Source organism: Actinomycetospora succinea, assembly GCF_004363095.1.
GTDB lineage: Bacteria > Actinomycetota > Actinomycetes > Mycobacteriales > Pseudonocardiaceae > Actinomycetospora > Actinomycetospora succinea.
Genome location: NZ_SNYO01000001.1, coordinates 1251587 through 1309257, shown reverse-complemented (window position 1 = coordinate 1309257; position 57671 = coordinate 1251587). Strand labels below are relative to the sequence as shown.

At 75.0% G+C, this 57671-nt stretch carries 47 protein-coding genes (1 of these 47 cut by a window edge); 29 read left to right on the top strand and 18 right to left on the bottom strand.

Annotated features, from left to right (window positions below; all coding sequences use genetic code 11):
• Positions 1 to 97 precede the first annotated feature (97 nt).
• Complete coding sequence (locus tag EV188_RS06255) at positions 98 to 919, top strand: alpha/beta fold hydrolase (RefSeq protein ID WP_133825285.1); 822 nt, start codon at positions 98 to 100, stop codon at positions 917 to 919.
• Here the strand turns inward: EV188_RS06255 and EV188_RS06250 are convergent.
• On the bottom strand, positions 916 to 1578 hold the full coding sequence (locus EV188_RS06250; protein ID WP_133825284.1) for a TetR/AcrR family transcriptional regulator: 663 nt from the start codon (positions 1576 to 1578) through the stop codon (positions 916 to 918). The genes EV188_RS06255 and EV188_RS06250 overlap by 4 nt on opposite strands.
• Before the next feature lie 111 nt (positions 1579 to 1689).
• On the opposite strand from EV188_RS06250, the gene EV188_RS06245 reads away from it, so the two are divergent.
• Both EV188_RS06245 and EV188_RS06240 read left to right on the top strand, forming a co-directional pair.
• Positions 1690 to 4224 carry a DEAD/DEAH box helicase gene (locus EV188_RS06245; RefSeq protein WP_133825283.1) on the top strand — a complete coding sequence of 845 codons (2535 nt, stop codon included), beginning with the start codon at positions 1690 to 1692 and terminating at the stop codon, positions 4222 to 4224.
• A gap of 80 nt (positions 4225 to 4304) precedes the next feature.
• Positions 4305 to 4514 (top strand): hypothetical protein, encoded by a 210-nt coding sequence (locus EV188_RS06240; RefSeq protein WP_133825282.1) that lies wholly within the window; start codon positions 4305 to 4307, stop codon positions 4512 to 4514.
• Positions 4515 to 4633: 119 nt separating this feature from the next.
• On the opposite strand, the gene EV188_RS32900 is transcribed toward EV188_RS06240, so the two are convergent.
• A complete protein-coding gene (locus EV188_RS32900) occupies positions 4634 to 5617 on the bottom strand; it encodes an AraC family transcriptional regulator (protein WP_279536702.1) in 984 nt (327 codons plus the stop codon).
• A 147-nt stretch (positions 5618 to 5764) separates the two neighbouring features.
• On the opposite strand from EV188_RS32900, the gene EV188_RS06230 reads away from it, so the two are divergent.
• Both EV188_RS06230 and EV188_RS06225 read left to right on the top strand, forming a co-directional pair.
• Positions 5765 to 6634 (top strand): NmrA family NAD(P)-binding protein, encoded by an 870-nt coding sequence (locus tag EV188_RS06230; RefSeq protein ID WP_166659731.1) that lies wholly within the window; start codon positions 5765 to 5767, stop codon positions 6632 to 6634.
• 15 nt (positions 6635 to 6649) lie between these two features.
• Positions 6650 to 7987, top strand: a complete 1338-nt coding sequence (locus EV188_RS06225; protein ID WP_133825279.1) for a cryptochrome/photolyase family protein — start codon at positions 6650 to 6652, stop codon at positions 7985 to 7987.
• Positions 7988 to 7990: 3 nt separating this feature from the next.
• Here EV188_RS06225 and EV188_RS06220 read toward each other — a convergent pair whose 3' ends face one another.
• Positions 7991 to 8845 (bottom strand): exodeoxyribonuclease III, encoded by an 855-nt coding sequence (locus tag EV188_RS06220; RefSeq protein ID WP_133825278.1) that lies wholly within the window; start codon positions 8843 to 8845, stop codon positions 7991 to 7993.
• Between the two features lie 122 nt (positions 8846 to 8967).
• On the opposite strand from EV188_RS06220, the gene EV188_RS06215 reads away from it, so the two are divergent.
• Both EV188_RS06215 and EV188_RS06210 read left to right on the top strand, forming a co-directional pair.
• Entirely contained in the window at positions 8968 to 10572 is a 1605-nt protein-coding gene (locus EV188_RS06215; protein WP_133825277.1) for an ATP-binding SpoIIE family protein phosphatase, read from the top strand.
• Positions 10569 to 10886 carry an STAS domain-containing protein gene (locus EV188_RS06210; protein WP_133825276.1) on the top strand — a complete coding sequence of 106 codons (318 nt, stop codon included), beginning with the start codon at positions 10569 to 10571 and terminating at the stop codon, positions 10884 to 10886. Before EV188_RS06215 ends, EV188_RS06210 begins: the two co-directional genes overlap by 4 nt.
• A gap of 6 nt (positions 10887 to 10892) precedes the next feature.
• On the opposite strand, the gene EV188_RS06205 is transcribed toward EV188_RS06210, so the two are convergent.
• The 4 genes from EV188_RS06205 to EV188_RS06190 form a co-directional block, all read right to left on the bottom strand.
• Positions 10893 to 11348 (bottom strand): SRPBCC family protein, encoded by a 456-nt coding sequence (locus EV188_RS06205; RefSeq protein WP_133825275.1) that lies wholly within the window; start codon positions 11346 to 11348, stop codon positions 10893 to 10895.
• Between the two features lie 61 nt (positions 11349 to 11409).
• On the bottom strand, positions 11410 to 13443 hold the full coding sequence (locus EV188_RS06200; protein ID WP_133825274.1) for a glyoxal oxidase: 2034 nt from the start codon (positions 13441 to 13443) through the stop codon (positions 11410 to 11412).
• 62 nt (positions 13444 to 13505) lie between these two features.
• Positions 13506 to 15422: a trypsin-like serine peptidase gene (locus tag EV188_RS06195; protein ID WP_133825273.1), complete on the bottom strand. Its 1917-nt coding sequence runs from the start codon at positions 15420 to 15422 to the stop codon at positions 13506 to 13508.
• Positions 15419 to 17155, bottom strand: coding sequence for a peroxidase family protein (locus tag EV188_RS06190; protein ID WP_133825272.1), 1737 nt, complete (start codon positions 17153 to 17155; stop codon positions 15419 to 15421). The genes EV188_RS06195 and EV188_RS06190 overlap by 4 nt, the downstream gene beginning before the upstream one ends.
• A 445-nt stretch (positions 17156 to 17600) precedes the next feature.
• Between EV188_RS06190 and EV188_RS06185 the strand changes: the two genes are divergently transcribed.
• From EV188_RS06185 to EV188_RS06160, 6 genes are all read left to right on the top strand, one after another.
• Positions 17601 to 20297, top strand: a complete 2697-nt coding sequence (locus tag EV188_RS06185) for a helix-turn-helix transcriptional regulator (protein WP_133825271.1) — start codon at positions 17601 to 17603, stop codon at positions 20295 to 20297.
• Positions 20298 to 20367: 70 nt separating this feature from the next.
• Positions 20368 to 21696, top strand: a complete 1329-nt coding sequence (locus tag EV188_RS06180; protein ID WP_133825270.1) for an ATP-dependent 6-phosphofructokinase — start codon at positions 20368 to 20370, stop codon at positions 21694 to 21696.
• Between the two features lie 88 nt (positions 21697 to 21784).
• Positions 21785 to 24877 (top strand): ATP-binding protein, encoded by a 3093-nt coding sequence (locus EV188_RS06175; protein WP_166659730.1) that lies wholly within the window; start codon positions 21785 to 21787, stop codon positions 24875 to 24877.
• Positions 24878 to 24974: 97 nt separating this feature from the next.
• Positions 24975 to 26024 carry a class I SAM-dependent methyltransferase gene (locus EV188_RS06170; protein ID WP_133825268.1) on the top strand — a complete coding sequence of 350 codons (1050 nt, stop codon included), beginning with the start codon at positions 24975 to 24977 and terminating at the stop codon, positions 26022 to 26024.
• 25 nt (positions 26025 to 26049) lie between these two features.
• On the top strand, positions 26050 to 28134 hold the full coding sequence (locus EV188_RS06165; RefSeq protein WP_133825267.1) for an alpha/beta hydrolase: 2085 nt from the start codon (positions 26050 to 26052) through the stop codon (positions 28132 to 28134).
• 16 nt (positions 28135 to 28150) lie between these two features.
• On the top strand, positions 28151 to 28402 hold the full coding sequence (locus EV188_RS06160) for a hypothetical protein (RefSeq protein WP_133825266.1): 252 nt from the start codon (positions 28151 to 28153) through the stop codon (positions 28400 to 28402).
• Positions 28403 to 28406: 4 nt separating this feature from the next.
• Here EV188_RS06160 and EV188_RS06155 read toward each other — a convergent pair whose 3' ends face one another.
• Genes EV188_RS06155 through EV188_RS06130 form a run of 6 tightly spaced genes read right to left on the bottom strand, consistent with a single transcriptional unit; the run spans position 28407 to position 35265 of the window.
• Positions 28407 to 28805 carry an FKBP-type peptidyl-prolyl cis-trans isomerase gene (locus tag EV188_RS06155; protein WP_133825265.1) on the bottom strand — a complete coding sequence of 133 codons (399 nt, stop codon included), beginning with the start codon at positions 28803 to 28805 and terminating at the stop codon, positions 28407 to 28409.
• Positions 28806 to 28815: 10 nt separating this feature from the next.
• Positions 28816 to 30117, bottom strand: coding sequence for an MFS transporter (locus EV188_RS06150; RefSeq protein ID WP_133825264.1), 1302 nt, complete (start codon positions 30115 to 30117; stop codon positions 28816 to 28818).
• A 30-nt stretch (positions 30118 to 30147) separates the two neighbouring features.
• Positions 30148 to 31989, bottom strand: coding sequence for a thiamine pyrophosphate-requiring protein (locus EV188_RS06145; RefSeq protein ID WP_133825263.1), 1842 nt, complete (start codon positions 31987 to 31989; stop codon positions 30148 to 30150).
• A gap of 36 nt (positions 31990 to 32025) precedes the next feature.
• Positions 32026 to 33489 (bottom strand): alpha/beta-hydrolase family protein, encoded by a 1464-nt coding sequence (locus EV188_RS06140; RefSeq protein ID WP_133825262.1) that lies wholly within the window; start codon positions 33487 to 33489, stop codon positions 32026 to 32028.
• 10 nt (positions 33490 to 33499) lie between these two features.
• Entirely contained in the window at positions 33500 to 34525 is a 1026-nt protein-coding gene (locus tag EV188_RS06135) for a glutathione S-transferase family protein (protein WP_243741524.1), read from the bottom strand.
• Between the two features lie 20 nt (positions 34526 to 34545).
• A complete protein-coding gene (locus EV188_RS06130) occupies positions 34546 to 35265 on the bottom strand; it encodes a DUF2306 domain-containing protein (RefSeq protein ID WP_133825260.1) in 720 nt (239 codons plus the stop codon).
• A 64-nt stretch (positions 35266 to 35329) separates the two neighbouring features.
• Here EV188_RS06130 and EV188_RS06125 point away from each other — a divergent pair, with 64 nt between their 5' ends.
• The 6 genes from EV188_RS06125 (at position 35330) to EV188_RS06100 (ending at position 39554) form a co-directional block, all read left to right on the top strand.
• Positions 35330 to 35992: a TetR/AcrR family transcriptional regulator gene (locus tag EV188_RS06125; protein WP_133825259.1), complete on the top strand. Its 663-nt coding sequence runs from the start codon at positions 35330 to 35332 to the stop codon at positions 35990 to 35992.
• A 98-nt stretch (positions 35993 to 36090) separates the two neighbouring features.
• Entirely contained in the window at positions 36091 to 36684 is a 594-nt protein-coding gene (locus tag EV188_RS06120) for a dihydrofolate reductase family protein (RefSeq protein WP_133825258.1), read from the top strand.
• Positions 36681 to 37274 (top strand): dihydrofolate reductase family protein, encoded by a 594-nt coding sequence (locus tag EV188_RS06115; protein ID WP_243741497.1) that lies wholly within the window; start codon positions 36681 to 36683, stop codon positions 37272 to 37274. Before EV188_RS06120 ends, EV188_RS06115 begins: the two co-directional genes overlap by 4 nt.
• The gene (locus EV188_RS06110; RefSeq protein ID WP_133825257.1) at positions 37274 to 37888 is read left to right on the top strand and encodes a dihydrofolate reductase family protein; all 615 of its coding nucleotides are present in this window, start codon (positions 37274 to 37276) and stop codon (positions 37886 to 37888) included. The genes EV188_RS06115 and EV188_RS06110 overlap by 1 nt, the downstream gene beginning before the upstream one ends.
• Positions 37889 to 37927: 39 nt before the next feature.
• Positions 37928 to 38305 carry a YciI family protein gene (locus tag EV188_RS06105; RefSeq protein WP_133825256.1) on the top strand — a complete coding sequence of 126 codons (378 nt, stop codon included), beginning with the start codon at positions 37928 to 37930 and terminating at the stop codon, positions 38303 to 38305.
• Between the two features lie 4 nt (positions 38306 to 38309).
• Entirely contained in the window at positions 38310 to 39554 is a 1245-nt protein-coding gene (locus tag EV188_RS06100; RefSeq protein ID WP_133825255.1) for an RNA polymerase sigma factor, read from the top strand.
• Here the strand turns inward: EV188_RS06100 and EV188_RS06095 are convergent, their stop codons facing one another.
• Positions 39555 to 40121: a dihydrofolate reductase family protein gene (locus EV188_RS06095; RefSeq protein WP_166659729.1), complete on the bottom strand. Its 567-nt coding sequence runs from the start codon at positions 40119 to 40121 to the stop codon at positions 39555 to 39557.
• Complete coding sequence (locus EV188_RS06090) at positions 40118 to 40993, bottom strand: alpha/beta fold hydrolase (RefSeq protein WP_166659728.1); 876 nt, start codon at positions 40991 to 40993, stop codon at positions 40118 to 40120. The genes EV188_RS06095 and EV188_RS06090 overlap by 4 nt, the downstream gene beginning before the upstream one ends.
• Before the next feature lie 35 nt (positions 40994 to 41028).
• On the opposite strand from EV188_RS06090, the gene EV188_RS06085 reads away from it, so the two are divergent.
• The 4 genes from EV188_RS06085 (at position 41029) to EV188_RS06070 (ending at position 46897) form a co-directional block, all read left to right on the top strand.
• Complete coding sequence (locus EV188_RS06085; RefSeq protein ID WP_133825252.1) at positions 41029 to 41487, top strand: ester cyclase; 459 nt, start codon at positions 41029 to 41031, stop codon at positions 41485 to 41487.
• Between the two features lie 121 nt (positions 41488 to 41608).
• Complete coding sequence (gene ppc / locus EV188_RS06080) at positions 41609 to 44395, top strand: phosphoenolpyruvate carboxylase (RefSeq protein ID WP_133825251.1); 2787 nt, start codon at positions 41609 to 41611, stop codon at positions 44393 to 44395.
• A gap of 118 nt (positions 44396 to 44513) precedes the next feature.
• Positions 44514 to 46349: a DICT sensory domain-containing protein gene (locus EV188_RS06075; protein ID WP_133825250.1), complete on the top strand. Its 1836-nt coding sequence runs from the start codon at positions 44514 to 44516 to the stop codon at positions 46347 to 46349.
• 251 nt (positions 46350 to 46600) lie between these two features.
• The gene (locus EV188_RS06070) at positions 46601 to 46897 is read left to right on the top strand and encodes a hypothetical protein (protein ID WP_133825249.1); all 297 of its coding nucleotides are present in this window, start codon (positions 46601 to 46603) and stop codon (positions 46895 to 46897) included.
• 3 nt (positions 46898 to 46900) lie between these two features.
• On the opposite strand, the gene EV188_RS06065 is transcribed toward EV188_RS06070, so the two are convergent.
• Positions 46901 to 47611: a GNAT family N-acetyltransferase gene (locus EV188_RS06065; RefSeq protein WP_133825248.1), complete on the bottom strand. Its 711-nt coding sequence runs from the start codon at positions 47609 to 47611 to the stop codon at positions 46901 to 46903.
• A gap of 144 nt (positions 47612 to 47755) precedes the next feature.
• Here EV188_RS06065 and EV188_RS06060 point away from each other — a divergent pair, with 144 nt between their 5' ends.
• Positions 47756 to 48544, top strand: coding sequence for an esterase/lipase family protein (locus EV188_RS06060; protein ID WP_133825247.1), 789 nt, complete (start codon positions 47756 to 47758; stop codon positions 48542 to 48544).
• A gap of 231 nt (positions 48545 to 48775) precedes the next feature.
• On the opposite strand, the gene EV188_RS06055 is transcribed toward EV188_RS06060, so the two are convergent.
• A complete protein-coding gene (locus tag EV188_RS06055; protein WP_133825246.1) occupies positions 48776 to 50239 on the bottom strand; it encodes a glutamate synthase subunit beta in 1464 nt (487 codons plus the stop codon).
• Positions 50232 to 54845, bottom strand: coding sequence for a glutamate synthase large subunit (gene gltB / locus EV188_RS06050; RefSeq protein ID WP_133825245.1), 4614 nt, complete (start codon positions 54843 to 54845; stop codon positions 50232 to 50234). The genes EV188_RS06055 and gltB overlap by 8 nt, the downstream gene beginning before the upstream one ends.
• A gap of 400 nt (positions 54846 to 55245) precedes the next feature.
• Here gltB and EV188_RS33185 point away from each other — a divergent pair, with 400 nt between their 5' ends.
• The 5 genes from EV188_RS33185 to EV188_RS06020 all read left to right on the top strand — a co-directional run.
• Entirely contained in the window at positions 55246 to 55773 is a 528-nt protein-coding gene (locus tag EV188_RS33185) for a DUF3072 domain-containing protein (protein ID WP_424922910.1), read from the top strand.
• Positions 55770 to 56546: a pyrimidine reductase family protein gene (locus tag EV188_RS06035; RefSeq protein WP_133825244.1), complete on the top strand. Its 777-nt coding sequence runs from the start codon at positions 55770 to 55772 to the stop codon at positions 56544 to 56546. Before EV188_RS33185 ends, EV188_RS06035 begins: the two co-directional genes overlap by 4 nt.
• A 106-nt stretch (positions 56547 to 56652) precedes the next feature.
• Positions 56653 to 57156, top strand: a complete 504-nt coding sequence (locus EV188_RS06030; protein ID WP_133825243.1) for an Asp23/Gls24 family envelope stress response protein — start codon at positions 56653 to 56655, stop codon at positions 57154 to 57156.
• Entirely contained in the window at positions 57153 to 57542 is a 390-nt protein-coding gene (locus EV188_RS06025; protein ID WP_208113987.1) for a hypothetical protein, read from the top strand. Before EV188_RS06030 ends, EV188_RS06025 begins: the two co-directional genes overlap by 4 nt.
• Positions 57532 to 57671 carry the 5' portion of a hypothetical protein gene (locus EV188_RS06020; RefSeq protein WP_208113986.1) on the top strand. The gene runs 115 nt beyond the window's last position, so 140 of the gene's 255 nt are visible here — the first part of the coding sequence; the start codon lies at positions 57532 to 57534; the stop codon falls past the right edge of the window. The genes EV188_RS06025 and EV188_RS06020 overlap by 11 nt, the downstream gene beginning before the upstream one ends.

Below are 57671 nucleotides of genomic sequence, written 5' to 3'. Positions count from 1 at the left end.
CGGCGTACCCGAATCCCGCGGAACCGATGAATCGGAGGCCGGCGCGCCGTCACACCGGACGAGAACCCCGACCCCGTCCGTCCGCCCGGAGGCCCCCGTGACCGCTCCCGCCGCCACCGACACGCTCGCCGTCCCCGGCGCCCGCCTCCACCACGAGGTCCGCGGCGCCGGCCCGCTGGTCGTCCTGCTCGGCACCCCGATGGACGCCCACGCGTTCGCCGGCCTCGCCGACCTGCTCGCCGCCGACCACACCGTGCTCACCACCGACGTCCGCGGGATCGGCCGCAGCCCCGTCGACGACCCGGACGCCAGCCCGACGCTCTCGACGCGCGCCGACGACGTCGCCCGGCTGATCCGCCACGTGGGCGCCGGGGGCCCGGTGACCCTGTTCGGCTCCAGCGGCGGCGCGGTCACCGCGCTCGCGCTCGCCCAGGAGCACCCCGACCTCGTCGACACGGTGATCGCCCACGAGCCGCCGCTGGTCGAGCTGCTGGACGACCGCGAGGCGCGCCACGCGGGCGGGGACGTGGTGATCGAGCGCTGGTTCGCCGGCGACCACGTCGGCTCGTGGCGCGCGTTCCTCGAGAACGCGGACATCGCCATGCCCGAGGAGGTGTTCCAGATGGTGTTCGCGGCCGCGCCCGACGCCGCGGCGAAGGCCGACGGCGACTACCAGAACGCCCACCTCCTGCGCCCGACGACGCACTTCCGCCCGGACGTCGACGCGCTGCGCGCGGGCGGGCCGCGGATCGTCGTCGGGATCGGCGAGGACTCGGCAGGCCAGCTGTGCGACCGCACCTCCCGCGCGCTGGCGGCCGCGCTCGGCGTCGCGCCGACGCTCTTCCCCGGCGACCACGTCGGCTTCGCCGAGGACCCCGCCGCCTTCCTCCCGGCGCTGCGGGCGGTGCTGCCGGCCTAACCCACCGGCCGCTCGACCGGCGCGCCGTCGGGCAGCCGGAGGATCAGCCGCAGGACCCGGCTGTAGAGGTCGGTGGGCACGGCCTCCTCACCGAGGACGCGGCGCAGCCGGATCATGCCGTGGAACAGCGCCGCGGCCGCGATGACGAACTCGTCGTCGCGGACCGCCGCCCGCACGGCGGGGTCCATGGCGTCCCAGTCGTGCGAGAGCCGGTCGTTCGCGAAGCGGGCCATCCGGACCTCGTGCTCGGCGAGGCGGTCGGCGAACTCGGGGTGGCGCACGGCGTAGAGCCACATCTCGGCGTCGAGCAGGGCCTCCTCGCGGGAGTCGGCCACCTCGGCGACCAGCCGGTCGAGGGCCGCGAAGGTCTCGTCGGGGTCGTCGTGCACGACCGCGCTCATCGCCGAGACGTCCGCCGAGGTCTGGGCCTCGAGCAGCGCGGTGAACAGCGCCTCCTTGCTCGCGAAGTGCACGTACACCGACCCGACCGAGACCCCGGCCGTGCGGGCGATCTCCTCCACGGAGGCCGGCCCGTACCCGCGCTCGGCGAAGACGCGGCGTGCGGCGTCGAGCAGGGCGCCGCGCGTCCGCGCCTTGGTCGCCGCGCGGCGACCGAGCGGCGCCGGCGCCGTCCTCGTCGCTTCGTCACCCTGGGTCACACGTCATCCTTCCTGCAGCCGACCTGGCCCAACGACGGCAGGCGCGTGTAGTGACGCATCGTAACCCGCGGGGCTCCTCGGGGACGGGGTGCGATCCCGGACAATGGCGGGGTGACCACCTCGACCGCGCTCCTGCCCGCATCCGGCGCGGACCCGGACGAGATCTACGAGGGATTCGCCGAGTGGGCCGCCGAGCGGGGCCTCGACCTCTACCCCGCGCAGTCCGAGGCGCTCATCGAGCTCGTCTCCGGGTCGAACGTGATCCTCTCGACGCCGACGGGGTCGGGGAAGTCGCTGGTCGCGCTCGGTGCGCACGTCACCGCGATGTCGCGGGGCGAGCGCTCGGTCTACACCGCGCCGATCAAGGCGCTGGTCTCGGAGAAGTTCTTCGCCCTCGGCGCCCAGCTCGGTTACGCCAACGTCGGCATGCTCACCGGCGACGCCGCGGTGAACCCCGAGGCGCCGGTCATCTGCTGCACCGCCGAGGTGCTGGCGAACTGGGCGCTGCGCGAGGGGCGTGACGCCGAGGTCGGCCAGGTCGTCATGGACGAGTTCCACTACTACGCCGACGCCGAGCGCGGGTGGGCGTGGCAGGTGCCGCTGCTCGAGCTGCCGCAGGCCCAGTTCCTGCTGATGTCGGCGACGCTCGGAGACGTGTCCTTCTTCGCCGAGGACCTGACGCGGCGCACCGGCCGCGAGACCGCGGTGGTCGCGCACACCGAGCGCCCGGTCCCACTGTCGTTCCGGTACGCCACGACGCCCCTGCACGAGACGATCACCGAGCTGCTGTCGGGCCAGCAGGCACCGGTCTACATCGTCCACACGACGCAGGCCGCGGCGATCGAGCAGGCCCAGGCGCTGATGAGCCTCAACGTCTCCTCGAAGGCGGAGAAGGAGCAGATCGCCGAGCTCATCGGCTCGTTCCGCTTCACCGCGGGCTTCGGCAAGACGCTCTCGCGGCTGGTGCGCCACGGCATCGGCGTGCACCACGCGGGGATGCTGCCGAAGTACCGGCGCCTCGTGGAGACCCTCGCGCAGGCGGGCCTGCTCAAGCTCATCTGCGGGACCGACACCCTCGGCGTCGGCATCAACGTCCCCATCCGCACGGTGCTGTTCACGGCGCTGACCAAGTTCGACGGCCAGCGCGTGCGCCACCTGCGCGCCCGCGAGTTCCACCAGGTCGCCGGACGCGCCGGGCGCGCCGGGCACGACGTCGCGGGCTACGTCGTCGCGCAGGCCCCCGAGCACGAGGTCGAGAACGCGAAGCGCCTCGCGAAGGCCGGCGACGACGTCAAGAAGCAGCGGCGCGTGGTGCGGGTGAAGCCGCCCGAGGGGTTCGTGTCGTGGTCGGGCAAGACCCTCGAGAAGCTCATCGAGGCGCAGCCCGAGGCGCTGACCAGCCAGTTCCGGGTGTCGACGGCGATGCTCCTGCAGGTCGCCCAGCGGAAGCAGCCGTTCTTCCCCGCGATGCGCCACCTGCTCGAGGACAACCACGCCGAGCGGCCGGTCCAGCGCCGCCTGATCCTGCGCGCGATCGCGCTGTACCGGGGGCTCATCGACGCCCAGGTGCTGGAGCGGATCGACACCCCCGACGGCCCCGACGTCCGCCTCGTCGACGACCTCCAGGTCGACTTCGCGCTCAACCAGCCGCTCTCGCCCTTCGCGCTCGCGGCCTTCGACCTGCTCGACAAGGAGTCGCCGACCTACGCGCTCGACATGGTCTCGGTGGTCGAGTCGACCCTCGACGACCCGAAGCAGATCCTGCGCGCCCAGGAGAACCAGGCGCGCGGCGAGGCCGTGCAGGCGATGAAGGCCGAGGGCATCGAGTACGAGGAGCGCATGGAGCTCCTCGAGGACGTGACCTGGCCGAAGCCGCTCGCCGAGCTGCTCGGGGCCGCCTACGAGTCCTACCGCTCCGGGCACCCGTGGGTCGCCGACCACGAGCTCTCGCCGAAGTCGGTGGTCCGCGACCTCTACGAGCGCGCGATGACGTTCACCGAGTACGTCTCGTACTACAAGATCGCGCGCTCCGAGGGCCTCGTCCTGCGCTACCTCACCGACGCCTTCCGGGCGCTGCGCCAGACGATCCCCGAGGCGTCGCGCACCGAGGACCTCGACGACCTCGTCGCCTGGCTCGGCGAGCTCGTCCGCCAGACCGACTCGTCGCTGCTCGACGAGTGGGAGAACCTGGCCAACCCCAGCGAACTGGATGCCGCCGGCAGCGACGCCCGCCCCGTCGACCAGGGCCCGCCGCCGGTCACCCGCAACGAGCGGGCGTTCCGCGTGCTGGTGCGCAACGAGATGTTCCGCCGGGTGGAGCTGTTCGCCCGCCGCTCCCCCGCCGAGCTGGCGGACCTCTCCGAGCACGGCCCCGACGCCGCGTTCTGGACCGAGGCCATCGAGGGCTACTTCGCCGAGTACGACGAGCTCGGCGCGGGTCCCGACGCCCGCGGGCCGGCGTTCTACCGCGTCACCGTGCCCTCGGATGTGGCTGGCGGCCGGACCTGGCACGTCCGCCAGGTGCTCGACGACCCCGAGGGCGACCACGACTGGTCGATCACCGCCGACGTCGACCTCGACGCCTCCGACGAGCTCGGCGCGGCGGTGGTGCACGTGACGGCGGCGGGACCCATGTCCGTCACCTGAGCGATCAGGAATCGAGAAGCCCGGCCCGAGAGATCCGCCCTAGCGTCAGCGGTCCAGATCGCCCGACGAAGGAGTGGACCATGGCCAAGACGCACCGCGTGGCGCGGCAGACCCACCGCTGGATCAGCATGCTGTTCGTGGTGACGGTGGTCGCGACGACGATCGCCCTGGCCGTCGGGAGTGCCGCGTCGGTGTGGATCGTCTACACGCCGCTGTTCCCCCTGGCGCTGCTGCTCCTCACCGGGCTGTACCTCTTCGCGCTCCCCTACCGCCAGCGGCGCCGGGCCTGACGCCGCGACGTGGGCCAGTCGGCGAAGATCGCGAGTTCGGTGACGAACACCCTCGTATCTGCGGGGATTCGTCACCGAGACCACGATCTCGGCTCAGGACACGGGTCGCGATCCACCGCTCACGCCCCGAGCAGCAGCTCCTCGTCCACCGCGGGGCGTGCGCGGACCGAGCCCGGTGGGGTCCCGACGACACGGCGGAAGGCCCGGCTGAACGCCGCCTCCGAGCGGTAGCCCATCGCCGCGGCGACGGACGCGACCGTCGTGTCGCCGGCGCGCAGGCGGTCGTGGGCGACGAGCATCCGCCAGCGCGTCACGTACGCCATGACCGGCTCGCCGACGAGGGCGGTGAAGCGCGCCGCGAAGGTCGAGCGGGACAGCGCGAGCTCGCGGGCGAGGCCGGCGACCGTCCAGTCGTGGGCCGGGTCGGCGTGGACGAGGGCGAGCGCGCGCCCGATGTCGGGGTCCGTGAGCGCGCCGAGCCAGCCGGAGCGCGCCGCCGGGTCGTGCGAGAGCCACGCCCGCAGCATCTGCACGACGAGGACGTCGGCGAGGCGGGTGATCACGGCCTCGCCACCGGGGCGGGTCTCCTCCACCTCGAGCGCGATGAGCCGCAGGGTGTCGTGCAGGCGCGCGGTCAGCGGCGAGACCGGGACGTGGACGATGTCGGGCATCAGGGCGACGAGCCGCTCGGCCATCGGGTGCTCGAGGCGGACGGCGCCGCAGATCATGGTGGTCGGCGCGCCGTCGCCGCCGTAGGTGATCGTCGCGTAGCGGTCGCCGTACCAGGTGTGCGGCAGCGTCAGGACGTTCGGTGCGGGCGAGTGCGGCGGCGGGTCGGTCGAGCGCAGCTCGTGGCCCTCGCCGCGCGGCAGCAGCACCACGTCGGACGGCGCCAGCGTCACCTCGTCGTCCCCGACCACGATCGTCGCGGTGCCCGAGGTGACGACGTGGAACCAGAGGCAGCTCGGCGTGCGCGGCAGCTTCAGGCCGAAGGGCGCCCGCAGGTCGGACGAGCAGTAGAACGTCCCGTTCATCCGCAGGACGTGCAGGGCCGCGCCGACGGCGTCGGACGGGGTCCAGGGCGGCTGGACGACGGCGGTCACGTCGCCCAGCTTCCGGCATCGCGGCGCTGATCGTCCACGGTTCCCGGACGATCGAGCAGGAGAACCGGCGTCGCGGCGATGGTTCGTCCGACCCGAGCGGCCCAGTGTCGGACGCATCGGATCACCGACCACCGAGGAGACGCCATCATGATCACTGTCCTGGGAGCGAGCGGGAACACCGGCGGCCGGGTCGTGCGCCGGCTGCGCGAGGCCGGGGTGCCGGTGCGCGCCGTCGGCCGCGACACCGCGCGCCTCGCCGACGCCGTCGCCCGCGGCGCCGAGCCGGCCGTCGGCGACATCACCGACCCCGCGTTCCTCACCGAGGCGATGCGCGGCGCCGAGGCCGCCTACGTCCTCATGCCCCTCGACCTCGCACCCGGCTACCGGGCGCAGCAGGAGCAGGTGGGCACCGCGATCGCGACGGCGCTCGCCGCGGCCGGGGTCCCGCGGGTGGTGGCGCTGAGCTCGCTCGGCGCCGACGTCGCGCGCGGCACCGGCTTCCTCGAGACCCTGCACGAGCAGGAGCAGCGGCTCGCCGGCCTCGACGCGCGGGTGACGGTCCTGCGCCCCGGCCTGTTCTTCGAGTCCTTCCTGCCCGCGCTCGCACCGATGCAGGCGACGGGCGTGCACCACGACACGGTCGACCCGGACGTCGTGCTGCCCATGGTCGCCACCGCGGACGTCGGCGACGTCGCCGCGGGCGCGCTGCTCGACCCGGCGTCGTCCGGGGTGCGCGAGGTGCTCGGCGCCGAGGACCTCACGATGCCCGAGGCCATCGCCCGCCTCGGCGGGGTGCTGGGGACGCCGCTGCGCTACGAGCGGGCGCCCGACGACGTCATGCGCACGGTGCTGGTCGAGGCCGGGCTGCCCGCCGACCTCGTCGAGGAGCAGCTCGCGATGCACGCGGCGTTCAACCGCGGCACCGTGCAGAGCCGGGCCGGCCGGTCCCCGGCGACCACGAGCCCGACGACGCTCGAGCAGTGGGCCGCGACGCTGGTGAGTAGCGCGCGCCCGTGACGGGAACGCGCCGACGTGACGACCGTGTGCCTGTTCACCCGTGACCTGCGGGTCCACGACCAGCCCGTCCTCCACGCCGCCGCCGAGCAGGGGGACGGGCAGGTCGTGCCGCTGTTCGTCGTCGACGACGCGATCGAGGGCTTCCGGGTGCCGAACCGGGCGCGCTTCCTCGCCGAGTCGCTGGCCGACCTCGACGCCGGCCTGCGCGACGCCGGGGCCCGGCTGGTCGTGCGGCGGGGCGACGTGGCCGAGGAGGTCCGGAAGATCGCCGAGGAGGTCGACGCGACCGCCGTCCACGTCGCCGGCGACGTCAGCGCCTACGCCGGGCGCCGCCGCGAGGCCCTCGAGAAGGCCCTGGAGCCCCGGGAGCTCGTCGTGCACGACGCCGTCGTCACCTTCGTGTCCCCCGGCACCGTCACCCCGACCGGCGGCGACCACTTCAAGATCTTCACGCCGTACCACCGGAAGTGGGCGGACGTGGAGACCCGCGAGCCGCTCGACCCGCCGACGGGTCTCGCCCTCCCGAAGGGGCTGACGGCGGGCGCGGTCCCGAAGCCGAAGGACCTCGCCGACGGAGAGACCGCGCCGGGCCTCCTGCCCGGCGGCGAGAAGGCGGCCCGCGCGCGGCTCGACGACTGGCTCGACCGCATCGACGAGTACGCGCAGGGCCAGGACCTGCCGGCCCGCGACGGGACGTCGCGCCTGTCGCCGTCCTTCCACTTCGGGTGCCTGTCGCCGACGGAGGTCGCGCGGCGGGCGGGCACCGAGAAGGAGGCGGCCGCCCAGTTCGTCCGCCAGCTCGCGTGGCGGGACTTCCACCACCAGACGCTCGCCGCCGTCCCGCGCGCCGCCACGCACGACTACCGCGACCGCGGCGACCGGTGGCGCCGCGACGACGACGAGTTCGCCGCGTGGGCGGAGGGCCGCACCGGGGTGCCGATCGTCGACGCCGGCATGCGCCAGCTGCACCACGAGGGCTGGATGCACAACCGCCTGCGGCTGATCACCGGGAGCTTCCTGACCAAGTCGCTCTACCTCGACTGGCGCCTCGGCGCCCGCCACTTCCTCGACCACCTCGTCGACGGCGACGTCGCCAACAACCAGATGAACTGGCAGTGGGTGGCGGGCACCGGCACCGACACGCGCCCGAACCGCGTGCTCAACCCGATCACCCAGGCGAAGCGCTACGACCCCGACGGCGAGTACGTGCGCCACTGGGTGCCGGAGCTCGCCGAGCTCGAGGGCAGCCGCATCCACGAGCCGTGGAAGCACGACGGCGAGCTCGACTACCCCGCGCCGGTGGTCGAGCTCGACCAGGCCGGCGCCGCGTTCCGCTCGGCGCGGGGGGCGTGAGCGCTACTTCTTGCGCGAGCCGCCCTTCTTGGCCCCCAACGAGGGCGGCGGCACGACGGGGCCGATGTCGCCGTCGGGCGCCTCGTCGAGATCGAGGATCACCGGCGCGTGGTCGGACGGTCCGGTGCCCTTGCGGGCCTGGCGGTCGACCCAGAGCGCCGCGCGCCGCTTCGCCACGGGCTCGCCGGCGAGCACCAGGTCGATGCGCATGCCGCGGTCCTGGTGGAACGCGCCGCCGCGGTAGTCCCAGTAGGTGAAGACGCGCTCGTCGGGCCAGCGCTCGCGCGTGACGTCGTGCAGCCCGGTCTTGAGCAGGGCCGCGAGGGCCTCGCGCTCGGGCGGGGTGACGTGGGTGGACTCGGCGAACGCCTCGACGGAGTAGACGTCGGGGTCGGCCGGGGCGATGTTGAAGTCGCCGGCGACGACCGTCGTGTCCGCCCCGGAGGCCTCGACGCGGTCGCGCAGGGCGGCGAGCCACTCGAGCTTGTAGGCGTAGTGCGGGTCGTCGGGGTCGCGACCGTTCGGCACGTAGACCGACGTCACCCGCAGGCCGCCGCACGTCGCGGTGACCGCGCGGGCCTCCTGGTGGGGGTAGCCGGGTCCGCCGGGCAGGCCCTCCTCCACGTCGTCGAGCCCCACCCGCGAGAGCAGGGCGACCCCGTTCCAGCGGCCCTCGCCGTGGTGGGCGACCGCGTAGCCGCGCTCGGCCAGCGGCGCCGCGAACGACTCGGCGAACGCCTCGTCGGACAGCTTGGTCTCCTGCAGGCAGACCACGTCGGGCGCGCGCTCGTCGAGCCAGCCGAGCAGCCGCGGCTCGCGCGCCTTGGCCGAGTTCACGTTCCACGTCGCCAGTCGCACGCCCGCCACGCTAGCCGGGAGGACCGACGGGCCCGCCGCCCGGCGTCATCACTCCGACGCCGATTCGTTTCGGGGCCACGAGCGTTTCGTGACAAAGGGCGCGCGTACTAGCGTTCGGCCCCATGGCAGCGTCGAGCCCCGTCACCGATGAAGATCGGCTCAGACGCATCGAGCAGATCACCGACACCACCCTGGCGCACCTCGACACCGAGGACCTCCTGGTCGAGCTCCTCGATCGCGTCCGTGCCCTGCTCCAGGCCGACACGGCAGCCGTCCTCCTGCTGGACGCCGCCGGCGACAACCTCGTGGCCACGGCCGCCCGCGGCATCGAGGAGGAGGTGCGCCAGGGCGTCCGGATCCCGGTCGGGAAGGGCTTCGCCGGGCGCATCGCCGCCGAGCGCCGGCCCGTCGTCATCGACGAGGTCGACCACTCGAACGTCATGAACCCGATCCTTCGCGAGAAGGACATCCGCTCGCTGCTTGGCGTCCCCTTGTTGATCGAGGGCAGCGTCCTCGGCGTCCTGCACGTCGGCACCCTGCGCCCGCGGCTGTTCACCTCCGACGACGCGGACCTGCTCCAGACCGCGGCCGACCGGATCGCCCTCGCCACGCGCACCCACCTCACCGGCCTCGAGCGGGCCGCGGCGTCGGTGCTGCAGCGCAGCCTCATGCCGGGCGCGCTGCCCCGGGTCACCGGCGTCGACTTCGCCGCGCGCTACGTCCCCGGCGAGGCCGGCGGGCTCGGCGGCGACTGGTACGACGTGTTCGGGCTGCCGTCCGGGCGCCTCGGGATCGTCATCGGCGACGTGGTGGGCCGCGGGCTGCAGGCCGCGGTGATCATGGGGCGGCTGCGCAGCGCCCTGCGGGCGTTCGCGCTCGAGGAGGAGGACCCGGCGGAGGTCATCGAACGGCTGGACGCCAACGTCCAGCACTTCGAGGACAACGTCATGGCGACCGTGCTCTACGCGATCGTCGAGCCGTCGCTGGAGTCGCTGACGCTGTCGACGGCGGGCCACCTGCCGCCGGTGATGGCGCGCTCGGGGCACCCGGCGGCCCTCGTCAACGTCCCGGTCGACCTGCCGGTCGGGGTGTCGGTCGGCCCGCCGCGGCGCACGACGACGATCGAGCTCCCGCCGCAGTCCATGCTCTTCCTCTACACCGACGGCCTCGTCGAGCGGCGCGGGCGCTCGCTCGACGTCGGGCTGGACGCGGTGTGCGAGGTGGTCGACGCCGACACCGACCCCGAGGCGGTGTGCGCCGCCGTGCTGCACCGCATGATCGGTGGGGACTCGGTGCACGACGACGTCGCCATGCTCGTCATCCGGCGGGGCGTGACGCCGGCCGTCGTCCCGCTGAACATCGTCGTGCCCGCCGTGCCGAAGGTGCTCGCCGACATCCGCTCCTCGGTGCGGCGCTGGCTCGGGGCCGCGGGCGCCACCGGCGAGGACATGGCCGACGTCCTCGTCGCCGTCGGCGAGGCCGCCTCGAACGTCGTCGAGCACGCCTACGGGCCGGCGGGCGGCACGCTGACGCTGCAGATGGAGCGCGAGGGCGGGTCGGTGGTGGCCACGGTGCGGGACAACGGCCGGTGGCGCTCGGCCCGTGGACACAACCGCGGGCGCGGCACGGCGTTGATCCGGCAGTGCACCGACGAGATGGACGTGATCGCCGGCGCCGGCGGCACGACCGTGACCTTCCGGCGCCACATCACGGGGGAGGTGCCATGACCGACGCGAGCGTCGTCGTCCGGCCCGAGGGTCCCGACGTGCGCATCACGATCGGGGGCGAGGTCGACCTCGAGAACGCGAACGACGTCGAGGAGCGGCTCGCCGCGGCCATCCCGAACGAGACCAACGTGGTCACGCTCGAGCTCGCCGAGCTGCAGTACATCGACAGCGCCGGCCTGCGCGTGCTGTTCGCGCTGGCCGCGCGCCTCGAGGTGCTGCAGATCGAGCTGCGCGTCGACGTGCCGCCGGGCTCGCACACCCGGCGGGTCCTCCAGCTCTCGGGGTTCGAGAGCCTGGCGACGCTGGACGCCTGAGGGCCCTCAGCCCTGTTCGGCGCGGCGCCGGATCGCGTCGAGCGTCTCCTCCATGCCGCGGCGGTTGGCGGCGGGCACGTCCCACGCCCGCGCCCGGCCGACGACGTTGGCGAGCGGGCTGCGCCTGTCCTGCCAGAACTGCTCGACGCGCGTGCGGCCACCCTCGGGGGTGAGGCGGAAGCCCCACCGCGCCACCGACTGGCCCATCAGGTCGACGTCCCAGCTGATCTCGCGCTGCGGGGCGTACTCGACGACCGTGCCGGTGGTCGACCAGCGCAGCAGGCCCTTGCGGTTGTGGCCCTTGAACCGCGCGCCGGGCGCCGGGCCGGAGGCGCCGCCGAGCCAGTCGACGCGGTGGCACTCCGGGGAGACGGCGCCGATCCGGGCCGGGTCGCCGACCAGGTCCCAGACACGCTCGGCGGGGGCGTCCACGGTGCGCGTGACCACGATGTCGTCGGGCATGGTTCCTCCGGATGGCGGTGGCAGGGCCGCCGCACCGTAGCCCGGTCGGTGGACTCCTCGCTCAGTGGTCCTCGGTGACGGTCCGGACCGAGAGCACCGCCCGGCCTCGCACGAGCCGCAGCGGGCCGGTCACCGTCACGGTGGTGCCGGGCCGGTCGGCCCGGACGGCGAGGAGCCGCCGGTGGGCGTCGCGCTCGTCGGCGGTGAGCGAGCGCCGCCGTCGCCGTCGCAGGTCCCACGGCACGTGGTGGCCCGGCGCGATCCGGTGCAGGCGCAGCGGCTCGGCCAGGTCCGGGGAGGTCAGGTGCGGGTCGCCGGGGTCGCCGCCGAGCGACCCGCGCAGCGTGACCTCGACCCCGCGCAGGACGTAGCTGGCGTTGGCGCGCGCGGCGAGCTGCCCGGGCCAGCTTGCGAGGTCGGGCAGGCCACGGTGGGTGAGGACGACGCGGGCGGTCTGGTCGGCGTGGTCCGGGACGGGGTCGACGTCGCCGACGCCCTCCAGGTGCCCGAGGGCGGTGTAGGCGCCGCCCCAGCAGGGCCCGAGGCCGTACGGGCACTGGGCCGTGAGCCCGACCGTCACCGCCGTCCCCGTCGCGCGCCGGCGGCGCCTCGTGGCGCGTTCCGGGGCCGCGGGCGGTGGAGCCGGTGGTGGGGCACCCGTCGCGACCCGCAGGAGGTGCGCGGGCGACGGCGTCCCGTCGGCGGCGAGCACGAAGAGTATGGCGGGTCCGGGCGGCCAGTCGGCGGAGCTCGCGGGGGCGGTGACGGCGAGCGTCCGCGGGTCGGCCGTGTCGGGCGTGGCGGCGAGCCGGACGAAGCGCTGGTCGGTGTTGAGCGTGTGGGTGGCCGAGGACAGCCGGACGAGGGTCACGGCCGCGATGCCCGGGTCGTCGGTGGTCACCGTGAACGTCTCCCCCGGCGTGATGACGTCCGGGGCCGCCGCGACGGCCGGGCGCGGGCCGCGGAAGAGGTAGGGCGGCCGGAAGACCTGCGCGTCGCGGTGGGTGTCCTGCGGGGCGTTGGGCGTGGCGCCGACGACGAACTCCCCGCCGCCGGCGGACAGGACGGTGGCGTCCGGCAGCAGGACGGCGCTCGCGTGGTAGCACCGGTCGACGTCCTCGCTCGCCAGCGTCGTCCAGGTGTCGGTCGCGGGGTCCCAGAGCTCGGCGGCGTGCACGGGCGCGCCGGGCGCGAGGTCGTTGAAGTCGGGGCCGCTCGTGCCGCTGGTGACCAGGACCGTGCCGTCGGGCAGCAGGGTGGCGTTGTGCTGACGGCGGCGGAAGGCCATGGTCGCCGCCGGCGTCCAGGCCGGGGTCGGCGTCGTGAGGTCGATCTTCTCGCAGCGGTCGGTGGGGCGGTGGTCGCCGGCGTCGTTGCCGCCGCCGAGGTAGACGACCCTGCCCGGCGCGTCCATCACGGCCGGTCCGTACTGGCGCTCGCCCTGGGCGCGGGTCCCGAGCGTGGACCACGTCCCGGCGCCGGCGGTGTCGAGGGCCGTGGTCTCCCCGTTCGAGCCCACCATGCCGACCCGGCCGTCGGGCAGCTGGTGGACGCGCGGGTAGAGCGGCAGACCCTGGAAGTCGCGCGTCGGCTGCCAGGTGGCGCCGTCCCAGATCTCGGGGATCGGCTCGACGGGCTGGTCCGGCCCGTCCTGGTGACTGCCGGAGATCACGAGCACGCGGCCGTCGGCGAGCGTGACCGCGCCGGGGTACCAGCGCCCGCTGCGCAGGGGCGGCAGCGGCGTCCAGGTGTCCTGCCCGGCGTCGTAGACGCACGCCTGGTCGAGGCCGTCGCCGTCGGTGACGTGGCCGCCCGCGACCAGCAGCCGGCCGTCGGCGAGGAGCGCGTGGCCGGAGCAGAAGAGGTTGACCGGGGTGCCGTCCGCGCGGGCCGGCTCGTCGGTGGGCGTGCTCGTGCCCGTGGCCGGGTCCCAGACGAACGGGGCGCAGCCCTGCTGGTGCATGCTCCCCTGCGGGTCGCGCCGTCGCCCCCAGGCGAGGACCTTCCCCGTGGGCAGGACGGCGAGGTGGATCGCCACGTCGGGCAGGCCGATCACCGGGTCCCACCGGCCGTGCTGTGCCGGGTCGTCGGGCACGACCCTCCCCCCTCGCTGTGCGTGGGCACGCCGCCACGGCCGGGCCGTGGCGGCGTGCCGTGTCAGACCGTGTCGGCGATCGCCGAGGCCACCCGCAGGTCGGCGAGGTACTCGGTGATCGCGTGGGCGCGGTCGGTCGCGTTGTCCGTCTGGACGTCCTCGACCCCGCCGCCCCACGTCGGCGCGAGCGGGCACCCGATGGCGACGGCGTCCGCCGGGCACCAGGCGTTGACCCACCGCCCGACGGCGGGCCGGTGCGGCCCGTCGCCGAGGAGGCGCTTGGTCACGGTGTCCATGCCGAGCGGGCTGCCCGCGGTCACGAGGAGCCGCAGGTCGACCTGGGGCGGCACCCGGGTGAGCAGGTCCAGCGCGACGATGGTGCCGAGGCTGTGCGACACCAGCGTGACCGGCCCGGAGGTCGGGAAGGTCGCGAGGACGGTGTCGAGGACCTGGCCGCGCACCCGGTCGTCGTCGAGGTACAGCGCGACGTCCCGGAACACCGCCGCGATGACGACGTCGTCCAGGCGGCTGCGGTTCGCGAGCCACGACAGGGCGGGTTGGAGCCCCGCGAGGAGGTCCCCGATCCCCTCGCGCGCCGTCGCCGTCGGCCGGAACCCGGCGCGGGCGGCCGCGTCCTCGATGAGCTCGGCGTAGGTGGCGCGGGCGGACGTGCCGACGGGAGCCACCTGCTCGGCCACGGTCCCCCTCCCGTCGGCGGTGACCAGCCGCTCGGTGGCCGACGCGTCGGCGAGCCCGGCGAGGAGATCGCCGTAGTACGGGAACCAGACGCGCGCGGGGTTGACCGGCGCGCGGCCGACGCCGCCCAGCCCGCGGGCGAGGCCGCCGGCCCAGTCGGCCCGCAGCACGGCCGGGTCCCGGCCCTGCTGGGACCGGCCGTGGAGGAACACGAGGTGCGGTGGCGTCTCCGGCACGCCGCGGAGACCGGGACGCCCGGCGGCCTCGGGCGCCGTCCTCGCCGCCTCGGTCGGCGCCGCGCCGACCAGGGCCTCGGCGCCGAGCTCGTCGAGCAGCGCCACCTGCGCCGGCGTGGTGGCCAGGGCGCGCAGCCGGGCGAGGACCACCGAGATCCGCGCGCCCTCGTTGGCCACCCAGGCCACGGCGGCGTCGCCCATCGACCGGTCCCACACCCTGCCGTCGGCGGTCAGCCACTGCCCGGCGTCGTTCGTCCTCGGGACGCCGGAGTGGTGCAGGGCGACGACCTCCCACTGGTCGTTGAAGACCGGCGACCCGGAGTTGCCCGGCTCGGTGTCGGCCTCGTAGTGCAGGAAGTCCGGGAGCTGGTCGAGCAACCGGTTGTGGCGGACCGCGATCTCCTTGCGGCGCCCCGAGGGGTGGCCGATGACGTTCGCGGCCTCGCCGATGACGATCTTCCCCTGCTGCTTGAGCAGCCGGTTCCACCCGTACCTGTCGCCGGCCACGACGCCGCTCGCGGGCGCGACGGCCACGAGGCTCGCGTCGATCCCGGCGTCGGTGAGGAAGAGCGTGCCCGGGTCGAGGTCGAAGGCGGCCGGCTGCTCCGGCCGCCCGTCGGGCCCGAGCTCGAAGTCGAACTCGACGAACGCGTCCTTGGCGGTGGCGAGGTCCGGCAGGACGTGGTTGTTGGTCAGCAGGAGCCGCCGGCCGACGAGGAAGCCGGTCCCGGCGCCGCCGTCGGAGAGCGAGATGCGGCCGACCGACTCGGCGATCGCCGTCCCGCGCCCGAGGAAGAGGCTCGGCTGGAGGTCGTTCTCGGCGATGATCCGCTCGAGCACGCCCTCGGTCCGGCCGGCCTGCCGGACGGCCCGCGGCCCGACCGCGTCGCCCAGGAGCCGCTCGGCCCGGGCCTCGATCTGCGCGGGGTCGTCGACGACGAGCGTGCCCGTCGCCTCCTGCTTGCGCTCGGTCTCCGCCCGCTCCGCCGCGCGGTCGTTGTACCGCGCGGCGGCGAGGTCCTGCTGCTCGTGCAGCGTGGTGCTCATACCGGGAACCCCGCGAAGCGGATGAAGTCCGCGATCGACGTGACAGCAGAACCGTCCGGGAACGTGACGCCGTCGGCAGGCGTCCACGCCGTCTGGTTGAGGTACGAGCGCGGGTCGTTGCGGATCTGGCCGATGATCGTCTCGGCGACGATCCGGCTGCCCACCGGTCCGAGGGCGTGGCCGTTCGACCGCACCTCGGACTCGCGCAGGACGTAGAACCACAGCGGCGTGCGGTCGACGAAGCCGCCGGCCTCGAGCGCCGTCTGCACGCCCGCGTCGAGCCCGCCGGTCATCTCCTGGGAGGACAGCACCGGGAGCCCGAGCGCCACGGCGACGGCCTGGCCCGTCGGGATGCTCATGGCGTACCCGCGGCGCAGGTTCCGTCGGGCGAGGTGCTTGAGGAGCTCGGCGACGTCCGGGCCGGGTGCGGGGGTGGTGTCCGGGACCTGGTTCACCATGTCGGCGAGGGGGTCCGCGAGGTGGGTGTCGATCGGCCGTGCGGCCCGCTTCGGGAAGGACGGATCGAGCAGGACCAGGCGGCCGTACTCCGCGGGCCAGTTGTCGGGCAGCGTCGGTGGGAACTGCGCCGGCGGCGTTCCCGGCGGGGCGAGGCCACCCCGGCCCGTGAAGGCGAAGAGGAGGTCCAGGCCCGCTTCCGGCACGAAGTCGCCCTGGCCGAAGTTGCGGTTCCAGTCGTAGGCGCCGCGCACCATGCTGTGCCCGAAGCGGAAGGCCGCGACGGAGAACTCGAGCGGCATGAACGGTCGTCCCAGGAGACCGTCCTCGGTCGCGAGGACCTGGTCGACGGTCCCCGTGCTCAGCACGGTGTCCAGATAGTCGTGGACGCACAGCCACTGGTAGGTCCAGCGCACGAGCTGTCGCGCCCTGTCGAAGACCTCGCCCACCCCGGTGCGCTCGGGCTCGTGGGCGCGGACCCAGTCCACCGCGTTGTTGTGGAAGCGGAGGAACGCCACGTGCAACTGGGCGACCGCGAGGTTCTCGTCGTTGCGGCCGTCCCCGATGAGCGGCGTGCGGAGGTCCAGGCCGCCCGTCACGGCCTGTTCGACCCGGGGCAGGTCGCGCTCGATGTCGTCGACCGGTGGGATGCGCACTCCGGCGGCGCCGTGGAGCGGCGTCAGGGTGCCGAGCCTCAATTTCGCTTTGTCGGCCTGCTGATAAGGGACCACGACCTCGGTGGAGGATTCGGGAGCGAACGGCCCGTCGCCGTACACCGAGTCGAGATTCAGAGCGGGGTTCCGACCGTTCTTGAGCTGGGCGATGACGTCGTCCGGGGGCACGACGGTGACCGCGTCGCCCTGGATCGTGATGGGGAGGTCGTTGTCCGTGGCGGCCGTCAGGTCGTGGTCGACGAACTGCCCCCAGTAGGTGTGGATCGGGGCGATCGGCGCGTTCCCCAGCGAAGCGCCCTGCTCGATCATCGCCTCACCCAGGGCGTCGAGCGCCGGGGTGACCGTCGCAGTGTCGGACGGCAGGAGGTTGGCGGGGATCTGAGCGAGGCCCGGCAGGAGGTAGTCGAAGTCGGTGGCGCCGGCGGCGGCGAGCGCGGAGGGGCCGTCGACCTCGTGGGCGAGTTCGTCGTCCTGGACGTCCTTCGTGAGCTCCAGCGCGCCTTCCCTCAGTGCTTCGTCCAGGTCCTTCGCCTGGTCGACGACGGCGTGGCTGCCGTGTCGCCTGCGGGCGATCACGCGACGTGGTCCGGTGCTCTGGCTCATGCGCTTCCTCCTGGGACCGTGGTGTGACGTCGGCGGTGCCGCGTCGGGGGTCTCGGAGAGCAGCGCGTCGTCGCCCTGGCTCGACCTGGACAGCGCCCGTGTCGCCACGGCGTCCCCCAACCTGTCCGCTTTCGACGATTCCGCTCCGTGCACGAAGTCGGCAGTGGGGAGAACTCCCGCGTCGACGGGATGAAAGTCGCGAGGAGTGGGCGATCGGCCACGGCGCGCATGGCCGGCCGTCCGTACCGCACGTCCGGTTCTTCCGCCCGGTGATCGATCGATCGCGCACGGTCGTCCATTCCGTCGGACGGCGTAGGACGCCATTCCCGAGCACCGGGGAAATCCCCCACGTCCGACCCGAAAGGCGGCACACCCGCCCGCGGGACCAGCGGCATCCTGTGTCCCACCCACCACGCACGCCCCGCTGCCACCATCGGGGGACACGATGGCCGCGACGACCGAGACGCCGACGTTCGTCGGGCGGGACGCCGAGATCGAGGTGCTGACGGCGCTCGTCGAGGGGCGTGGCCCGGACCGGGTGGCGCTCGTCCGCGGCGAGCCGGGGATCGGCAAGTCCGAACTGCTCGCCCGCATCGGCTCGCGGACACGCACCGTGCGCGTCGCCGGGAGCGAGACCGAGTCCCACCTGCCGTTCGCGGTGCTCGCCGACCTCGTACTGCCGCTGCGCGGCTCGCTCGCCGCGCTCCCCGACGTCCAGCGCGAGGCGCTCGAGGTCAGCGTCGCGCTCCGGGCCGGGCGCGCCGGCGGGTCGCTGGCGGTGTGCGCCGCCGCGCTCGGCCTGCTCGAGGCGGCGGGCGACGCCGGGCCGTTGCTCGTGGTCGTCGACGACCTGCAGTGGGCCGACACCCCGTCGGTCGAGGTCCTGCTGTTCGTGGCCCGGCGGCTGCGGTCGGCGCGCGTCGCCCTGGTGCTCGCGACCCGCGACCGGAGCCGGACGGTCCCCGGCGCCGTCGTCGTCGACCTCGACGGGCTGGGCGCCGAGGAGAGCCGCCTGCTCCTCGGCCCGCTCGCGGAGCGCCTCCCGCCGATCGCCCTGGACCGGCTCGTCGACGACCTCGCCGGCCACCCCCTCGCCCTCGTCGAGAACGCGCGCCACCTCGCCGGCGACCGGCGGGACGAGCCCCGGCCCGGACCGGCGCTGGAGGCGCTGTGGCGGACCGCGCTCGAGGGGCTGCCCGAACCGGCGCGCACGGCCCTGGCCGTCGTGGCCGGCGCGGGGTCGGCGGACGAGGCCGTCGTGGACCGGGTGCTCGACGACCTCGGGGTGTCCGTCCGCGACCAGCAGCTCGCCGAGCGCGCGGGCCTGCTCCGGGACGACGCCGGGCGCCGGGTGCTGCGCCATCCCCTGCTGCGCGCGGTCGTGCTCGGCGTCGACCCCGTGGTCACCCGCCGGGTCCACGCCGCGTTCGCCGCCCGCACCACCGGCGCGCGACGGGCCTGGCACCTCGCCGCGACCGTCGACGGCACCGACGACGCCGTCGCCGCGCAGCTCGCCGCGGCGGCGTGCTCGGCGGCCGACCTCGGCGGTCACCGCAGCGCCGGCGAGGCGTGGGCCCGGGGCGCGCAGCTCACCGCCGACCGCCGCCACCGCGCCGACCGCTTCCTGGAGGCCGCCCGCGAGTTCCTGCTGGCGGGCGCGCTCGACCTCGCCGCGGGCCACGCCGAGGCGGCCCTCGCCCTGGACGGTGACGTGCGGTTCGCGGCGCGCGTCGAGATGGTGCGGAGCCGCGCGACCGCCTGGCTCGGCGATCCCCGGCGCGCCCACGCCGACCTCGTGCGCGCGGCCGAGCGCGTCGCCCCGGTGGACGCCGACGCCGCGGCCGTGCTCTACACCGAGGCGACGATGCCGGCGGGCATGGCGGGCCGGGTCCACGCGATGCTCGACCTCGCGCACCGGGCGACCGCCCTCGCGCCGGGGTCGGCGGGCCCGGCCCGGACGTGCGCGCAGGTGCTCGGCGGCGAGGTCCCCGCCCTGGACGGCCCCGACCCCGACGACACCGGTCCCTGGGCCCTCCAGCACCGCGCGCAGCTCGCCCAGGTCGCCGTCCACACCGAGCGCTACGAGGACGCCGAGCAGCGGGTCGGCGCCGTCCTCGCCGCGGGGCGACGCCACGGCGCGGCGTCGATGCTGGCCTACGGGCACACGATCCGCGCCGAGCTCGACCTCTGGCGCGGACGCTGGCCCGCGGCGCGCGCCGATGCCGTCGAGGCCCGGCAGTGGGCCGAGGAGCGGGGCGAGGCGGGCACCGGCGCGATCGCGACCATGGTCCTCGCCCGGCTCGACGCGCTCACCGGCGACGTCGAGCGCAGCCGCGAGAGCACCCGGCACGTCCTCGGCGCCGTCGGCTCGCACGGGATCGACTGCCTGCAGACCTACGCCCCCGCGGTCGAGGGCCTCGCCGCCCTGGTCGTCGGCGAGGCCGAGGACGCCGTCGACCACCTCGAGGCGGCGCACCGCCGGGCGCTCGCCGACGGCCTCGAGGCGAGCAACGTGGTGCCCTACGGCCCGGACCTCGTCGAGGCGCTGGTCCGCGCCGGGGACACCGACCGTGCCCGCGAGGTCCTCGCCTGGTGGGAGCCGAAGACGGCGACCGGCCTCGCGTTCCCGGCCGCGACGGCGCACCGGTGCCGCGGGTTCCTCGCCGACGACCCCGACGACGCCGCCGCCTGCTTCGCGCGCGCCCGCGCGGCCCACGACCGCTGCGACCAGCCCTTCGAGCGGGCGCGGACGCTGCTCGCCGAGGCCGAGTGCCTGCGCCGGCTGCGCCGCCCGACCGCGGCCCGCCCGGCCGCCCGCGACGCGCACGCCGCGTTCGTCGCCCTCGGGGCCCGGCCCTGGGCCGCGCGCGCCGAGTCCGAGCTGGCGGCGGCGGGCGTGCCCTCCCCGCGCGGCGCGCCCGCCCGGACGGCCTGGGCGGCGCTCACGCCCCAGGAGTTCCAGGTGGCGCGGGTCGTCGCCGAGGGCCGGTCGAACGACGAGGCGGCGGCCGCGCTGTTCGTCTCCCGCAAGACCGTCGAGAACCACCTGACCCGCGTCTACCGCAAGCTCGGCCTCCGCTCGCGCAGTGAGCTGGTCCGCCGGTTCCCGGACGGGACGGCGGGTGCTCCTCGGTTATCGTGAACGATACAGAGCCGGTAACGGCGCCGGTCCGCCACGACGACCCAGCCACGTATCGACCTGGGAGCCTCCCGTGACGCTCGAGCTCGACGACCTGCGCGTTCGCACCCTCGGCGAATGCCGGTACGACTCCCCGTTCGCCGAGATGCTGGCGACGAAGAAGACGTCGCCGCACTACGTCCACGAGGACGACCGCGTCCTCGTCGACGACACCGTCTCGGTGCTGCTCGGGCGCGGCGCGCCCATCGAGCGGCTGCCGAGCCTCGAGGCGGCCGGGCCCCGCCGGAAGGTCTACTTCGACCCGGCGGCGACGAGCGTCGGCATCGTGACGTGCGGCGGGCTGTGCCCCGGCCTCAACGACGTCATCCGCGGCATCGTGCAGGAGCTCACCGAGCACTACCACGTGGCGCACATCTACGGCTTCCGCAACGGCTACGCGGGCCTGACCCGCCAGCACCGCGAGCGCGTCGTCGAGCTGGACCTGCACGCCGTCCGCGACATCAACAACGACGGCGGCACGATCCTCGGCAGCTCGCGCGGCGACCAGGACGCCGAGGAGATGGTCGACACCCTCGTCGAGCTGGGCATCGACGTGCTCTTCGTGATCGGCGGCGACGGCAGCATGCGCGGCGCCATGAAGATCACCAAGGAGATCGACGCGCGCGGGCTCGACGTCGCCGTGGTCGGGGTCCCGAAGACGATCGACAACGACCTGCCCTACACCGACCAGAGCTTCGGGTTCCAGACGGCGTTCGCGCAGGCCACCGAGTTCATCGCCTCGGTGTTCGTCGAGTCGCAGGCCGCCGAGAACGGCGTCGGCATCGTCAAGCTCATGGGCCGGCACTCCGGCTTCATCGCCTGCTACGCGGCGCTGTCGAACAACGACGCCGACGTCGTCCTCATCCCCGAGGTGCCCTTCGTCCTCGACGGGCCGGACGGCCTGCTCGCACGGGTCGAGGAGCACGTGCGCCGCCACGGGCAGGTCGTGGTCGTGGTCGCCGAGGGCGCGGGCCAGGAGCTCCTCGAGCAGGAGGGCCGCACGACCGACGCGTCGGGCAACGCCAAGCTCGGCGACATCGGGCTCTTCCTCAAGGAGAAGCTCACCGAGCACCTCACCGAGGCGGGGCTGCCGCCGACCGTGCGCTACCTCGACCCCAGCTACGCGATCCGCAGCGTCGCCGCGAACGCCTACGACAGCGTCTACTGCGTCCGCCTCGCCCACGCCGCCGTGCACGCGGGGATGGCCGGGCGCACCGACACGGTGGTCGTGCGCTGGCGGCGCCGGTTCGTGCACATCCCGATGCGGCTGATCACCTCGCACCGCAACCAGGTCGACCCCGACGGCGACCTGTGGATGTCGGTGCTCGAGGCGACGGGGCAGCCGGCGTCCTTCGGCGGGTAGCCCGAACGACTACGCGTAGTCAGCACATACGGCCGATCGGGCGATGTCCGCATTGCCCCGCCGACGACGCTGGTCGCACACTGTCGTGATGAGCGTCACGGTCCGGCTGGCCGGGCCGTTGCGCGTGGAGCGGGGCTCACCGCCCGAGGCGCTGCGCCTCGGCAGCCCCAAGGAGCGGCGGCTGCTCGCCCTGCTCGCGGCGCGGCGCCCGGCGGTGCTCACCGGCGAGCAGCTCGCGGCCGAGCTGTGGAACGGCGACGCGCCCCGCAGCCCGGCCGCGGGCGTCGCGACGCTGGTCAGCCGCCTGCGCAGCCGCCTCGAGCCGGACATCCTGCTCGGCGACCGCGGCGGCTACCGGCTCGGCGCCCCGCCGACCGTGGTCGTCGACCTCGACGAGGCCGCGCGCCTGCTAGACGAGTCCGACCGGCGCCTCGCGGCAGCCGCCCCGGGGCTCGCGGCGAGCGCCGCCGCGCGGGCCCTGAGGCTGCTCGGGACCGGGGAGCCGCTGCCCGAGGAGGCCGACGAGCCCTGGGTCGCGGCCGCGCGGGACGAGTGGCGCGAGCTGCTGCGCCGCGCGCGCCACGCCGACGCCCGGGCGGCGCTGGGCTCCGGCGACGCGACACGGGCCCGGCGCACCGCCGCCGACGCCGTGGCCGCCGACCGCTTCGACGAGACGGCCCACCGCCTGCTCATGCGCGCCCACCGCCAGGCCGGCGAGCCGTCCCGGGCGGTCGAGCTCTACCACCGGCTGCGGACCGCCCTCGCCGACGAGCTCGGCGTCGAACCGGCGCCCGAGACCCGCGACGACCACCTCGCCCTCCTCCAGGAGCGCCCGCCGACCGGGCCGGCCGCGACCACCGCGCGCCCCGTCCCGGCGTCGCACTGCGTCGGGCGCGACGCCGAGATCGCCCGCCTGACCGAGCGCTGGGACGCGGCGGCGCGCGGGACGTCCGGGCTCGTGCTGCTCGCCGGCGAGGCGGGCATCGGCAAGACCCGGCTCGCCGGCGAGGTCGCGGGGCTCGCCGCGGCCACCGGGGGCCGGGTCGCGGCGGCGCGGTGCCACGGCGCCGAGCGCTCGCTGTTCCTCCAGCCCCTCGTCGACGCGCTGGGCCCGGTGCTCGCCGCCCCGGTCCCGCCGGCGCTCGCGGGCCTCTTCCCGGACCTCGGCAGCCCGGGGTCCGACGACCACGCGGAGCCCCGCCGCGTCTTCGCCGCCCTCGCGGCCCTGCTCGCCGACCTCACCGCCACCGCTCCCCTGCTGCTCGTGCTCGACGACCTCCAGAACGCGGGCCTCGCCACCGTCGAGCTGCTGCACTTCCTCGCCCTGCGCCCCGCCGGCGCCCGGGTCCTCGTGCTGACCACCGTGCGCGCGGAGGAGGGCGCCGAGGCGCTCGCGCAGCTCGACACGGTCGGCGAGCGCCTCGACCTCGGTCCGCTCGACGCCGCCGCGGTCACCCTGCTCGCCGAGCGCGCCGGACGCCGGGACCTCGGGGCGACGATCCACCGGCGCACCCGGGGCCACCCGCTCTTCGTCGTCGAGACCCTCCGGGGCCTCGCCGCGCCCGGGTCGGGGGTGCCGGAGTCGCTGCAGGCCGCCGTGCTCGCGCGCGTCCGGCGGCTCGGCGACGAGGTGGAGGAGCTCCTGCGCGCGGGCGCCGTGCTCGGCGCGGCCGTCGACCCCGAGGTGGCCGCGGGGCTGCTCGAGCTGCCGGTGCCCGAGATCGCCCGGCGCTGCGAACGGGCCGCCGCCGCGCGCCTGCTGCTCCCGACCGGCGCGACCTACGAGTTCGCCAACGACCTCGTGCACGAGGTCCTCTACGCCACCACCCCGGCCCCGGTGCGCCGCCTGCACCACCGCCGCGCGGCCGACCTGCTGGCCGGCACCCCGGAGTCCGCCGGCACCCACGCGGCCGCAGCGCAGGACTGGCCGCGCGCGGCCCGCGCGCTGCTGCTGGCCGGCGAGACCGCGGCGCGCCGCGGCGCGATGGGCGACGCCGAGTCGCTGCACGGGCGCGCGCTCGCCGCCGCCGAGCGCGCCGGGGACCACGAGATCACCGGCCGCGTGCTCGTGGCCCGCTCCCGTGCCCGCGAGGGCCTCGAGCGCCACGAGGAGGCGTGGAGCGACCTGCGCGGCGCCGCGGCGGCGGCCCGCGAGGCCGGCGACCGGCGCCTCGAGATGGCGGTGCTGCGCCAGCTCGGCGGCGACGTCCCGATCGCGCTGGGGGTGCCGCCCGCCGAGTGCGTGACACACCTGCGCACGGGTCTGCGCCGTGCCGCGAGCCTCGGTGACCGCGGGGCCGAGGCCGACCTGCGCGGGCGCCTCGCGATCCTCGCGACCAACGACCTGCGCTTCGGCGAGGCCATCGACCAGGGCCGACGCGCCGTCGCCGCCGGCCGTGACGCCGGGGACCACGCGCTGCTCGTCGGCCTCGACGGGCTCAAGGCCGCCTACGCCTACACGGGCATGCTCGACGAGCTCGCCGAGGTGATCGACGAGCTGGAGCCGCTGGCCCGCAGGCTCCCGGACCGCGCGGTCCTGCAGTGGGCGGTGTTCGAGGGCTCGTTCCCGGCGATCGCCGCCGGTCGGTGGGACGAGGCCCGCGAGCGGATCGCCGAGGCGATGGCCGTGACCCGGCACTCCGGCTTCGGCGGCCACGACGCCTGGTTCCTCGCCCACCTCGGGTGGGTCGCGCGCCAGCAGGGCCAGCTCGACGAGGCCGTCGACGCGGGGCGCCGGGCGCTGCTGCGCAACGGGGACGCCGGGCACCGGTGGTGGACGCCGACGTCCTGCGCGCTGCTCGCCACGACGCTGCTCGCGCGCGGCGAGGTCGCCGAGGCCCGGCTGCTCGCCGACCGCGGCCTCGCGCTCGCCGGGCCCGACGCCGTGGCCGCCTGCCGTGCCCGGTGCCTCGCGGTGCTGGCGGAGGCGGGCGACGGTGACGGTGCGGGCGTGCCCGCCGACACCGCCCTGCTCGAGGCCGACCGCCTGCTCTCCGGCGTGACCGCCCCGCCGGCGACGGCGTGGCTGCTCGGGGCGGACGCCTACGTCTCGGTGGCGCGCGCCTGGATGGCTCGGGGCCGGGAGGCCCGCGCCCGCGAGACGCTCGCGCCGCTGCTCACCGCCGCCCGCGCGCACGGGTGGCGGCACCTCGCCGAGGACCTCTCCCGGGTCGTGCCGTGACGGCGGCGCAACGACGGCGCAACGCCCGCCGCCACCGTCGGCTCGACGCCGGGGACGGGCCCCGGAGCCGAGGGAGCCAGCGGAGGAGGACGGCGCGATGACCGTCGACATGGACAAGGTGATGGCGTTCGTCGGCAAGGCGGTCGCCGACGTCGGCGCGACGTTCGCGGCCGGCAACGTGGTGCTCGGCCACCGTCTCGGCCTCTACCGGGCCCTTGCCGAGGGCCCCGCGACCCCCGAGGAGCTCGCCGCGCGGACCGAGACCACTCCGCGTTACGTCGCCGAGTGGCTCGCGGGCCAGGCCGCCGGCGGCTACGTGGAGCACGCCGACGGCGTCTACTCGATGACCGAGGAGCAGGCCTTCGCGCTGACCGACCCGGACGGCCCGCTCTACGTGCCCGGCGCGTTCGTGCTGGCCACGGGCATCATCCGCAGCGAGCCGCGGATCGCGGAGGCGTTCCGCTCCGGGGCCGGCGTCGGCTGGCACGAGCACCACGAGGACGTGTTCCTCGGCTGCGAGGCGTTCTTCCGCGCCGGCTACATCGGCCACCTCGTGGCGGAGTGGCTCCCCGCGCTCGACGGCGTCGTCGGGAAGCTGCAGCGGGGCGCCCGGGTCGCCGACGTCGGCTGCGGCCACGGCGCGACCACCGTGCTCATGGCCGAGGCCTACCCCGCCTCGACGATCGCGGGCTCGGACTACCACGACGCCTCGGTCGAGATCGCGCGCAAGCGCGCCGCCGACGCCGGCGTCGCCGACCGGACGAGCTTCGAGGTCGCGAGCGCCCAGGACTTCGCCGGGACCGGGTACGACCTCGTCACCACCTTCGATTGCCTCCACGACATGGGCGACCCGCTCGGCGCGGCCCGGCGCATCCGGGCGGCGCTCGACGCCGACGGCACCTGGCTGGTGGTCGAGCCGGCGGCGGGCGACTCGGTGGACACCAACGCCACCCCCGTCGGCCGCCTGTTCTACGGCGCCTCGGCGCTGTGCTGCGTGCCCGCCGCCCGCTCGCAGGAGGGCGGCTACAGCCTCGGCGCCCAGGCGGGGCCCGCGGCGCTGCGGCAGGTGGCCACCGACGCCGGGTTCACCCGCTTCCGCCGGGCCGTCGGCACCCCGCTGAACGACGTCTACGAGATCCGGCCCTGATCGTCCGACACCGAGGGGGAGCGCCATGCGTGCACGGGAGCCCGACGAGGTCGGCACGATCGAGCGCGACGGTGTCCGCGTCGGGTACGAGGTGTTCGAGGGGCCCGCCGCGAGCCCGACCATCGTCCTGCTGACCGCGTGGGCGATCGTGCACATGCGCCAGTGGAAGGCCCAGGTGCCGTTCCTCGCCCGCGAGTTCCGGGTGATCACCGTCGAGGGGCGGGGCAACGGCGCCGCCGACCGTCCCCGCGACCCGGAGGCCTACCGCGACCGGGAGGCCGTCGAGGACGTCGTCGCCGTCCTCGACGCCACGGGCACCGACCGGGCCGTCGCGGTCGGGCTCTCGCTGGGCGCGCGGCGGGCGCTGGAGCTCGCCGCGTGGCACCCCGACCGCGTCCTCGGTGTCGTGGCGATCGGGACTGCGCTGCCCTGGCCCCTGCCGGACGGGTTCGACGACGTCCGCGAGACCCACGAGGGCTGGGAGAAGGCCAACCGGCACTACTGGAAGGCCGACTTCCGCGGCTGGGTCGAGTTCTTCGAGGGCAACGTCGTCCCCGAGCCGCACTCGACCAAGCAGCTCGAGGACCTCGTCGGCTGGGGCCTGGAGACCGACGCCGAGACACTGATCGCCACGGTGCCCGGGGTCGTCGAACCGACCGACGCCGACGCGGAGGCGATCTGCCGGGCCGTGCGGTGCCCCGTGCTCGTCATCCACGGCGACGCCGACGCGATCACCCCGTACCCGCTCGGCGTCGCCGTGGCGGAGCGGACGGGCGGCTCGCTCGTCACCCTGCCCGGCGCCGGCCACGCCCCGACCGTGCGTGAGCCCGTGCGGGTCAACCTGCTGCTGCGCGACTTCGCGCGCTCGCTCGCCCCGCCCCGGCCCCGGCGCACGACCTGGACGCCGGCGCGGGCCCGCCGCCGCACGGTGCTGTTCGTCAGCTCCCCGATCGGTCTCGGGCACGCGCGCCGCGACGTCGCGATCGCCCGGGAGCTGGTGGCCATGCGCCCCGACCTGGAGATCGAGTGGCTGGCGCAGCACCCCGTCACCGAGGTGCTGGACGGCGGCTGGGTCCACCCGGCGAGCGCGCTGCTCGCGTCCGAGAGCGCCCACATCGAGGGCGAGGCGGGCGAGCACGACCTGCACGCGTTCCAGGCGGTCCGGCGCATGGACGAGATCCTCGTGGCGAACTTCCACGTGTTCGCCGACGTGGTCGACGAGGGGCAGCACGACCTCGTCGTCGCCGACGAGGGCTGGGAGATCGACCACTTCCTGCACGAGAACCCCGAGCTCAAGCGCGCGCCGTTCGCCTGGCTCACCGACTTCGTGGGCTGGCTGCCGATGCCCGACGGCGGCGCGGCCGAGGCGGCGCTGACCGCCGACTACAACGCCGAGATGGTCGAGCACGTCGCGCGCCACCCGCGGTTGCGCGACCGGTCGGTGTTCGTCGGCGAGCCGGACGACCTGGTCACCGACCCGCTGGGCCCGGGCCTGCCGACCGTGCGGGACTGGACGTGCGAGCACTTCGCGTTCAGCGGCTGGGTGCCCACCGGCGGGCCGGTGCGCGACCGCGGGGAGCTGCGCGCCGAGCTTGGCTGGCGCGACGACGAGCGCATCTGCGTGGTCAGCGTGGGCGGGTCCGGCGTGGGCCGGGCGCTGCTCGAGCGGGTCGCCGCGGCGTACCCGGCGCTGCGCCGGCAGGTGCCCGGGCTGCGTCTCGTCGCCGTCGCGGGGCCCCGCATCGACCCGGCGTCGCTGCGGGTGCCCGCGGGGGTCGAGGTGCGCGGGCACGTCCCCGACCTCGAGCGCGAGCTCACCGCGTGCGACGCCGCCGTCGTCCAGGGCGGGCTGACGACGACGATGGAGCTCGCCCGCGCGGGGGTGCCGTTCGTCTACGTCCCGCTCGCCCACCACTTCGAGCAGCAGTTCCACGTCCCGCACCGGCTCGCCCGGCTCGGGGCGGGCGTCCGCATGGACTACGCGGACGCGACCCCGGAGGCGCTCGCCGCGACCGTGGCCGGCCTGCTCGAGCACCCCGTCCGGCCGGTGTCCGTCCCGGCCGACGGCGCCCGGCGCGCCGCCGAGCTCCTCACCGCACTGATCGGCTGACCCGAGGGGGACCACCGTGATCGAGCCACCCGAGCCGCCGCCCCGCCTGCGCGGGGACGCGCCCGTCCTGCCGCTGCACGAGATGTCCCGGGTGCGCGCGGCCGCCCACCACGCCCGGCGGGCCCTCCCGGGCCCGCTCGGCGACCTCGTGCACCGCGAGCTGCTCGCCTACGCGGAGTTCGGCCACCGCATGACCGCGGACGCCCTCATCCCGCGCCTGGCGGCGGACGTCCTGGCGCGGCCCGCGGTGACCGGACCGTCTCGTTGACCCTCTAGTTCACCTTGACGAGGTCCACGACGAACACGAGGTGCGCGTTCGCGGGGATCACCGGCGGCACGCCGCGGTCGCCGTAGCCCTGGTGCGGCGGCACGACGAGGACCCGCCGGCCGCCCTCGCGCATCCCGGAGATGCCGAGCTTGAAGCCGTCGATGACGCCGTTCAGCGGGAACTCGACCGGCTGCCCGCCGCGGCCCCACGACGAGTCGAACTCGCCGGAGTCCGAGACGCGGATGCCCTGGTACTGGACCTGCACGGTGTCGCGCGGGCCGGCCTCCGTGCCGCCGCCGACGACGAGGTCGGTGATGTCGAGGTCGTTCGGCAGGGTGTCGGGGGTGACCGACGCGCCGGGCGCGCGGGTCAGGTCGTCGGTGTTGTCCACGGTGACTGCCATGTCCGCGACCCTACGGGCGGGCAGCGTCCGGCTCGGCAGCGGCCGCGAGCTCCTCGTCCTCGCGCGGGTCGTGGTCGCGGCCGATGGCGAGCCCGACCGCGGAGAGCACGCAGGCGACCGCGACGTAGGCCGCGGCGGCGGCCCAGCCGAGGTCGGCGTTCAGCGAGGTCAGCAGCAGCGGGGCCAGCGCGCCGCCCAGGACGCCCGCGACGGTGTAGCCCAGCGAGGAGCCGGTGGAGCGCAGGCGCGGGCTGAACTGCTCGGTGATGAACGCGGCCTGGGGTCCGTAGGCGGCGGCGTGCAGCGCGAGCCCGACGACGACGCCGAGCACGAGCAGGCCGAACGAGCCGGCGCCGACCAGCGGGAACAGCGCGAACACCCAGATCCCGATGCCGACGACCGCCGCGAGGGACACCGCGCGCCGGTTGAACCGGTCCGACAGCGCCCCGAACGCCGGCACGAGCCCGAGCTGCAGCGCCGAGCCCACGAGCACCGCGGAGAGCACCGCGGCGCGCTCGAACCCGGCGGTCCGGGTCGCGTAGGTGAGCACGTAGACCGTCAGCAGCGAGTAGGCGACGTCCGGTCCGAGGCGGGACAGGATCGCGGCGAGCAGCCCGCGCGGCTGGGTGCGCAGCACCTCGCGGATCGGGCTGCCCGAGGTCTCCCCCGACTCCTGCAGCGCCCGGAACACCGGCGTGTCCTCGAGCTTGAGCCGGATCCACAGCCCGAAGGCGACGAGCAGCGCCGAGAGCAGGAACGCGACGCGCCAGCCCCACGACAGCAGCTGCTCACCGGTGAGCGTCGCGGCGAGGACGGCGAAGACGCCGTTGGCCAGCAGGTTGCCCGCGGGCGGCCCGATCTGCGCCGCCGACGACCAGAACCCGCGCCGCCGGGGATCCCCGAACTCGCCGGAGAGCAGCACCGCGCTCCCCCACTCGCCCCCGACGCCGACGCCCTGGGCGAAGCGCAGCAGCACGAGCAGGATCGGTGCGGTGACCCCGATCGTCCCGTAGGTCGGCAGCAGGCCGATGAGCACCGTCGCGGCGCCGATGAGCAGCAGCGTCGACACCAGCACGCGCTTGCGCCCGATGGTGTCGCCGAGCCTGCCGAACACGAACCCGCCCACCGGCCGCGAGATGTAGCCGACCGCGAAGGTCGTGAAGGCCAGCAGGACGCCGGTGAGCGGGTCCGAGCCCGGGAAGAACAGCTGCGGGAACACGAGCGCGGACGCCGTGCCGTAGACCGCGAAGTCGTAGTACTCCAGCGACGTCCCGGACAGCGACGCGACGAACGCCTTCCCTCTGGCTGCCATGACGGGTCGTGTGCCCTGTCCGGGGACAGATCACTCCTTCGGTGCGAGCCCCAGGACCGAGCGTGCCTTGGCGCCGACGGTCTCCTTCACCCCGTTGGCGATGATCGACAGGGCGTCGCTGTCCCCGGCCAGCTGGGAGCGGGCGGTGTTGAGGGCCTGCTGGATCGTCACGTGCGGCGGGACCAGCGGGATGTCCTTGTCGACCTTCGCGTCGACGACGAACGGCCGGTCCGCGGCGAGCGCCCGGTCCCAGACCGCGCCGATGTGCTCGCGCTCCCGCAGCTCGATGCCGTCGAGCCCGAGCAGCATCGCCCACTGCGCGTACGGCACGTCGGGCACCGCCTGCGACTGCGGGTCGGGCGGCGCGCCGAGCATCCCGCGGGTCTCCCACGAGACGTAGGAGAGGTCGTCGTTGGAGAGCACGAGCACGACGAACCGCGGATCGGTCCACTGCTGCCAGTAGCGCTGGACCGTGACGAGCTCGTTGATCCCGTTCATCTGCATCGCGCCGTCGCCGATCAGCGCCACGACGGGCCGGTCGGGGTGGGCGTTCTTCGCCGCGATCGCGTAGGGCATGCCGCCGCCCATGGACAGCAGGGTCCCCGAGAGCGAGCCGTACTGGGTGCCGTGCAGCGTGACGTCGCGGGCGTACCAGGACGTCGCCGTCCCGCAGTCGACGGCGAGCAGGGCGTCGTCGGGCAGGCGGTCGGAGAGCTCGCGGACGACCAGCTCCGGGTTCAGCGCGCTGGTGTGGGCGTGGGCGCGCTGGCGGGAGTAGTCGTCCCACGCGCTCGTCCAGTGCTCGACCTGGGCGCGCCACGCGTCGCCGTGGTGCGCCAGCCGCGGGAGCAGGGCCGCCAGCGTCGCGCCGGCGTCGCCGGTCAGGTTGACCTCGGTGTCGTAGCGGATGCCGCAGCGCGCCCCGTCGACGTCGATCTGCACGGCCCGCGCCTGGCCGGGCGCCGGGTAGTACTCGGTGTAGGGCATGGTCGAGCCGACGATGAGGAGCGTGTCGCACTCGCGCATGAGGTGCCACGAGGCCGTGGTGCCGAGCAGCCCGATCGCGCCGGTGATCCACGGCGAGCGCTCGTCGACGACGCCCTTGCCGAGCAGCGCGGTGGCCATGCCGGCCCCGAGGGCGTTGGCGACCTCGGTGAGCTCGGTGGACGCCCCGAGCGCGCCGGCGCCGGCGAGGATCGCGACCTTCTCCCCCGCGTTGAGCACGGCCGCCGCGGCGTCGAGGGCGCTCTCCGGCGGCGTCGTGATCGCCGACGAGGGCACCGCCGAGGTGTGGTAGTAGCCGTGGGCGTCCGGCGGGTCGACGACGGCGTCGTGCTCGAGGACGTCGGAGGGCAGGATGATCGCGGTGACGGTGCGGTCGGCCAGCGCCGTGCGGCAGGCGCGGTCGACGACGTGGCGGACCTGGCTGGGGTCCTTCACCTCGGCGAGGTAGCCGGTCACGTCGGACAGCAGCGCGCCGAGGTCGAGCTCCTGGTAGTAGCCGCCGCCCTGGGCGGTCTGCGCGGTGTGCCCGACGAGGGCGACGACGGGCTGGTGGTCGAGCTTGGCGTCGTAGAGGCCGTTGAGGGCGTGCACGGCCCCGGGCCCGCTGGTGACGACGCAGCAGCCGATCGGCGAGCCGCCGTACTTCACGTCGGCGCACGCGGCGAACGCGGCGGTCTCCTCGTGCCTGACCTGCACGAACTCCGCGTCGTCGCGCTCGGGCAGCGCGGTGAAGATGCCGCCGATGCCGTCGCCGGGGTAGCCGTAGTACCGGTGGACACCCCACTCGGCGAGGCGGGCGAGCACGTGCTGGGCAACGTTCTTCGGTCCACTCACACCGGGGGGCTCCCCGGTATGGCCTGCGGCCATGTGAGTGGTCCGGGTCGCCCTGGCGACCCGGATCACTCACCTGGCGACAGCCCTCCAGGCGTCGACCAGCAGCGCGTCGTAGCGGTGCCCGTGGTCGGGCGGCACCGACTGCGCGCGGGCCAGGTCGACCGTCGTCGCCCAGAACGAGATCACCGGGAACCACGGCTGGACGGCCGGGACGTCGAAGCCCGACGGTTCGGCGAGGCGGTCCGGGCGGCGCCAGAGCAGGTCCGGCGACCACCACACCACGGGGTCCGACGGGTGCTGGAGGTAGAGCACGCGGGGCGCGTCCCACGGGCCCGGGACGGCCAGGTCCGCCGCGCGTCCCGCGAACCGCACCGCGCGCCCGCCGTCGACCACGGGCAGCACCTCCGGCGACGACGGGTCGCGGCGGGCGACGAGGTCCGCCCACGGCTCGCTCGCGTGGGGCGGGCCGACCCACAGGACGCCGTCGGTCCGCGCCCGGGCGTCGTCGAGCGTGCCGAACGCGGCCTGGGACCCGAACGACCCCAGCGACTGGCCGTAGACCAGCAGCCGGGGCCGGCGCTCCGGCGGGCGCCGGTCCAGCCGTTCCCGCACCGCGTCGACGAGCGCCCGCGTCTGGTCCTGCGCCGCGGTCCCGTCGAGGAGGTACGACAGGTCGCTGGGCAGGGTCGAGTACTGCACCGCGGCCATCGCGGTGTCGCCGCCGCCGGCCTGCTCGAGGGTGTCGGGCACCTGCGGGTCGACCGCGCCCGTCCCGGTCGGCGTGGCGAGCGCGAGGACGCGCCGGTCGAACCCGCCCGCCCGCTCGATCTCCGCGGCGGCGAGCGCCGCCCGTTGCCGTGGATCGGGCGCGCTCCCGAGGCCCACGTAGACCCGGACCGCGTCCCGTGTCCCGCCGGTGACGAACCGCTGCCCGTCGCGCCCCAGCGTCGCCCACCCGACGAGCGAGGCCGGCGAGCCCGACCGGGTCACGCTCGCCGGCGCGGCAGCGGCCCCGGGCTCGGCGTCGCGCGCACCGAACGCCCGCGCGGTCGCCGCGAGCCCCGCCCACGCCAGACCCCCGACGAGGAACACGGTCGCCCCGGCGACGACCAGGGCGGCGGCACCGCGGCGGCGGAGGCCGAGCCGCCGCACGCCGCGGGTGAGGGCGCGGAACCCCCGGCCCACCGCCACGGCCAGCACCACCACGGCGACCGTCACGGGCAGCGCGAGCAGGAACTCCCCGGTCGACGGCCCGGGCGCGCCGATGAGGGCGGCGGCGTCGCGCTGCCACCCCGCCGCGACGACGAGCGCCGCGCCGAAGCCGAGCAGGGCGAGGAGGGCCACGACCGCTCCGCCACGCCGCCACCCCAGCAACGTCGACAGGAGCGCTCCGAGGCCGTAGCCCAGCGCCGCCACGACCCCGGACACGACGCCCTGCACGATCCCGTCGCGGGGCAGCAGCCCGGGCGCCAGCGCGAGCACGGCGACGACCCCGGCCACGGCGGCCCCGAGCGGGTCGACGGGTCGGGTCATCCCGCGAGCGTCACATGTCGAGCGGCGGCAGCGGGCGCAGCGGCCCGTCGAGCGGCTCCGGCGGGGTGCCGTCCGGGCCGAACGGGGAGCCGCCGAGGTCCTCGCGGTGGTGCGGCTCGAGCCAGGCCGCCGGCTCGGGCCCGAGCGGCACGATCTGGGTCGGGTTGATGCTCGTGTGCACCTGGTAGTAGTGCCGCTTGATGTGGTCGAAGTCGACCGTGTCGCCGAAGCCGGGCGTCTGGAACAGGTCGCGGGCGTAGGGCCAGAGGTGCTCGAACTCCGCGAGCTTCTGCCGGTTGCACTTGAAGTGGCCGTGGTAGACGGCGTCGAAGCGCACCAGCGTGGTGAACAGGCGGATGTCGGCCTCGGTGATGTGGTCGCCGGCGAGGTAGCGCTGGTCCGCGAGGCGCTCGTCGAGCTCGTCGAGGCGGGCGAACAGCGCGGTGAAGGCCTCCTCGTAGCGGCTCTGCTTCGTCGCGAACCCGGCCTTGTAGACGCCGTTGTTGACGTCGTGGAAGACGCCCTCGTTCACGGCGTCGATCTCGGCGCGCAGCTCCTCGGGGTAGAGCGTCGGCGCGCCGGGGCGCGCGAACTTCGCCCACTCGATCCCGAGGTCGATCGTGATCTGTGGGAAGTCGTTGGTGACGAGCAGCCCGGTCGACTCCTCGACGAGCGCCGGCACGCTGACGCCGTTGTCGATGCCGTGCTCCGGGTCCCGCGCGAGGTAGGCCTCCTCGAGGTAGCGGTACCCGAGCACCGGGTCGACGCCGTCCTCGTCGAGCGTGAAGCGCCAGGACCGGTCGTCCTGCAGCGGGTCGACGATCGCCAGCGAGATCGCGTCCTCGAGCCCCATGAGGCGGCGCACGATCAGCGAGCGGTGCGCCCAGGGGCACGCCAGCGACACGACGAGGCGGTAGCGCCCGGCCTCGACGGGCCACTCCGCCGGCCCGAAGGGCTCGGCGACGATCCGGTCGGTGAACTGCGGACCGTGGCGGCGGTAGGAACCGCTGGCGTCGGCGGAGGGCTTGTTGCCCACGGACCCGTCGGTGGGAGTGCTCACGGTTCCCCGGGTGCCCCGCGAACGGGATCGGGCAACGTGACGCTCCTCCGCGACCGCAGGATCCACCATTCCGCGATCAGCAGGTTGACGATCCAGCTCGTCCACACCGAGGCCGTGGCGGCGTGCGGGATCAGCTCGGGGTCGGTCGGGTCGACCAGCGAGAGCAGCACGACGTAGACGACGACCCAGAAGCGGTTGACGACGATCGAGAACGTCAGCGCGACGCTGCGGATCATCCAGGCGCGGTGGTCGGCGAACCGGCGCGCACGGACGGCCCGGTAGCCCGCGACCGAGGTGGCGAGCCAGAGGACGGCGAGGAACGTGTTGCCGACCGACGAGGCGAACCCGGTGCTGCTGACCGGGGCGACCCCCAGCACGACGAGCCCGCCGGGCAGCACGCCGCCGAACAGGTAGACCCGCCCCGACCAGCGGTGCACGCGCGGGTGCCGCCGGCGCAGCCACGGCCAGATCTGCAGGCACGCGGTCACCAGGGCCACCGAGCCGAACATGATGTGCGCCCACAGCAGGGGGTAGTGCAGCGCGTCGTCGGCGCGCACCGGGACCCGCGAGCGCGCCGGGTCGACGCCCAGGTACGCGGGCAGCTCGAGCACGAGGAACACGACGCACACCAGCGCCGTCGCGGCGAGACCGATGCGCACGCGGCGCGGGTCCCGGCGGGGTCGTCGGCGGTCGGTGCGCGGAGCCGTCGTCGTCATGTGCGTAAGCCTTACTCATTGCGCGTAAATCTGTCTACACTGACGTCGTGCGACGATCAGCGCCGTGTCCGATCCCCGCTGGGCCCCCGCCGCGCCCCCGACCTCCCGCCGTCCGTTGACCCGGGCCGCGATCGTCGACGCCGCCGTCGCGCTGGCCGACGCCGAGGGGATCGAGGCGGTGTCGATGCCGCGCCTGGCCCGCACGCTCGGCGCCGCCCCGATGTCGCTGTACCGCCACGTGCCGCACAAGGACGCGCTCGTCGACCTCATGCTCGACGCGGCGATCGGCGACCCCCCGCCGACCGGCGGGCCCTGGCGCGACGCGCTCGCCGCCTGGGCGCGCGCCAACCGCGGCGTGTTCGTCGACCACCCGTGGACGCTGCCGCTGGTCAGCGGGAGCCGGCGGATGGGCCCGGCGGAGTGCGCGTGGGCCGAGGCGGCGCTGCGCGCGGGCGTCGACGCCGGGCTCCCGGTGCCCGACGCGCTCGCGGTGCTGCACGCCGTCAACAGCTACGTCCGCGGCGCGTCGGCCCCGCTCGGCGATCGCGCGCCGCGCTCGGCGGACCTCCACGCCTCCGGACGAGCCGGCGAGTTCCCCCTGCTCACCGCACTGCTCGACACGGCCCCCGAGGACGCGCCGCCGGAGGACCCGTTCGAGGACGGCCTGACGCGCGTGCTCGACGGCGTCGCGGCTCACGTGGACGATCCGGCACGCTCCCAGCCGTGACCATGCTCGTCCGTCCGAGCTTGCCGCTCTCCGATCGACGACGGCGGTCGCGACCGACGCAGGGGTGACCGAACCGACCGAGCACCCAGGAGCACGCCGTGACCCCGACCCCGCCCCGCACCGTCAGCGCCAACATCACCCTCTCCCTCGACGGCTTCGCCGCCGGCCCCGGCGGCGACATGTCGTGGCTGATCCGGACCGCCCTCGACGAGCAGTGCGCGTCCGGGTTCGCCGGCTGGTACCGCGGCGTCGACACCGTCCTGCTCGGCCGCACCAACTACGAAGGCTTCCACGGCTTCTGGCCCGCCGTCGCCGACGACCCGGCCGCCGACCCCCGCAGCCGCGACTTCTCCCGGTGGTTCGACGCCGTCGACAAGGTCGTCCTGTCCCGCACCCTGACGGAGGCGACCTGGGCGAACGCCCGCGTGGCCCGCGACCTCGAGGCGACCGTGAAGGAGCTGCGCGAGACCGCGGGCGGCACGATCGCGGTGTTCTCGAGCATCAGCCTCATCCGCGCCCTGCTCGCCGCCGACCTGCTCGACGAGCTGCGGATCACCCGCGTGCCGGCGGTCCTCGGCGCGGGCGTGCCGTTCTGGGCGGACGGCCTGCCGGGCTCCACCTGGACGGTCGCCCAGCTGCAGACCATCCCGACCGGGGCCGTCGTCACCACCCTCGTGAAGGAGACGTCGTGAGCAGGATCGTGCTGTGCATGTGGATGTCCCTCGACGGGTTCATCGCGGGCCCCGAGGACGGCCCGGACCAGGGGCTCGGGATCGGCGGGGAGCGCCTCCACGACTTCGTGACCTTCTCTGGTGACGACCACCCCTCGACCGCACACAGCCACGACGAGGTCGGGGCCGCCGTGATGGCCGACCTGATGACGAGCGGCGCGGTCCTCACCGGCCGGCGCACCTTCGACCTCGCCGGCGGCTGGGGCGGCGACCACCACGACGGCGTCCCGATCATCGTGCTGACCCGGTCGCCCGGGCCCGCGTCCGGGCTCGTCCGCTACGTCGCCGACGCGCGTGAGGCCGCCGCGGCGGCCCGGGAGGCCGCGGGCGGGAAGGACGTCCTGCTCCACGGCGCCTCGGCGGCCCGCGCGTTCCTGGCGGCCGGGGAGCTCGACGAGATGGCGCTGCAGATCGTGCCGGTGCTGCTCGGGCAGGGGCGCCGGCTGTTCGACGAGCTGCCGCCCGAGATCGTCGAGCTCGAACTGGTGGACAGCATGGACGGACCCGGTCAGGTGCACCTGCGCTACCGCGTGCTGCGGGGTGAGCGGTGATGGCGATCCGGCTGGACACCACGATCTCGCTCGACGGCTTCGTCGCCGGCCCCGACGACGGCCCCGACCACCCGATGGGCCGCGGCGGCTTCCGCCTCTTCGACTGGCTCGACCGCCGCAACGACCCCGGCCCGAGCGGCGAGGTCTACGCCGAGACCCTGGCCACCCGCGCCGTGCTCTCGGGCCGGCGCACCTACGAGCTGGCCGGGCGCTGGGGCGGCGACCACCACGACGGCGTCCCGATCATCGTCCTCACTCACACCGTCCCGGACGAGCCGCCGCCCGGCAGCGTCGTCTACGCCACCGACGTCCGCGACGCCGCGGCCCGGGCCCGCGCGGCGGCCGGGGACGGCGACGTCCTCGTCCACGGGGCGGGCATGGCCCAGGCCCTGCTGCGGGCCGGCGAGCTCGACGAGATGGAGCTGCACGTCGTCCCCGTCCTGCTCGGGCAGGGCCGGCGGCTCTTCGACCACCTCGGCGCAGAGCACACCGAGCTCGAGTTCGTGCGCCGGCTGACGACCCCGGACACCGAGGACCTCGCCCGGCGCGTGACCCACCTCCGCTATCGGATCCGGCGCGCTGTCGATTCCCGCGACCGGTCCGCGACGTCATAGTGAGGGCCCCACCACGGGGCCCACCGAGGAGACGACGACATGGGCCAGTACCTGATCCTGATCTACACCAGCGAGCCGTCGTGGGCCGCGATCGGCGAGGCGGAGGCCGGGGCCGTGACGGCCGCGCACCAGCGCTTCGGCCAGCAGCACGGCGCCGTGCTGCGCGGCGGCGGGTGGCTGCACCCGACGGCGACGGCCACGACGGTGCGCCGGCCCGACGGCCCCGCGCGGGAGGACCTCACCGCGGGGGCGGACGCGCTGGTCACCGACGGTCCCTACGTCGAGACCAAGGAGGCGCTGGCCGGCTACTACGTCATCGAGGTGCCCGACCTCGACACCGCGCTCGCCGTCGCCCGGGACGTCCCCGAGCCGTTCGGCGGCATCGAGGTGCGGCCGCTGCGGCCCACCTCGATGTAGCTCGATGACGAACGTCGCCCCGGCGGTCGGAGCCGCCGTCGCCGACGCGCACCGTCGCGAGTGGGCCTCCGTGCTCGCCGCGACGGTGCGCGTCACGCGCGACATCGACCTCGCCGAGGAGTGCGTGCAGGAGGCCTTCGCCCAGGCGCTCACGGCGTGGCGCGACGGCGTGCCGGCCCGCCCGGGCGCGTGGCTCACGACGGCAGCGCGCCGGCGGGCCCTCGACGTCCACCGGCGGGCGGCGGTGGCGCAGCGGGCGCTGCCGCTGCTGGTGGTGGACGAGGTCGCGCCGGAACCGTGGGGTGGGGCGGGCGGGAGACAACCCGACGACCTCCTCGCCCTGCTGTTCACGTGCTGCCACCCCGCGCTGACCGCGGAGGCGCGCGTGGCGCTGACGCTGCGCCTGCTCGGCGGGCTCTCGACGCCCGAGATCGCGCGCGCGTTCCTGGTCCCCGAGGCGACGATGGCCGCCCGCCTGACCCGCGCCAAGAAGAAGATCGCGGCCGCCGGGGTGCCCTTCCGCGTGCCCGTGCCGCAGGACGTGCCGCGCCGGCTCGCGAGCGTGCTGACCGTCGTCCACCTGGTGCTCACCACCGGGCACGCCGCGCCCACCGGCGCCGCCCTCGTCCGCGACGACCTCCTCGCCCGGGCCCACGACCTCGCGCGCCTGCTGCGCTCGCGCTTCCCCGACGACCCCGACGTCGCGGGCCTGCTGGCCCTGGTCCTGCTCACCGACGCGCGCCGGGCAGCGCGCGTCGACCCCGCGGGCGGCCTCGTCCTGCTCGCCGACCAGGACCGCGGGGCCTGGGACGCCGCGATGATCACCGAGGGACGGGCGCTGGTCCTCGAGGCGCTCACGCTCCGGCCCGTGAGCCGCTACGCCGTGCTCGCCGCGATCGCCGCCGTCCACGCCGACGCCCCCACGTTCGACGACACCGACTGGACGGAGATCGTCGGGCTCTACGACGTCCTCGCCGCGCGCTGGCCCTCCCCCGTCGTCACGCTCAACCGGGCGGTGGCCGTGGGGTTCGCCGACGGGCCCGACGCCGGGCTCGCGGCGCTGGACGCGCTGCGCGACGAGCCGCGCCTCGCGTCCTACGGCTACCTGGCCGCGGCGCGCGGGGAGCTGCTGCGCCGCGCCGGCCGACGCGACGAGGCGCGGACCGCACTCGAGGAGGCCACCCTGCTCACCGCCAACGACGTCGAGCGCGCGCTGCTCGCCGAGCGCCTGGCCTCCCTCGAGGCCTGATCAGCCCGTCACCGCGAACCGCAGGTGCGCCCCGCCCGCCGGGAACACCTCGCCGGCGATCTGGCGCAGGCCCAGCGGGCGGCCCAGCAGCGGCGTCCCGGCGCCGAGGGCGATCGGGGCGACGAACAGGTCGAGCTCGTCGACCTGCCCGGCGTCGACCAGCGCCCGCATGAGGGCCAGCGAGCCCCAGACCAGCACGATCCCGCCGGGCTCGGCGCGCATCGCCCGCAGGCGCGCGACGGCGTCGGGCACGACCTCGGCCGGGGCGTGGTCGCCCCACGGGGCCTCGATCAGCGTGGTCGACGCGACGAGCTTGGGCACGGCGTTGACCAGCGGCGCGACCGGCACCTCCCGGGCGAGGTCGGTGGGCCAGAACCGCACGAACGCCTCGTAGCTGCGCCGGCCGAGGACGACGGTGTCGACCTCGGGGATGAGGGCCTCGTTGAGCTCCATGCTGCGCCGGTCGGTCTCCTCGGGGACACCGGCGAAGATCTCGGTCTCGTCGGTGGGCCCGGCGGCGAACCCGTCCACCGAGATCCACTGCTGCACGACGACACGACGGTTCACCGCAGTCCCTCCAGGAGCCGGCGCAGGGTGGTCCCGAGCTGGTCGAGCCCCGGCTGCTCGACCGGCAGGTGGCCGGCGTCGTCCAGCATGACGACCTCGGTGGGCGCCGCGATGCGCCGCAGGAACCGGATGCTGAGCTCCGGCGGCGTCCACGTGTCGGCCGCGGGGTGGGCGAGCGTGACGGGGCAGACCCGGAAGTCCTCGGGCGCGACGGTGGGCCGCGACGTCATCCACGTCCGCAGGAAGCGCAGCGACACCCGGCCACCACCGCCGCGCGGGTCACGGCACACCAGCGCGGTCAGCTCCGGGTCGGCGGACATCGCCGTCATCCGCGTGAGCCAGCGGACCGGCACGCGAACGGGGTCGGCGATCCGGGCGGCGTCGAGGAGCGTCCGGCCGTGCTCGCCGAGCACGGGCCACCGGGCGGCGGCGCGGCGCACGCGGCGGTCGGACGGGTCGGCGAGGCAGGTCGCGACGACGTGGCGCACGGCCGACCCCACACTGGCCGCCACCTCGTAGGCGAGCATCCCGCCCAGGCTCGCGCCGACGAGGACGACCGGGCGCTGCTGGCCGCGCACGAGGTCGGCGACGCAGGCGATCCAGTCGGACCAGGTCACGGGCCCGCCGACGCGGGTGTCGCCGTAGCCGGGCAGGTCGGGGGCGATCACCTCGGCGCGCCCGTCGACCAGCCGGCCGTACGGCAGGAGCATCGCCCCGTGCCCGCCCGCGCCGTGCAGGAGGATCACGACCGCCGCCGCGTCGGGGGCGGGCAGGCGGTGCAGCCGCACGTCGTGCGCGCCCCACCGCCACCACTCGCCGGTCGTAGCCGGCCCGTCGCGGAGCTCGGGCGGGTAGTGGGCGGTGTAGTCCACAGCCCAGCACCCTACGAACGTGCGAGCATCGGACGATGACCAAGGCGGTCCAGGACATGATGGTCGCGGTCGAGCGCGCCCGGGACGCGTTCGCCGCGGCGCTGCACGCGGGCGACCTCGACGCAGCGCTGGGCATGGTCACCGACGACGTGGCGCTCTCGACGCTGCCGGCGGGCACCGGCGCGCGCGGCGCCGACGCGCTGCGCCGCCACCTGGCCGACGACGTGCTGCCCCACCGTCCTGCCGACCTCGAGATCACCCGCGTCTCGCGGACCACCGACCGCTGGCGGGTCGTCGACGAGCAGCGGGTCGCGTTCACCCACGACCGCGCGATGCCCTGGCTCCTGCCCGGCGCCGCGCCGACGGGGCGGCGCGCCGAGGTGCTCGCGATCACCGTCGTCGCCGTGCGCCGCGAGAAGATCACCGAGTACCGCACGCTGTGGGACCACCACGGCCTGCTCGAGCAGCTCGGCCTCCTGCCCGCCGCGGCCTGACCCGTCACCGGCCCGATCCCGCGGGGAGGTGTCCCGACGACCGATCGGGGGCACAATCGCGGGGCGTCCCCGTCGTCGCGGACCACCCATCACCGGGCAGGCCGACCAGGAGGGCGTCCTCATGAGCGAGAACGAGAGCGGCGACCGGCCCGCGCGGGCCGACCGGGTCCCCAGCGAGGGCACCGTCGCCTCGGAGTCGGAGCACTCGGCGCTGCGGGCGGACATCCGCCGTCTGTCGACGCTGCTCGGGCGCACGGTCGCCGCGCAGCACGGCGACGACATGCTCGAGCTGGTCGAGAAGGTGCGCCGTCTCGTGCGCGAGGTGCCGGAGCGCGGGGACACCGCGATCCGCGACCTGCTCGCCGAGCTCGACCCGGGCACCGCCGCGGTCCTCGGCCGCGCGTTCGCGACCTACTTCCACCTCGCGAACCTCGCCGAGCAGCTCCACCGCAGCCAGGAGCGCGCCGCCGTGCACGCCGAGGGGCGCGGCCCGCTGCACCTGCTCGTCGACCGTCTCGTCAGCGACGCCGACCCCGACGAGCTCGCGACCGCCCTGTCCCGCCTCGAGCTCGAGCCGGTGTTCACCGCGCACCCCACCGAGGCCCAGCGGCAGTCGGTGCTCGGCAAGCTGCGCGCGATCGCGACCGTGCTGGCCGACGAGCTGCCCGAGGAGGTCGCGGAGACCCGGCTGCACCGGCTCGTCGACCTCATCTGGCAGACCGATGAGATCCGCCCCGAGCGCCCGACCGTGCTCGACGAGGCGCGCTCGGTCGCCTACTACCTCGAGCAGCTCGGGCGCCGCACGGTCCCCGAGGTGCTCACCGAGCTCGACGACGAGCTGGCGCGCGTGGGCCTGCGCCTGCCCGAGCACTCGCGGCCGCTGGTGCTCGGGTGCTGGGTCGGCGGCGACCGCGACGGCAACCCGAACGTCACCGCCGACCTCACGCTCGAGACGATGCGGATCTACGGCGAGCGGGGCGTGCGCATCCAGAGCGAGCTGCTCGAGGAGCTCGTCCAGGAGCTGTCGCTCTCGACGCGCCTGGTCGGCGTCAGCGAGGACCTGCGCCGCAGCCTCGCCCGCGACCGCCGGGCCCTCCCCGAGGTCTACGACCGGTTCGTGCGGCTCAACGCCGAGGAGCCCTACCGGCTCAAGTGCTCCTACATCCACGCGCGCCTGGAGAACACCCGCCGCCGCTACGCCGAGGACACGCCCCACCGCCCCGGCCGCGACTACCTCGGCGCCGACGAGTACCTGCGCGACCTCGAGGTCATGGACGTCTCGCTGCGCGGCCACCAGGGCGAGCGGATCGCCGACGGCGGCCTGCGCGACGTCATGCGCAGCGCCAACGCCGTCGGGCTGCACCTCGCGAGCGTCGACGTCCGCGAGCACACGACCTACCACCACACGACGCTGGCGGCGCTGTTCGACCGGGTCGGCGAGCTCGCGACCCCGTACGGCGAGCTCGACCACCACGGGCGCCGCGAGGTGCTCTCCGCCGAGCTCGCCGGGCGCCGCTCGCTCACCCCGCGGCGCGACCGGCCGTTCGACGACTCGGTGACCGAGACCCTCGAGGTCTTCGACTGCATCCGCACCGTGCAGGACACCTACGGCCAGGAGGCCCTGCACACCTACGTCATCTCGATGGCGCAGAACGTCGACGACATCCTCGCCGTCGCCGTGCTCGCGCGGGAGGCGGGGCTGGTCGAGCTGACCGCCGACGGCGCGGTGTCGTCGCTGGACATCGTGCCGCTGTTCGAGACCGCGACCGAGCTCAAGATCTCCGGCGACCTGCTCGACGGGATGCTCTCCGACCCGTCGTACCGGGCGCTCGTCGCCGCCCGGGGCGACGTGCAGGAGATGATGCTGGGCTACTCCGACTCCAACAAGGGCGCCGGGCTGACCACCTCGCAGTGGTCGATCCACCAGGCGCAGCGCCAGCTGCGCGACGTCGCCGCCAAGCACGGGGTGCGGCTGCGCCTGTTCCACGGCCGCGGCGGGTCGGTCGGGCGCGGCGGCGGGCCGGCCGGCGAGGCGATCGCGGCGCAGCCGCACGGCGTGGTCGACGCGGTGATGAAGGTGACCGAGCAGGGCGAGGTCATCTCCGACAAGTACTCGCTGCCCGCGCTGGCCCGGGACAACCTCGAGACCATGCTCTCGGCGGTGCTCGACGCGACGCTGCTGCACCAGACCTCACGGGTGGAGGCGGCGACGCTCAAGCGCTGGGACGAGGCGATGGACGTCATCTCCGACGCCGCCCAGGAGGCCTACGACCAGCTGATCTCCCACGAGAGCCTGCCGGACTTCTTCACCCAGGCCACGCCCGTCGACGAGCTCTCGATGCTCAACGTGGGCTCGCGGCCCGGCAAGCGGCCCGGCGCGGGCGGGCAGACGTCGCTGTCGGACCTGCGCGCGATCCCCTGGGTCTTCGGCTGGACGCAGACCCGGATGATCGTGCCGGGCTGGTTCGGCCTGGGCTCGGGGCTCAAGGCCGCCCACGACGCCGGCTACTCCGAGGTCGTCGACGAGATGCGCGACTGGGCGTTCTTCGCGAACCTCATCTCCAACGTCGAGATGACCCTCGCGAAGACCGACATGCGCATCGCCGGGTTCTACGTCGCCGAGCTCGTCGACCCGGAGCTCCAAGAGGTCTTCGAGATCATCAAGGCCGAGCACGGGGTGACCGAGCGCGAGGTCCTCAAGCTCTCCCCCGGCGGCACGCTGCTCGGCGGCAATCCGCTGCTGCGCCGGACCCTCGACATCCGCGAGGGCTATCTCGAGCCGCTGCACCACCTGCAGGTGCACGCGCTCGCCGAGCGCCGCAAGGTCGACGAGCCCGACCCGGACCTCCAGCGGGCGCTGCTCCTGACGGTCAACGGCATCTCGGCCGGGATGCGCAACACGGGCTGAGACGTGTCCACCGTTCGCCGCCACTGGTAGTCCTTTCGCCGCACTCGCTGGCGCTCCGAGGGTCACGACTCCCACCGTTGGGGGTATCGCGACATCACTCGGACGGAGGAGGCAGTCGGTGGGCGACGACGAAGTGCGCACGGAGACTCCCTGGTCGCCGGACCGGCCGACGACGGCCTCGAAGCGCTCGCTGGTGGCCGTCTCGCACGCGATCGAGGCCGCCGTCCTCGCCGGCCCGGTGGTGTCGCCGACGGTCGTCGTGGCGCTCTTCCAGCACCAGGCGTACTTCGCCCGGGAGTACGCGGTGTACGAGCGGATCGCCGCGGCGGGCGCCGTCGTCGTCCTCGCGTTCGCCGACGGCGAGCACCACGACGTGCCCCCGGGCTGCCAGCTCGTCGTCCTCGACCCGGCCGAGCCCCTGGCCGACGAGTGGACCGTCATCGCCGTCGGCCCGGAGGCCGGCGCGTACCTCGTCGCCACCGACGCCCACAGCATCGACCCGACGGAGTACACGCTCGAGGCCGGGCGGGAGTTCGTCGGGCGCTGGGGCTGGTCGCGGGTGCAGGCCGCCAACGAGCTCGCCCGGATGCGCTCGGCGCTCGGTCCCCGCCTCGACACCGCCGTCGGCTACACGGTCGACGGGCTGCTCGCGCGGGTCATGCCGGCCGGCGGGGCGGCCGCGGCCTCCGGGGGCACGGTCGGCGAGCGCTGGGCCACCCACGCGCTGCACCGGATGATCCAGCGCATGCAGGACGCCCGCGAGGGCACGCGCGTGCTGCGCGCCCAGCTCGTCGACGCGCACGCCGCCGTCGCCGCCCGCAGCGCGGCGAACGTCGACCCGCAGTCGGGGATGACCACCCCCGAGTTCCTCGCCCGCTGGACCAGCACGGGCGGCCCGACCGCGCTGCCGGTCGGCGTGGCCCTGTTCGACGTCGCGGCGCTCGACGACGCCGAGCACCGCCTCGGGCGCCGCGCGGCCTACCACGCGGCCCGGCGCGTCGCGGCAGCCGTGAGCGAGCCGCTGGGCCCGGTCGACGCTGCGGTCCGGCTCTCCGAGCGGGAGTTCGCGATCGTGGTGCCCGGCGCCTCGTCCAAGCACCTGGCGGGCCTCGTCGACGCCGTCGTCGAGCAGCTCGAGCTGTCCTCCGAGGGCTACCCCAACGTGGCGCTCGCCGGGCCGGCCGCCTGGACGGTGACCCTCGCCCGGCCGCTGCCCCTCGACGACCTGCACCTCGCCCTCGGCTCCCCCGACCAGGACGCCACGACCCTGACCGGCGACCCGATCCGGGTGCGCGAGCCCGGCGGCGCGCACGCCGGGTCCCACCACCGCGAGGAGCCCCTCACCGACCGGATGCCCCGCGTGCGCGTGCCCGACGGCGCGACCACGGAACCGCCCGAGGGGGATCTGCCCGGCGCCGAGGACCTGCCCGTCGCGGGGGTGCCGCTCACGCCGCTGGAGCCGGTCGGTGCCGCGCCGTCCGACGAGCCCGCGGCCGACGACGCCCCCGACCACCACGGGCCGCTGTCGGGTCCGTGGCCCGTGCCGAACGGCGCCGATGGTCCGAACGGCGTCTCGCACGGCTCCGACGGCTTCGACCCGTTCGGGGCCGCCGTGCCCTCGCGTCCCGGCGAGCGCCCCCACACCGACGGAGGCGCTCCGGCCGACGACGCCGACGACCGCCCGTCCGGCCCCGTCCGCACGCCCAGCCCCTCCCCGCGAGGCGGGCGACGCCGGCTGACCGGCGGCGAGTCGGCGCTGAGCATGCTCCAGGACCTCCCCCGCCGGCCGCGGCGGGACGGGCTGAACCCCCGACGCGGCGGCCCGGCCGGTGGCCCGGCCGAGGAATCGCCGGGCACCCGGTCCTCGGGTGCCGCCCCCTGGCCGACGTCCCCCGAGTCGGGTCTGCGCGCACCGGGCGACGCCGGCGGCGACCCGCCCCCGACCGCCTCCTGAGGCCGACGGGCACGGTCGCGACCCCCGCCTCCACCGCCGAACGGGTCACCCCGCCCCTCCCTGCGGCAGACGGCACGACCGGACGGGCGACACACGAGCGGGCGGACCACCCGTCGCGGAATCGGTTCAGCTCGGCGCGGGCCGTCGCGCGCCGCTCGTCGGGAGGACGCCCGGACGGCTTCACTGGAGCCGAGTCGGCCCGACCCGGGCGTCGCGTCCGCGGCGCCGCCGGACCGGCGGGAGGAGAACCGGTGACCTACGACGCGGTCAGTGCCTACACGGTGCTGTTCGGGGACGGCGAATCCCCGGCCACCGTCAGCGTGCACGGCTCGGCCGAGGACGCCTGGGGCGCGCTCGACGTCCTCGTGCGCGGGCGCTCCCGCCGCTGGCGCGCCCGCCAGGTGGGGGTGGACGAGGACCGGGTCACCGAGCTCGCCGAGCGCTGGCGTCTCGCCGACCCGGAACGCCGCTACTGGCAGGTCGCCCCGCACCGGCTGCGGGTCACGGTGCCGGCGATCGCCGGGCGCCCGCAGTCCCGCCCCGCGTAGGGCCTACTTGAGGACGCGCGCCTGCTCCACCTCTGCGGCGTCCAGCGCGCGGAACGTCACGCGCAGGCGACCGAGACGGCGCGTCTCCCAGCGGTCGATCGCGGGCAGGAACCCCGCCCGCTCGCAGCCCTTGAGGCTCGCGATGTTGTCGACCCCGACGAACGTGAGGACGTCGCGGGCGCCGAGGTCGCGCGCCTTCTCCGCGATCATCGACATGCCGGCGCTCATGATCCGCCGGCCTTGGTGCCGGGTCGGCGTGAACGCGCCCTCGAGCAGGGCTTCTCCAGGGGCGAGCTCGGGGAAGATGCCGTGGAAGAAGTCGCGGACCTCGGCGTTCTCGTCCGGCCCGAACAGCCACTGCACGTAGCAGGGGTCGTCGTCGGGGTCGACCGCCACGTACGGCGTCCCGATCCCGCGCTCGAGCAGGCGGACCCGCGTGTGGCGCTCCCAGCGCTCCGCCTCGTCGACCTCGGCGTGCTCGTCGAGGATGAGCGGGACGTCGGCCTCGGTGAGCTTCCGGACCGAGATCGGGATCTTCGCGACGGGGGTCTCGTGGGGCGCCGTCAGGTCGCGCTTGAGCCCGTAGGCGTGCGTCGACGACGACACCCGCTTGCTCAGCCGCTTGGCGGTCTCCTTGTAGGTGCCCGACTCGACGGTGTACTTCGCCGCCCTGGCGTACCGCGCCGCCGTGGCACCGACCTCCTGCACATCCACTGCGTGTCCCTCCCGCGAAATGTGGGGGCGGACCCTACCCCCTCGACGGGGTTGCCCACCGGACACGGGGCGTCATGCCGACCAGGCTCGTGACCAGCTCAGACGCCGGGCACCGGGCCCGGCTCCCGGTCCTGGAGGTGGGTCATGGACATGCCGTCGACGGTGCGCCGCCACCTCCGCGAGGTGGTCTCGGCGCTGCGGGTGCTCGCCACGGTGCTCGGCACCCTGCTGCTCGCCGCGCTGCCCACCGGTCGCGTCCGCGCCCCGGAGCCCACGACCCCGGTCGCCGACGCGCGCTCGCTCGTCGTCCTGGTGCACGGCTTCGGGGCCGGCCCCGACTGCTGGGACGCCGTGGCCGCCGCGCTGGGCGGGCCGGGCGTCGCCGTCGTCACCCACCGCTACACCTGGACCGCGGGCGTCGACACGCTCGGCGCAGCCCTGGCCGACGAGGTCGAGGACCTCGCCCGCCGCAGCGGCGCCCGGTCGGTGACGCTGGTCGGGCACAGCCTCGGCGGGGTCATCGTCGCGGCGGGCCTGGCCGGCGGGCGCCTCGGCGGGATCGTCACCCGCGTCGTCACCGTCGCCGCCCCGCTGCGCGGCACCCGGTGGGCGCGCCTCTTCCCCGTCGGCGCCGTCCGCGACCTGCGCGCCGGCTCCCCCGTCCTGCGCGCGCTCGCCGACGTCCCCGCGACGGCGGGCGTCCCCTGGACCACGGTGGCCTCGCGGGCCGACGTCGTCGTCACCCCCGCCGCCGCGACCCTCGAGGACACCGACACGGTCGTCCTCGACGGCATCGGGCACTGCGCGCTGCTCCGCGACGCGGACGTCATCGCCCGCGTCGCGGGCCTCACCCGCCCCGTCCGCCGCACCCGCGCGACGGTCATCCCCGCCCGCCCGGTGCCGGCGCGCCCGGCCCTCACCCTCGTCGCCTAGAGGATCGCCGGAGCCCGGAGATCAGGGGCGACGTCACGCACGTCGGCACGCCGAGCGGGTGCACCACGTCGCCCCTGATCTCCCGACTGGCGCCGACCCGGCTCACCGCACGGCGCCCGCTCGTCCGCCGGGGCGCACACGCTCGCCCGTCCGCGCACGCCCCCGGACGAACGAACGGCGCTGTCGCTGCTTCGGAAGCAGCGAGAGCGCCGTTCGTTCGCCCAGGGCCGATCAGGCCAGCGCGCGGTCCGTCGGGTTGATCGGGCGCGGGAGGACGTCGCGGCCCGTGAGGAACGCGTCGACGCCGGCGGCGGCCGAGCGGCCCTCGGCGATCGCCCAGACGATCAGCGACTGCCCGCGTCCCGCGTCGCCCGCGGCGAAGACGCCGGGCACCGAGGACTGGTAGTCGTCGCCGCGCCGGACGTTGCCGCGGTCGTCGTACTCGACGCCGAGGCTGTCGAGCAGGCCCTCCTTCTGCGGGCCGAGGAAGCCCATCGCGAGGAAGACGAAGTCGGCCGGGATCTCGCGCTCGCTGCCCTCGACCGGCACGAACCTCCCGTCGACGCGCTCGACGTCGACGAGGCGCAGTGCGCGCAGGTTGCCGTGCTCGTCGCCGAGGAACTCGTCGGTGTTGACCGAGAACAGCCGCTCGCCGCCCTCCTCGTGGGCCGAGGAGATCCGGAAGATCATCGGGTAGGTCGGCCAGGGGTTGGTGCCCGGGCGCTCCGATGGCGGGATCGGCATGATCTCGAGCTGGGTCACCGACTTCGCACCCTGGCGGTGGGCGGTCCCGACGCAGTCGGCGCCGGTGTCGCCGCCGCCGATGACGACGACGTCCTTGCCGGCGACGTCGATGTAGGAGCGCTCGTAGTCGCCCTGCTGCACCTTGTTCGACGGCGGCAGGTACTCCATCGCCTGGTGGATCCCGGCGTGCTCTCGGCCGGTGATCGGCAGGTCGCGCCAGGCCGTGGCGCCGACGGAGAGGACGACGGCGTCGTGGTCGGCGCGCAGCTTCTCGACCGACAGGTCGGTGGCGGCGGGGCCGCCGACCTCGACGCCCGCGAAGAACCGCGTCCCCTCGGCCACCATCTGCTCGAGACGGCGGTCGAGGCGCTTCTTCTCCATCTTGAACTCGGGGATGCCGTAGCGCAGCAGGCCGCCGATGCGGTCGGCGCGCTCGTAGACGGTGACGTCGTGACCGGCGCGCGTGAGCTGCTGGGCGGCGGCGAGACCCGCGGGCCCCGACCCGACGACGGCGACCGACTTGCCGGTCTTCGTCTCGGGCAGCACAGGGCGCACGAAGCCCTCGTCCCAGGCGCGGTCGATGATCTCGATCTCGACCTGCTTGATCGTCACCGGGTCGGAGTTGATCCCGAGCACGCACGCGGACTCGCACGGCGCCGGGCACAGCGTCCCGGTGAACTCCGGGAAGTTGTTGGTCGCGTGCAGCCGCTCGATGGCCTCGGCCCAGTCGTCGCGCCACACCAGGTCGTTCCACTCGGGGATCATGTTCCCGAGCGGGCAGCCCTGGTGGCAGAACGGGATGCCGCAGTCCATGCAGCGCCCGGCCTGCTTGCGCAGGGTCGCCGGGTTGAACTCCTCGTAGACCTCGTGCCAGTCACGGATCCGGATGTCGACGGGCCGCCGGCGCGGGAGCTCCCGTCCGGTGGTCATGAAACCGCGAGGGTCAGCCACGAGCTGCCTCCATGATCGCTTCGTTCACGTCGCGGCCGTTGCGCTCGGCGTCGGCGGTCGCCTGCAGCACCCGCTTGAAGTCGGTGGGCATCACCTTGGTGAACCGCGGCAGGGCGGCGTCCCAGTCGGTGAGCAGGTCGTGCGCCACGGCCGAGTCGGTGGCGGCGTAGTGCCGCTCCACGAACGACCGGAGCTCCTCGACGTCGTCCGGTCCGACGACCTCGAGCTCGACCATCTGGTGGTTGACCCGGCTCTCCTGCAGGTCGAGCACGTAGGCGACGCCGCCGGACATGCCCGCGGCGAAGTTGCGCCCGGTCGTGCCGAGGATGACCGCGCGGCCGCCGGTCATGTACTCGCAGCCGTGGTCGCCGACGCCCTCGACGACGGCCAGCGCGCCGGAGTTGCGGACGCAGAAGCGCTCGCCGACCTTGCCGCGCAGGAACACCTCGCCGGCGGTGGCGCCGTAGAGGATGACGTTGCCGGCGACGATGTTCTGCTCGGCGACGAACGCGGCCTGCGGGTGCGGGCGCACCGAGAGCCGCCCGCCGGACAGACCCTTGCCGAAGTAGTCGTTGGTGTCGCCGATGAGCCGCATCGTGATGCCGTGCGGGAGGAAGGCGCCGAACGACTGGCCGCCGGACCCGGTGAACGTGATGTCGATGGTGTCGTCGGGCAGGCCCTTGCCGCCCCAGCGCCGGGTGACCTCGGAGCCGAGCATCGTGCCGACGGTGCGGTTGACGTTGCGCACCGGCAGCTCGAGGCGGACGGGGGTGCCGTCGGCGATCGCGCCCTCGGCGAGCTGGATCAGCGTGTGGTCCAGCGCCTTCTCCAGGCCGTGGTCCTGCGGCTTGGTCTGGTGCAGCGCCTGGCCCGCGAAGTTCGCCGGCGGGTCGGGGCGGTGCAGGACCGGGGAGAGGTCGAGGCCCTCGGCCTTCCAGTGGGACTCGGCGGCGCGGGTGTCGAGGACCTCGGTGCGCCCGATGGCCTCCTCGATCGACCGGAAGCCGAGCGCCGCGAGGTGCTCGCGGACCTCCTGGGCGATGAACTCCATGAAGGCGACGACGTACTCGGCCTTGCCGTCGAACTTCTGGCGCAGCACGGGGTTCTGGGTCGCGACGCCGACCGGACAGGTGTCGAGGTGACAGACCCGCATCATGATGCAGCCGCTGACCACGAGCGGGGCGGTCGCGAAGCCGAACTCCTCGGCGCCCAGCAGGGCGGCGATGACGACGTCGCGGCCGGTCTTGAGCTGGCCGTCGGTCTGCACGACGATCCGGTCGCGCAGGCCGTTGGCCAGCAGCGTCTGCTGGGTCTCGGCGAGCCCGAGCTCCCACGGACCACCCGCGTGCTTGATCGAGCTCAGCGGCGAGGCGCCAGTGCCGCCGTCGTGCCCGGAGATCAGGACGACGTCGGCGTGGGCCTTCGCCACGCCCGCCGCGACCGTGCCGACCCCGACCTGCGAGACGAGCTTGACGTGCACGCGCGCCCGCGGGTTGGCGTTCTTGAGGTCGTGGATGAGCTGGGCGATGTCCTCGATCGAGTAGATGTCGTGGTGCGGCGGCGGCGAGATGAGGCCGACCCCGGGCGTGGAGTACCGGGTCTTCGCGATCCACGGGTAGACCTTGTGGCCGGGCAGCTGGCCGCCCTCGCCGGGCTTGGCGCCCTGGGCGATCTTGATCTGGAGGTCGTCGGAGTTGACGAGGTACTCGCTCGTCACCCCGAAGCGCCCGGACGCGACCTGCTTGACCGCCGAGCGGCGCGAGTCGCCGTTGGCGTCGCGGGTGAAGCGGTCCGGGTCCTCGCCGCCCTCGCCGGTGTTGGAGCGCCCGCCGAGGCGGTTCATGGCGATGGCCAGCACCTCGTGCATCTCCTGCGAGATCGACCCGTAGGAGATGGCGCCGGTGTTGAACCGCTTGACGATCTCGGAGACCGGCTCGACCTCGTCGATCGGCACGGGCGTCCGGCCGGTGTCGGCGTCGGACTTGAACCCGAACAGCCCCCGGAGCGTCAGCAGCCGCGAGCTCTGCTCGTCGACGGCGCTCGTGTACTCCTTGAACGTGTCGTAGTTCTGCGTGCGCGTGGAGTGCTGCAGCTTGAACACCGTGTGCGGGTTGAAGACGTGCAGCTCGCCCTCGCGGCGCCACTGGTACTCGCCGCCGACCGCGAGCTCGCGGTGGTCGGCCTTGACGCCGTCCGCGGGCCAGGCCTGGCGGTGGCGCAGGGCGACCTCCTCGGCGAGGACGTCGTAGCCCACGCCGCCGAGCCGCGAGGTGGTGCCGGCGAAGCAGTCGTCGACGACCTCGGTGCCGAGACCGATCGCCTCGAACACCTGGGCGCCCATGTACGACGCGACCGTCGAGATGCCCATCTTGCTCATGACCTTGCGGACGCCCTTGGCCAGCGCCTCGACCACGTTGCGGGTCGCCGTGCCGGAGGTGACGCCGGTGATGATGCCGCGGTCGATGAGGTCGTCGACCGTGTCGAGCGCGAGGTACGGGTTGACCGCGCTCGCGCCGTAGCCCAGCAGCAGCGAGACGTGGTGGGTCTCGCGGACGTCGCCGGCCTCGACGACGAGGTCGACCCGGGTGCGGGTCTTCTCGCGCACGAGGTGGTGGTGCACGGCGCCGGTGAGCAGCAGCGACGGGATCGGCGCGTGCTCGGCGTCGGAGTTGCGGTCGGACAGGATGATGATGCGCGCGCCGTCGGCGACCGCCGTCCCGACCTCCTCGCGGATCTCCGCGAGCCGGGTGCGCAGCGCGTCGCCGCCGCCGGCGTGGTGGTAGAGCCCCGAGACCACGTACGGCGCGAACCCGGGCAGGTCGCCGTCGTCGTTGATCCCGACGATCTGGGCGAGCTCGTCGTCGTCGAGCACCGGCAGCGGCAGCACCACGCGCCGCGCGGAGGCCGGCGAGGCGTCGAGCAGGTTGGTCTCCGAGCCCAGGTGCACCTGCAGCGAGGTGACGAGCTCCTCGCGGTAGGCGTCCAGCGGCGGGTTGGTGACCTGCGCGAAGAGCTGCACGAAGTAGTCGAACAGCACCCGGCTGCGGGAGGAGAACGGCGCCAGCGGCGCGTCGTTGCCCATCGAGCCGGTGGCCTCGGCGCCGGTGGTCGCCATCGGGCGCAGCAGCAGCGAGACCTCCTCGCCGGTGTAGCCGAAGGACTGCTGGCGGCGCACGAGGGTGTCGTGCTTGAACGCGATGCGCTCGCGGACGGGCAGGTCGGCGAGCTCGACCATGCCGGCGTGCAGCCACTCGTCGTACGGGTGCTCGGCGGCGAGCTCGCCCTTGATCTCGTCGTCGTCGACGATGCGCCGCCCGACGGTGTCGACGAGGAACATGCGGCCGGGCTCGAGGCGGCCCTTGCGCACGATCGTGGTCGGGTCGATGTCGAGCACGCCGACCTCGGAGCCGAGCACGACGAGGCCGTCCTCGGTGACCCAGTAGCGCGCCGGGCGCAGGCCGTTGCGGTCGAGCACCGCGCCGATCACCGAGCCGTCGGTGAACGCGGCGAGCGCCGGGCCGTCCCAGGCCTCCATCAGCGTGGAGTGGTAGCGGTAGAAGGCCCGGCGGGCCGGGTCCATCTCGGTGTGGTTCTCCCACGCCTCCGGGATCATCATCAGCACCGCGTGCGGCAGCGTGCGTCCGCCGAGGTGCAGCAGCTCGAGCACCTCGTCGAAGGTCGCCGAGTCGCTGGCGTCCGGCGTGACGATCGGGAACAGGCGGTCGAGCTCGGCCTCGCCGAAGGCGCCGGTGGCGAGCATCGACTCGCGCGCGGCCATCCAGTTCCGGTTGCCGCGCAGCGTGTTGATCTCGCCGTTGTGCGCGAGGTAGCGGTACGGGTGCGCGAGGCTCCACGCCGGGAACGTGTTCGTGGAGAAGCGGCTGTGCACCAGCGCGATCGAGCTGGTCGTGCGCTCGTCGCCGAGGTCGGCGAAGAACGGCTCGACCTGCGGCTCGGCGAGCATGCCCTTGTAGACGACGGTGCGCCCGGACAGGCTCGGGAAGTAGGTCTCGACGCCCGCCGCGCGGGTCTCGTGCTCGACGCGCTTGCGGACGGCGAAGGCGCGGCGCTCGAGCGTCATCACGATGCCCGCGTCGTCGTCCCCCGCGTTCGGCGTGTCGACCACGTGGTGCACGGCGGCGGGCAGGCCCAGGAAGAGCTGGCGGAACCGCGGCATGACCTCGCGGGCGGTCTGCCCGATGCCGGCGCCGTCGGGGTCGACGGGCAGCTCGCGCCAGGCGAGGACGTCGAGGCCCTCCTCGGCGGCGATGCGCGCGACGATCTCCTCGACGACGGCCGGGTCGGCGTCCGCGGGCAGGAAGGCGTTGCCGACGGCGTAGCGACCGGCCTCCGGCAGCTCGAGCCCGGCCTCGGCCAGGACCGGGCGGTAGAGCCCGTCCGGGACCTGCAGGAGGATGCCGGCGCCGTCACCGGTCTCCGGCTCGGCGCCGCGGGCGCCGCGGTGCTCGAGGTTCAGCAGTGCGGTGAGGCCGCGGGTGACCGTGCGGTGGTCGCGGCGCCCGGCGATGTCGGCCACGAAGGCGACGCCGCAGGCGTCGTGCTCGTACGCCGGGTCGTAGAGGCCCTCGCTCTGGCGGTTCTCCACGTTCGCCTCCGATCGTCGCTTCCGCGCAGGTGGTGGTGGTGCCGGGGTCCGGCGTGGTGGTCGTGGGTCCTCCGGAGCGCTGTGGCGCTCGTCGGAGGGAGAGGCCCCGGCGCACCGGTCGTGGTGTCCGTGGTGGACGACCGGAGGGGCAATGCGACGTTAACCTCCGCGCCCGTCGCAGCGCACCAAGCGGCCGCGTCCGAAAGAGTGCTGATCGCCATAGCGCAGCAACCCGGATCGGACACGAATCGTGGTCGGCCGGAGGAGGTGTCCCTCGCCGTTGAGGGGGTATCCGGCTCAGTGCCTCGAACGTCTGTTCGAAGCACCTCCGGTATCACCGTACGGGTCGCGGCCGGGCAGGCCGGCCGCGGCGACGTCGCCCGACGAGCGAGGAGTGCTCATGACCGATCCCGACACGCCGACCAGTCTGACCGACGACACACCGTCGGGCCAAGAGCCCGCTACCGCAGGGTACGACGGCGACAGCGGCGCGGCGCCCGATCCGCACGCGGTGAAGACCCCCGGCGACGACTCCCCCGCGGCGAAGGACAACTCGGCCTGGGTCACCGGTGACGAGCCCATGACCGGACCCCAGGCCAGTTACCTGGAGACCCTCGCCCACCAGGCCGGAGAGGCTCCGCCGTCCGGCCTCACCAAGGCCCAGGCGTCCGACGAGATCGAGCGGCTCCAGGGTTCGGTGACTCCCGGTGAGGGATCGTCCGGGTCCGGAGAGGGCGACTCCCCCGACCTCTCCCGCCAGGAGCGCCCGACCACCGAATGGGTGACGGGCGACGAGCCCATGACCGGGCCCCAGGCGAGCTATCTCGAAACGCTGTCGCAACAGGCGGGCGTCGAGCCGCCGACCGGGCTGACCAAGTCGCAGGCGTCGCGGGCGATCGACGACCTGCGCCAGAAGGCCGGTTCGTGAGGGAGGTCGACCCGGCCCCCGAACACGACGGCACGGCACTCGACCGGGACGACCTCGCGCGCCGCTACGCCTATCCCCCGGACCCCGGCCGCCCCTGGGTGCGGGTGAATTTCGTCGCCAGCGCGGACGGTGCCGTGGCCGTCGGCGGCCTGTCCACCGGCCTGCACGCGCCCGGCGACCGCGAGGTGTTCGGGGTGCTGCGCGAGCTCGCCGACGTCGTGCTCGTCGGGGCGGGCACGGCGCGCGCCGAGCGCTACCGCGGCGCGCGCACCACCCCCGAGCGCCGCGAGCGCCGGCGGGCCCGCGGCCAGGCGGCGGTCCCGCCGATCGCCGTCGTCAGCACCCGCGGCGACCTCGACCCCGGCGCGGGCCTGTTCACCGACACCTCGGTGCCGCCGCTGGTGCTCGTCGCCGCGGCGCACGCCGACGACGCCCGGGCGCGGCTGGGCGGCGCCGGGGTGGACGGCGAGGTGGTCGCCGCCAGCGGTGACGACCCCGGCGCCACCGACCCCGACGCCGTGCTCGCCGCCCTCGCCGCGCGGGGTCTGCACCGCGTGCTCTGCGAGGGCGGCCCGGCGCTGTTCGGCGCGCTGCTCGCCGCCGGCCGGGTCGACGAGCTCTGTCTGAGCCTCGCGCCCCAGCTCGCCGGCGGGGGGATCGACCGGATCGTCGCCGGGCCCGCCCTCGACGACCCGCGGCCCCTGCACCTCGCGGACGTGCTCCGGCACGGGGACGGGCTGCTCCTGCGGTACCTCATTACTCCTTTCGAGTGACACCGCATGACGTTCCGGCGCCTGCGGTGTCTCACGGGTACCGGGTCGGCAACCGGCCCGCCCGGCCACCAGTCCGAGACGCCAGCGCACCCAGGAGCGCCACACCATGACGCAGAGCCCCAGCACCGCCACCGGCTCCGAGGCCGCAGCCGTGTCGAGCGGACGGACCGGGGGTGCGACCCCGGCCCGCCTCGCCGACGACACGGGGCAGGGCAAGACCACCATCGCCTCCGGCGTGGTCCAGAAGATCGCCGGCATCGCCGCCCGCGACGTCTCCGGCGTGTACTCGATGGGCGGGGGCGTCTCGCGCGCCTTCGGCGCCATCCGCGAGCGCATCCCCGGCGGCAGCGGCACCTCGCAGGCCGCCGGCGTCCAGGTCGAGGTCGGCGAGAAGCAGGCCGCGATCGACCTCGACATCGTCGTCGAGTACGGCGCCGGCATCGTCGAGCTCGCCCGCGCCGTGCGCCGCAACGTCATCGCCGCCGTCGAGCAGATGACCGGCCTCGAGGTGATCGAGGTCAACATCGCCGTCAACGACATCCACATGCCGGGCGACGACGACGACAACGGCGAGGCGGCGCCCAGCCAGCCGTCGACGCGCGTCGAGTGAGCACGCCCGACCACGCCGCGCGGGTGTCGGCGGCCCATCCGCCCGGGGCCGCCGTGGCCCCGGGGTCCCCGGAGGCCCCGGGACTCGGCCCGCTGCCCGAACGGATCGCCGAGGCGCTGCTCGCCCACCCCGCGGTGGCGGCGCTCTCCGGCGGCCCGTTCGGCACGCTGGCGACCTACCTGCCGGGTCGCCGGCTGCCCGGCATCGTGCTCGGCGACGCCGGGGAGCCCGACCGGATCGCCGTCGTCCTGCGCTTCGGCGCCCCGGTGACCGCGACGGCCGCCGAGCTGCGGCGGATCGTCGCGGGCGCCTCGGGCAACCGGCGGGTCGACGTCACCGTCACCGACCTGGAGCTGCCGTCGTCGGAGACGTCGCATGACCGGTGACGCACGGGCCGCCCTGCGGGCGTTCGTCCGTGCGCACCACCCCGACGTCGGCGGCGACCCGGTCGCCTTCCGGGAGGGGCTGGCGACCCACCGGGCCGCCACCCGGTACCCGGCCCCGGACGACCCGCG

Coding starts and splice junctions, on each gene's coding strand:
- EV188_RS06240 (WP_133825282.1), top strand. CDS start 4,305: ATGGCCAAGACGCACCGCGTGGCGCGGCAGACCCACCGCTGGATCAGC.
- EV188_RS06230 (WP_166659731.1), top strand. CDS start 5,765: ATGATCACTGTCCTGGGAGCGAGCGGGAACACCGGCGGCCGGGTCGTG.
- EV188_RS06215 (WP_133825277.1), top strand. CDS start 8,968: ATGGCAGCGTCGAGCCCCGTCACCGATGAAGATCGGCTCAGACGCATC.
- EV188_RS06210 (WP_133825276.1), top strand. CDS start 10,569: ATGACCGACGCGAGCGTCGTCGTCCGGCCCGAGGGTCCCGACGTGCGC.
- EV188_RS06205 (WP_133825275.1), bottom strand. CDS start 11,348: ATGCCCGACGACATCGTGGTCACGCGCACCGTGGACGCCCCCGCCGAG.
- EV188_RS06195 (WP_133825273.1), bottom strand. CDS start 15,422: ATGAGCACCACGCTGCACGAGCAGCAGGACCTCGCCGCCGCGCGGTAC.
- EV188_RS06190 (WP_133825272.1), bottom strand. CDS start 17,155: ATGAGCCAGAGCACCGGACCACGTCGCGTGATCGCCCGCAGGCGACAC.
- EV188_RS06185 (WP_133825271.1), top strand. CDS start 17,601: ATGGCCGCGACGACCGAGACGCCGACGTTCGTCGGGCGGGACGCCGAG.
- EV188_RS06175 (WP_166659730.1), top strand. CDS start 21,785: ATGAGCGTCACGGTCCGGCTGGCCGGGCCGTTGCGCGTGGAGCGGGGC.
- EV188_RS06170 (WP_133825268.1), top strand. CDS start 24,975: ATGACCGTCGACATGGACAAGGTGATGGCGTTCGTCGGCAAGGCGGTC.
- EV188_RS06165 (WP_133825267.1), top strand. CDS start 26,050: ATGCGTGCACGGGAGCCCGACGAGGTCGGCACGATCGAGCGCGACGGT.
- EV188_RS06155 (WP_133825265.1), bottom strand. CDS start 28,805: ATGGCAGTCACCGTGGACAACACCGACGACCTGACCCGCGCGCCCGGC.
- EV188_RS06150 (WP_133825264.1), bottom strand. CDS start 30,117: ATGGCAGCCAGAGGGAAGGCGTTCGTCGCGTCGCTGTCCGGGACGTCG.
- EV188_RS06145 (WP_133825263.1), bottom strand. CDS start 31,989: ATGGCCGCAGGCCATACCGGGGAGCCCCCCGGTGTGAGTGGACCGAAG.
- EV188_RS06140 (WP_133825262.1), bottom strand. CDS start 33,489: ATGACCCGACCCGTCGACCCGCTCGGGGCCGCCGTGGCCGGGGTCGTC.
- EV188_RS06130 (WP_133825260.1), bottom strand. CDS start 35,265: ATGACGACGACGGCTCCGCGCACCGACCGCCGACGACCCCGCCGGGAC.
- EV188_RS06110 (WP_133825257.1), top strand. CDS start 37,274: ATGGCGATCCGGCTGGACACCACGATCTCGCTCGACGGCTTCGTCGCC.
- EV188_RS06105 (WP_133825256.1), top strand. CDS start 37,928: ATGGGCCAGTACCTGATCCTGATCTACACCAGCGAGCCGTCGTGGGCC.
- EV188_RS06100 (WP_133825255.1), top strand. CDS start 38,310: ATGACGAACGTCGCCCCGGCGGTCGGAGCCGCCGTCGCCGACGCGCAC.
- EV188_RS06085 (WP_133825252.1), top strand. CDS start 41,029: ATGACCAAGGCGGTCCAGGACATGATGGTCGCGGTCGAGCGCGCCCGG.
- ppc (WP_133825251.1), top strand. CDS start 41,609: ATGAGCGAGAACGAGAGCGGCGACCGGCCCGCGCGGGCCGACCGGGTC.
- EV188_RS06060 (WP_133825247.1), top strand. CDS start 47,756: ATGGACATGCCGTCGACGGTGCGCCGCCACCTCCGCGAGGTGGTCTCG.
- EV188_RS33185 (WP_424922910.1), top strand. CDS start 55,246: ATGACCGATCCCGACACGCCGACCAGTCTGACCGACGACACACCGTCG.
- EV188_RS06030 (WP_133825243.1), top strand. CDS start 56,653: ATGACGCAGAGCCCCAGCACCGCCACCGGCTCCGAGGCCGCAGCCGTG.